Source organism: Qipengyuania sp. (assembly GCF_048550555.1).
GTDB lineage: Bacteria > Pseudomonadota > Alphaproteobacteria > Sphingomonadales > Sphingomonadaceae > Qipengyuania.
Window position 1 is genome coordinate 1 of record NZ_JBLYYF010000006.1, and the last position, 54,468, is coordinate 54,468.

Consider the following 54,468-nt stretch of genomic DNA (forward strand, 5'->3'; position numbering starts at 1 on the left):
GCACGATGATCGTGTCGGAAGAAGAAATGAACCAGTTGGTGGAGAAGGGCGACATGGAACGCCAGCACGTGACCGGCATCGCGCATGACAAGAACGAGGCCAAGGTGATCCTCACCCGCGTGCCCGACAAGCCGGGTGCGGTGGCGCATATCTTCGACCCGCTGGCCAAGGCCGCGATCAATGTCGACATGATCATCCAGAACGTCGGCCGCGACAAGGGCGAGACCGACGTGACCTTCACCGTGCCGCAGGCCGACCTCGCGCGCGCACAGGCGCTGCTCGAGGACCGGCGCGACGACATCGGTTACAACCGCCTGATCACCGACAGCAAGATCGCCAAGATCTCGGTCGTCGGGGTGGGCATGAAGAGCCACGCCGGCGTCGCCGCGACCATGTTCCAGGCCCTCGCCGACCGCGGGATCAACATCCAGGCGATCACCACGTCGGAGATCAAGGTCAGCGTGATGATCGACGAGGACGAGACCGAACTCGCGGTCCGCGTGCTGCACACCGCCTATGGACTCGATGCGGCGGATGAGGCTGCTTGAACCGGCGCGACTCTCTGATTGATGGGTGGGCATCAATTGTCCGCAGCACATGGCGCGCCTTTTCGGTGTTTTCGATACTACTTGTCTTGGCGATCTTGCACCAGCAACAGTCCGGGGCATTTGCGGAGATGGGGCACGCAGCAGTCCTTGCAGACGTCCTAAAGGCTGCCTTTTTGTTGTTTCTCGCATCCTTCATCACAGCGCTGATTTTTCACTATGTGGGGCGGCGCCGTTTACATGGATCCGATGCCAATGGGCGTAAGGACTGACGGAAGCGCCATGAGCCACACATCCAAAATCCTCCTGCTCGGTTCGGGGGAACTGGGGCGCGAATTCGTGATCTCGGCCAAGCGGCTCGGCGCCTATGTGGTCGCCTGCGACAGCTATGACGATGCGCCCGCCATGCAGTTGGCCGATGCGCGCGAGGTCTTCTCCATGCTCGATGGCGACAAGCTGCGGGAGGCCGCCGAAAGGCATCGGCCCGACTATATCGTCCCCGAGATCGAGGCGATCCGCACCTCGGTCCTTGCCGAGCTGGAGGAGGAAGGCTTCACCGTCGTGCCCTCGGCGCGCGCGGCACAGCTGACGATGAACCGCGACGCGATCCGCGACCTCGCGGCGAACGAGCTCGGGCTCGTGACCTCGAAATATCGCTACGCCAAGAACCTCGAGGAGGTGAAGGCCGCGGCGCAGCACACCGGCCTGCCCTGCGTCATCAAGCCGGTCATGTCATCGAGCGGCAAGGGCCAGTCGACCGTGCGCAGAGAAGCGGAGCTTGAGGAGGCGTGGGACTATGCCTGCGCCAACATGCGTGGCGACCGCCAGCGCGTGATCGTCGAGCAATTCGTCGATTTCGACTACGAGATCACGCTGCTGACCGTGCGCCACAAGGGCGGGGTGACATTCTGCCCGCCGATCGGGCATCGGCAGGAACGCGGCGATTACCAGGAAAGCTGGCAGCCGACCCCGATGTCCGATGCCGCCATCGCCAGGGCGCAGGAGATGGCGCGCAAGGTGGTCGACGATCTGGGCGGCTACGGCCTGTTCGGGGTCGAGTTCTTCGTGAAGGGCGAGGAGGTGATCTTCTCCGAACTCAGCCCGCGCCCGCACGATACCGGCATGGTCACGCTGATCAGCCAGAACCTGACCGAATTCGACCTTCACGCCCGCGCCGTGATGGGCCTGCCGGTCCCTGCCGAGCTGCGCGCGCGACCCGCCGCGAGCGCGGTGATCCTGGCGGAACGCGACAGCGCGAGTCTGGCCTACCAAGGATTGGCGGAGGCGATGGCCGAGGGCGCCGATATCCGTATCTTCGCGAAGCCCACCAGCCGGCCCTATCGCCGCATGGGCGTGGCCCTGGCTACCGCGGGCGACACCGACGAGGCGCGCCGCAAGGCCCGCGAGGCGGCGCACAGGGTGCGGATCCTCTACGGCGACTGAGCCAACCGGCTTGCCGTAGCGGCAGGGCCGCCCTAAGCGCCCTGCGCATGAGCACTTTTCCCAAGACCGCCCGCCTGATGCAGCGCGGGGCAGACTTCCTCGGCAGCGAAACCGCGATCCTGTGCGGCGCGATGAGCTGGGTCTCCGAACGCAATCTCGTCTCCGCCATCTCCAACGCCGGCGGCTTCGGCGTGATCGCCTGCGGCGCGATGACGCCCGAACTGCTCGACCGTGAGATCGCGGCGACCAGGGCGCTCACCGACAAGCCCTTCGGCGTCAACCTCATCACCATGCACCCCGATCTGTTCGACCTAATCCAGGTGTGCGAGAAGCATGGCGTCGGCCATGTCGTGCTCGCGGGCGGCATCCCGCCCAAGGGCAGCGTCGAGGCGATCAAGGGCGGCCAGAACCCCGCCAAAGTGATCTGCTTCGCGCCCACGCTGGCGCTGGCCAGGAAGCTGTTGCGCTCGGGTGCCGACGCGCTGGTGATCGAGGGCATGGAGGCCGGCGGTCATATCGGCCCGGTCTCGACCAGCGTGCTGGCGCAGGAAATGCTGCCAGAGCTGGCAGAGGAACACCTGATCTTCGTCGCCGGCGGGATCGGCCGCGGCCAGGCGATCGCCGGCTATCTCGAAATGGGCGCCGCAGGCGTCCAGCTCGGCACGCGCTTCGCCTGCGCCACGGAGAGCATCGCCCATCCCGATTTCAAGAAGGCCTTCTTCCGCGCCTCCGCACGCGACGCGATCGCCAGCGTTCAGGTCGACCCGCGCCTGCCCGTGATCCCGGTCCGCGCGCTGAAAAACAAGGGAACCGAGGAATTTACCCGGAAACAGATCGAGATTGCCGGCGTTCTTGACCGAGAAGAAATCGCAATGGGCGAAGCCCAGTTGCAGATCGAGCATTATTGGGCTGGCGCGCTGCGCCGGGCGGTGATCGACGGTGACGTCGAGAACGGCAGCCTGATGGCCGGCCAGTCGGTCGGGATGCTCAAAGAAGAGGAACCGGTCGCCATGATTATCGAGAAGCTGATGGCGCAGAGCGAAGAGGCGCTAACCCGACGCTGAAATGACAGTACATCGTCTCGACGTCGACGTCGCAATCTACCGGAACCGGGTGCAGGTTACCCACCGTGAGACTCAAACGTTTGCCGACCAGCCGGCAAAATTCGGATTTTCATCCGATACATCGATCGTTTCGGATACCCGCCATCTCGAAGACACCATCGTCAGAGCCACCCGCAAGGTCCTGGCCGAGGGCGCTTTCGAGATCCGTGAGCCCGTGGCCCACATCGTAAGCTGCGAAACGCAGCTTGACGACGAGGAGAAGGCGAGCATCCACGCGGCCCTGATCGGGGCCGGCATACGCAAGGTCGTGTTCGACTTCGATTGAGCTAAGGTTGCCTTGGCGGCACCCAAGGGCGTTTGTACTTGCGTCCTGAGGGCGCTGCGGGAGATTGAGCTCCAATGTCCGAACCGCTTGTCCTCACCCTGTCCTGCGCCGACCGCCCGGGCATCACCGCGCGCGTCGCCTCATTCCTGTTCGAGCGCGGCGGCAACATCCTCGAAGCGCAGCAGTTCAACGATCGCACGAGCGACGCTTTCTTCATGCGGGTCGAATTCGACCCCGGTGCCGCCTCGCGCGCCGCAATCCGTGAGCAATTCGCGGGGGTCGCGAAAGATTATGGCATGGAATGGAAGCTCGCCCTGCGCGACCGGCCCCGGCGCGTGCTGATCATGGTCAGCAAGTTCGACCATTGCCTCGCCGATCTGCTCTATCGCTGGCGCATCGGTGAACTGCCGATGGAGCCGGTCGCCATCGTCTCCAACCATCCGCGCGAGGCGATCGAACATACGCATCTGGGCGACATCCCCTTCCATCACCTGCCGCTCACCCGCGAGACCAAACCCGAGCAGGAGGCGCAGGTCCGCGCCATCGCGGACAACACCGGGGCCGAACTGGTGGTGCTCGCGCGCTACATGCAGATATTGTCGGACGAGCAGGCGGCGCATTTCGCCGGGCGCTGCATCAACATCCATCACAGCTTCCTGCCGGGTTTCAAGGGCGCCAAGCCCTATCACCAGGCCTATGAGCGCGGGGTCAAGATGATCGGCGCGAGTGCGCATTACGTCACCACCGATCTCGACGAAGGGCCGATCATCCACCAGGATGTCGAACCGATCAGCCACGCCGATACGCCCGAGCAACTGGTCCGCAAGGGGCGCGACATCGAGAGCCGCGTCCTCGCTGAGGCGGTCCGCCTCCACCTCGAGGAACGCGTGCTGCTCAACGGCAAGCGCACGGTGGTGTTCCGGAGCTGACATTTGGCGCTTGAAGTTGACCCGGCGTCAACCGCTATCAGGGCGCCATGAATGATTCGCTGACAATCGACGAAGTGGTGCGCCGCACCGGGCTGACGAGCAGGGCACTGCGCTTTTACGAGGGGCGCGGGCTGGTCAGGCCGTTCCGCTCGAGCTCGGGCCGCCGGGTGTTCTCGGCGAGCGATCTCGAACGGCTCCAGCGGATCGTCGCGCTCAAGCAGGCGGGCTTCACCCTCGCCGAGATCGGCAAGGTCCTCGCCAGCGGAGGGGCACCCGATATCGGCGCCATCCTCCGCCGCCAGATCGACGCGGTCGAAGCCGAGCGGAAAACCCTCGAACGCGCCGCCGGATCGCTCCGGCTGGCCGTGTCACGCATCGACGCTGGCGAGCGCCTCGATGCCGCGACGCTTTGCTCGCTGATCGAACATGGAAACAGGATCATGACAGAGAAACAGCAATGGGACGATGTGTCGTCCCGATATCTCGACGGGCAGGCTCAGGCCGATTTCGCGGCGGCGCCCTACCCCGAGGGCTTCGACCAGGCCGAATATTCGGCGCAGTGGCAGGCGCTCGGCGGGAAGATCAAGGCGGCGCTGCCGCTCGATCCCGCGAGCGAGGAGGCGCAGGCGCTGCTGGGTGAATGGCAGAAACTGCTCGAACCCTTCACCCGCATCGCCACCCCGGCGATGATGGAAGGCGTGTCAAAGATGTATTCGGACATGCCGAACTGGGGCGAGGGGGCACCCGATCCGGGCCTCGACCACGAAGTGTGGAATTTCGTCCAGGCCGCCAGCAAGGTGGGCAAGAACACGGGCTAGCGAAGTCCGGGTGCGAGCAGCGCCTTCCACGGCGCTGCTCGCCGATCGTCGCTGGCAAGCGGATCCCAAATCGCGGCCATGCGTGCGTGCGCCTCCCGCTCGGGCACGCCCGCTTGCTTGTCGAGCAGGTAGAAGAAAGCGCTCACCCGCCAGTTCATGATGCAATGGACGTGGACCGGCCCTTCCGCCTCGGCCAGCGCGCGGCCCAGCTGCGCGACATGGTCGCGGGTCGGGGCGTCGAACGGCACCGGTATATGCGTGTAGCCGATCCCCGCCGCCGCCAGCGCCGCCGCTTCATCGGGCAGGGCGTCGGGATGATCGTCGAGTGCCAGATTGATCACATGGCGGACCCCGATCGCGGCGAGCCGCGCGGGATCGCCCGGCTCGAGCCGCCCGGAGGTGGTGATCCCGTCGGGCCGTCGCTGCCAGTTGCGGATGTCCGACGGGTCTTCCATCTTCGCGGGCCTATTTCTCGAGCGCCTTGTCCTCGTTGGCGCGCTTGAGGACGTAGAGCCGGATCGCCTCGATCTGGTCGCGGCTGAACTGGCCCTTCCACGCGACCATGCCGTTGTCCGCCAGCAAGCCGTCATGGACCACCTGCTGCCACAGGTCCTTCTTGCCGAGCGTCGAGGAGTGACGCAGGTCGGGGTTGAGCGCGCCCGCGACCGCCGAGACGCCGTGGCAGACGCTGCAGCTGTTGCTGTAGAGCTTCTCGCCCAGCGCGACCTGCTGCGGCGTCCCCGCCGGGGCGGGGGGATCGAGCACCAGCGCCGGGGTCGGCTTGAGCGGCGGCAGGCTGCCGCTCGCGCCCAGCTTGAACACCAGCAGGCGGCTGACATTGGGCGTGATCCCGCCGCCGAGCTTGCCCGCCGAAACGTCCCACACGCCGCCCCAGCCGACCAGCACGGCGACATATTGCTCGCCGTCGATCGCATAGGTCATCGGCGCGGCGAGTACGCCGGTCTGCGTCGCGAAGGACCACAGCTCCTTGCCCGTGTCGGCGGTATAGGCCTTGAACTGGCCAGTCGAAGTGCCCTGGAACACGAGATTGCCCGCGGTCGCCAGCGTCCCGCCATTGGTCGGGCTCGTCTGCTGAACCTTCCACTTCACCTTGCCCGCAATCGGGTCGAAGGCGACGAGCGCGCCGTTGAGGCCGGCCTTGATCGCATCGCGGGTCGGTTTGTCGGCGGGGAAGTTGCCGCCGCTGACGTCGAGGCCGATCTGGAACCCCGTTGTCCCCGGCTCCCAGTCGGGATCGCCCATGTAGTATTGCGGGGTGTTGTTGGTCGGGATGTAGACGAGGCCCGTGGTCGGGCTGTAACTCATCGGCGACCAGCTATGCGCGCCCACCGCACCGGGCACGCCGACGAAGGGTTTGCCTGTCACCTCGTATTTCGCCTCGGGATTGACCTTGGGCTTGCCGGTGACCGGATCGAGCCCGCTCGCCCAGTTGATCCCATCGACGAAAGGCTTGCCCGAGATGAACTTGCCCGTCGCCGCGTCGAGTACGTAGAAGAACCCGTTCTTGGGCGCATGCATCACAACACGGCGTTGCTTGCCGTCGATGGTCAGGTCGGTGACGGTGATCTGCTGGTTGGAATCGAAATCCCAGCGATCCTCGGGCGTCTCCTGGAAGTGCCAGACGTATTCGCCCGTGTCGGGTTTCACTGCGACGATCGACGCCGTGTAGAGGCTGTCGCCCGCGCCTTCGGTGTTGCGATGCGCGGGGTTCCACGGCTCGGCGTTGGCGGTGCCGAAATAGATCAGGTCTCCCTGCGGATCGTAGGTGATCGAATCCCACACCGTGCCGCCGCCGCCGCGCTTCCACCAATCGCCGCTCCAGGTCTTGGCGGCCTTTTCCATGGCCTCGTTCTCGAAGCCCTTCGAAGGATCGCCCGGCACGGTGTAGAACCGCCACAACTCCTTGCCGCTCTGCGCGTCGAATGCCGCAAGATACCCGCGGGTGAAATACTCCGCCCCCGCCGAGCCGATCACCACCATGCCCTTGACGATGCGCGGCGCGCCGGTGATCGCCATCTGCGACCCCTCGGGGATGGTGAGCTTGTCCCACAGCACCTTGCCGGTCTTCTGGTCGAGCGCGACCAGCCGCCCGTCGAGCGTCGCGACATAGAGCTTGTCACCATAGAGCGCGACGCCGCGGTTGACCGCATCGCAGCACACCTCGACCAGCTTGGACCGCGGCACTTCGGGGTCGTAGGCCCATTTGAGCGCGCCGGTCTTGGCGTCATAGGCCTTCACCATACTCCAGGCAGTCGAGATGTAGAGCACGCCGTCGTGCATCAGCGGGGTGGCTTCCTGCCCGCGCGCGGTGTCGAGATCGGCCGACCAGGCGAGCCCGAGCTCGCCAACATTGGCGACGGTAATCTGCTTCAGCGGGGAAAAGCGCTGTTCGGCGTAATCGCCGCCATAGGTCAGCCATTCGTCGCCATTGCCCGCCGCGAGCATGGCATCGGTCACCCCATCGGTGGCCAGGACGGGACCATCGGCTTCGCCTGCCCCCATGCTGCAACCGCCCAGCGCCAGCAGCGCCAGCGCCGCCCATCCGATCCCCCGCATCGCTTTCTCCCCGGCGACATTTGCGTCGCTCTATGAAACCCATCCTGCCGTGCGCGCGAAGGCTTGTCCATCGCTGGCTGCGTTCTAGGATGGCGGACAGAAGGAGAGACGAGCATGTGCGACGAACAGGATCTCGCCCGCTGGGCAAAGGGCGCCGTGAGCCGACGGGCATTCGGTGCGGGAGCGATCGCCGCAGGGGCCGCTGCCTGCGCGCCGATCGAAGGAACGGCGGGCGAGAGCAGCCCCGCACCCTTGGCCGAGCGCAAAGTCAGCTTCGCCATCGCCGATGGCACCATGGACGGCGAATTCTTCCATCCCGCCACGGGCAAGCACCCCGGCGTGATCCTGTGGCCCGACATCGCCGGCATCCGCCCGGCCAAGCGGCAGATGGCCAGACGGCTCGCCAAGGAAGGCTACGCGGTGCTGCTGGCCAATCCCTATTATCGCGACGTTGCCGGACAGCAGTTCGCCGACTTCGCCGATTTCGCCGGGCAGGGGGGCTTCCAGAAGGTCACCCCGTGGCGCCAGAAATTCACGGTCGACACGATCGTCAGCGACACGGCGGGATGTGTGGAGTGGCTGCTCGCCCAGGATGCGGTCGACGGCACCCGCGGCATGGGCGCGCAGGGCTATTGCATGACGGGCAGCTTCGCCCTCGTCGCCCCGGCAGCGCATGCCTCGATGATGGCCGGGGCCAGCTTCCACGGTGGCGGGCTGGTGCGCGAGGGCGAACAGAGCCCGCACCGCATGATGCGAAAAGGCGCGCATTATCTCATCGCCATCGCGAAGAACGACGACGCCAAGGCGCCCGACGACAAGACCGCGCTGCGCGAGGCGGCAGCAGCCGCCGGCGCCGATGCCGAGATCGAGGTGTATGGCGGCGATCACGGCTGGTGCGTGCCCGACTCGCCCTCCTACGACGAGCCCGAGGCCGAACGTGCCTGGGCGCGGTTGCTGGCGCTCTACGCCAAGGCGCTGTGATGCGGTTGATGCTTGGCTTCGTCGCGCTGGCACTGGCCAGCCCGGCTGTCGCGGAAGAGTTTGCGCCCGATTGCGCCGCGGCAGCGGCCTTTCTCGACGAGGCTGTCGCCGCAGGCCGGACGGTGGGTGCCTCGGCGCTGGTCTGGCATCATGGCGAAGAGGCCTGTTTCGCCAGCGCCGGCGATGCGGTGCGCGAAGAGGACCGCCCCTTTGCGCGCGACACGCTGGTCCAGCTCTTCTCGATGACCAAGCCGGTCACCGGCGTTGCGCTCATGCAATTGTGGGAACAGGGCCGCTTCGGGCTCGATGATCCGCTCGAATGGTATCTGCCCGAATATGCGGCGACCCAGGTACTGACCGGCGAAAGCGAGTCCGGCGAGGCGATCACCGCGCCGCCGCGGCGCAAGATCACCATTCGCGACGTGCTGCGCCACACCGCCGGTTTCGGCTACGGGCCGTGGGGGCCGCCGCAGAATGCGTCCGACCGCGCCTGGCTCGCGCTCGAACCGCTTTCCTCCGACAACACGCTGGCCAAATTCTCCCAGAAGCTGGCGCGGGTCCCGCTGCTCTACCAGCCGGGCACGCAGTGGCATTACAGCGCCGCGGTCGACGTGCAGGCACGGTTGATCGAGGTGCTCTCGGGCGAACCCTTCGTCGACTATGTGCGGGCGCATGTCTTCGAGCCGCTCGGCATGAAGGACAGCGGCTGGAAGCGCTCCGAGGCGGATCTCGACCGGCTCGCGCGGATCTACGTTCAGGGCGAGGACGGCACCTTCGCCCCAATGCCGCGCGACGCATGGCTCGAGCCCAATTTCGCCGGCAAGCCGATGACCATGGGCGGCTCGGGCATCGTCGCGCCGATCGACGATTACATGCGCTTTGCGCGCATGCTGCTGGGCGAGGGCGAACTGGACGGCGTGCGGATCCTGCAGCCCGCGACCGTGCGGCTGATGGCGACCGACCAGCTCGACCCGCGTATCGCGCCCGAAGATCGCTGGTTCCTGCCCGACAAGGGCAACGGCGGTTTCGGCTTCGACTTTTTCGTGCGCAATGGTCCGCCGCTGACGCCCGGGGAAAATCGCGGCACGCGCGGCGAATTTTTCTGGGACGGGCTCGCCTCGACGCTGTTCTGGGTCGATCCCGCACAGGACATGGCCGTGGTATTCTTCACCCAGAAGATCGACTTCGACGGAAGCCTGCACCACGATATTCGTCAGGCTATCTACGCCGCCGATTATACCGGACCCCAATAGAGGCACCGCTTTCGCTTGCGGCCCGCTCCGGCCGCGTTACCATGAAACCTCGATAGGAGGGTTGTCATGCTCGAAGGTTCGCTGGTCCTGATCTTGCTGGTGCTGGTCGCCGTGCTGTTCCTGATGATGGGCGTGCGGGTGGTGAAGCAGGGCTATGTCTACACCATCGAGCGCTTCGGCAAGTTCACCAACGCGGCCGATCCGGGCCTGCACCTGATCGTCCCCTTCATCGATCGGGTGGGGCGCAAGATCAACATGATGGAGCAGGTGCTCGACATCCCCGGGCAGGAAATCATCACCGCCGACAATGCCATGGTCGGGGTCGATGCGGTGGTCTTCTTCCAGGTCCTCGACGCGGGCAAGGCGGCCTATGAGGTGGCCAATCTCTACCAGGCGATCATGGCGCTCACGACCACCAATCTGCGCACGGTCATGGGCAGCATGGATCTCGACGAGACGCTGTCGAAGCGCGACGAGATCAACGCCCGGCTGCTGAGCGTGGTCGACCATGCGACCTCGCCCTGGGGTATCAAGATCACCCGCGTGGAGATCAAGGACATCCGCCCGCCGCTCGACATTTCCGAGGCGATGGCGCGGCAGATGAAGGCCGAGCGCCTCAAGCGCGCCGAAATCCTCGAGGCGGAAGGCGACAAGACCAGCTCGATCCTGCGCGCCGAGGGGCGCAAGCAATCGGCCATCCTCGAGGCCGAAGGCAAGCGCGAAGCCCAGTTCCGCAATGCCGAAGCGCGCGAACGCGCGGCCGAGGCCGAGGCGCGGGCGACCGAGATGGTCTCCAACGCGATCGCCAGCTCGGGCAACCAGGCGATCAACTATTTCGTCGCACAGGAATACACCAAGGCGGTGGCCAAATTCGCCGAGAGCCCCAACGCCAAGACCATCCTCTTCCCGGTCGAGGCGACGCAGCTGATCGGTTCGCTCGGCGGGATCGGCGAGTTGGTGAAGGGCACGTTCGACCAGGGCGAACGCGCCGCCGATGCGGGCGCGCCGATTGCCGAGCCGCGCGAGCGGACGCCGGTCCCCCGACCCAGCGTTCCGCGCTCGCGCGACGGCTAGGGCTGGCGGATGGACGGCGTGGACACCTACTGGATCTGGCTGATCGCCGGCCTCGCGCTGGCGCTGCTCGAAATGCTGGTTCCGGGCGTCTACCTGATCTGGCTGGCCATGGCGGCGCTGGCGACCGCCGTGCTCGCCTTCGTTTCGGCACCATCGCTCGCCATGCAGGTCATCGCCTGGGTCTCGCTTTCGATGATCTTCGCCTACTCGGCCAAGCGCTGGCTACGCGACCGCCCGATCGTCTCCTCCGACCCGCTGCTCAACAATCGCGCCGGGCGGCTGGTGGGGGAGATCGCGCTGGTGACGCAGGCGATCGAAAGCGGCGCGGGCCGCGTCAAGGTCGGCGACAGCGAATGGATTGCCCGCGGCGCCGATGCCGCAGCGGGCACGCGCGTGCGCATCACCGGCAGCCGCGGCGCCGAATTGCTGGTCGAACCGGTGGCGCTGCTCGGCGGCGAGGGCGCCGCCGAGGCCTAGCTCAGGCGCTCACCCGGTCGGCGAAGCGGCCGTGCTTGCGATAGCGCACCATCCACCGGTCGAGAAACAGGTCGAGCGGCTTGGGTGCGATGCCCAGCTTGTCGAAGCCGGGGAATTGGCCCGATGCGACATTGCCCTGCTTCAGGAGCTGCCACTGATCGCCGTTCATCGGCGTGCCGGGCAGCGCGGCGAACAGCGCGGAGAGCGCGTCGGGCATCGGCAGGAAGCTGCGGTGGCGGTGTTGCGCCGCGGCGATCGCTTCGTTGATCTCCATCATCGTCAGCGTTTCGGGGCCGGTGAGTTCGAAAATCTTGCCGCCGAAACTGCCCGGGTCCTCGAGCGCGCGCACCGCCGCTTCGGCCACGTCGTCGACATAGACCGGCTGCAGCTTGGCCTCGGGCGCGAAGACCGGCAGCACGGGTAGGGTCGAAATCAGCCCGGCGAACATGTTGATGAAAGCATCGTCCTTGCCGAACAGGATACCGGGGCGCAGGATGGTCGCCTTGGGGAAAGCAGCGAGGACGCGTTCCTCGCCGAGCTTCTTCGCCGCGGCATATTCGATTTCGGTATCCTCGTCGGGCTCGGCGGCGATCGCGCTGACGTGGACGAAGGCACCGGCGCCTTCGCGCGCGGCGGCTTCGGCCATCCAGCCCGGCGCCTCACCCATGATCCGGCCGAGATTGCCGCTGAACGAGCCGACGAGGTTCACCACCGCATCGGCGCCCGCAATGCAGCGTTCGACCGACTGGCGGTCGGCGGCATCGCAGCGCGCGAACTGCATCTGGCCGAGATTGGCGAGCGGCTTCAGCTTGAAGGCCTGTTCGGGATGGCGGCTGGCGATCCGCACGCGCGCGCCCCGTTCGAGCAGCGCTTGCGCCACGTAATTGCCGATGAAGCCGCTGCCGCCCATCAGCACCACCAGCCTGCCGTTCAACGCGCCGCTTTTCGCCATGGTATTCGCCTGATTCCTCGAAGGTGTCTCTCGCGCTGCGCCCTAGCCCCAACATTCGTCTTCCCGCAAGCGTTCCGGCGCTGACGAAAGGCGTTGACAGGGTGCGCCTGCCTTCGCTACTGGCCCGCGCCTACCCGCAGCCGAGCTTCGATGACCGGCCAGCGACAGTGTGCCCAGATGGCGGAATTGGTAGACGCACCGTCTTCAGGTGGCGGCGCTCGCAAGGGCGTGGAGGTTCGAGTCCTCTTCTGGGCACCAATACTGGCTCTGGATACATCCGGAAGCGTCCAGTAAGCGGCTGGTGTCACAGCATTTCTGGACCGAAGATCGCCGTCTGGCGCCCTCGGATCGATCCTGCACTCGAGAAGAAGCGCGCGCGGATCGCCGCCAAATATGCCGCGGCCAATACCTTTGAAGCGGTTGCGGAAGAGTGGCTCGTCAAATGGATTGAGCCCGGCGCCCAGGCCGTTTCCCTTTCGCGCGCGTCGTGGCCGGTCATCGACGACCGATCGCCCTGTTGCCGCCCTTGTCGGCTGCGAGGGCACCGGGCGCGTCCGCCTGCGCCGGGTCTCGTAACGGCCGCCTGGCGATTGCCTTCGTCGGGCGAAATGCCCCATGGAGGCGGTCATGAAGCGCGGACGGTCGGACACAGCCGAAAGGCAGGTTGCCAAGGGCACGATCCGCGACACGCTGCTCGAGGCCGCCAGTTCGCTGATGCGCGAACTCGACACGGTCGAGATCGGAATCCTCGACATCGCCGCGCGGGCCGAGGTCAACCACGGCATGATCCGCTACTATTTCGGCAGCAAGGAAGGCATGCTTCTCGCGCTGCTCGAGAGGGACGTGGGCGTGCGCATCCGGCAGCTCGAGGCGCTCCTGCGGCTCAAGGCCACGCCGACCGAGAAGATGCGCCTCCACCTCGAAGGCATCCTCGATACCTATTACCAGATTCCCTATCTCAATCGTCTGATCCAGGCGATGGTCCGCGATGCGTCGACCGAGCGCGTTCATCATATCGCCGAAGAACTGCTGAAGCCGATAGCCCAGGCGCAGCACTCGATCATGCAGGACGGCATCGCTTCGGGCGAGTTCCGCAAGGTCGATCCCAAGCTGTTCTACTTCAACACGATCGGTTCGGCCGACGGGCTCTATGCCAACCGCTTCACGCTTTCGGCGGTGTTCGGCGGCATCGCGGAAGCCGGCGATGCGCTGCACGAACGCTACAAGGCGCACACGGTCGAGGCGCTGATGGCCGGCCTGCTTTCCTGATCAAACGCATCATCGATCGCTTGCCGCCCGCGCGCGACGGCCTATCTTGCGCGCCATGCACCTCGACGATCTCCTGCGCCGCTACTTCGCTTCGGACGACCTGACCGCCATCTCGCCCGACGCGCTCGCGGCAGGGATCGAGCACTGCCGGGTCGATCTCGGGCTCGAGAAGGATCCGGGCAAGCGCTTTGCGCTATGGGCGCTGCTCCACCTGTTCGATGCAGCGCCCGATCTCGACGTCGCTTTCAAGACCGAGGCGGAACGCGATGCGGCGCGCAATTTCGGCGACCTGCTGGCGGGGGCGACCGAGAACGACGAGAATTGAACCCGCTAGGCTAGATGGGGAATTCGAGCCTGTAGCCCGGCGTGTAATGCAGCCGCATGGTCGTGACGGGGCGGTCCCCGAGCCAGGTGGTGCGGTCCATGGTGAACAGCGCTGCGCCCTGCTCGGCCCCGAGCAGATCGGCCACCCGTTCCTCGGCCGAGCCAGCCGACAGGGCAACCTCGCCCCGGGTGAAGGGGACCGTGCGCACCAGCCATTCGTTGGCGCTCAACCCGCCGAGATCGGCTTCGGCGAATTGGGGGACGGCGACGAGACTGATCCACCGCGCCTCGAAGGCAAAAGGGCGCTCGTCGGCAAGGTGGAGCGTCTCGAGATAGGCCGCCTTGGCTTCCCCGGTGTCGAGCCGTTCGGCGATTGCTCGCGGCGCGCGAGCGATCCTGCGATCGACAACCTCGCAGCGATAGGCCCGGCCGGTATCCTCGACCTGTTCGCGGAGCAGGGGGATGCGAAGCTGCGCCTGCGGCAGCGGCAGCGGGCGCACGCGCGTGCCGCCCTTGCGCTTGCGCTCGACCATGCCTTCCTCGGCCAGCGCCTGCAGCGCGCGGTTCACCGTGGTGCGCGAGCAGGCATATTTTTCGGCGAACTCAACCTCGCCGGGGATCAGCTCGCCCAGCTGCCATTCGCCCGCGACGATGCGCGCGCGGATCGCCTCGCGGATGCCGCGATGCGTCCGGGCATTCACAGCGCCGCGCCCAGCTCGCGGATTACGCGTGCGAAGCGCGTGCGGATCTTGGCCGCCCGGATATGCTCCCCACCGCTTACGATGTGGCGCCCGGCGGACCAGACATCGCTGACCGCGCGGCCCTCGACCCCGAAGATCCACGCATCGAGCCGCTGGTCGGGCTGTGGCCAGTCGAGGAAGGGCAGATCGTCGCGCAGCGCGACCACATCGGCCAGAATGCCGGCCTCGATCGCCCCGGCATTGCGCCCGATGGCCTGCGCCCCGCCGCGCGCGGCGCGTTCGTAGAGATAGCGTCCGGTCGAGCGCGTCGCATCGTCGCTCAGCACCGCGCGCTGGCGGTGCTTCAGCCGCTGCGAGACCTCGAGCATGCGCAGCTCCTCGGCCACGGCGATGCGGATGTTCGAATCCGATCCGACCCCGAAGCACCCGCCTGCGGCGAGATAGTCGCGCGCGGGAAAGATGCCGTCGCCGAGATTGGCCTCGGTGGTCGGGCACAGGCCCGCGACGGCGCGCGAGGCGGCCAGACCCGCGACCTCGCCTGCATCGCAATGCGTCGCATGGATCAGGCACCAGCGCTCGTCGACGGGCAGAGTGTCGAGCAGCCAACGCACGGGCCGCGCGCCGAGATGCGTCTCGACCTCTTCGACCTCCCTGACCTGTTCGGCGGCGTGAATGTGGATCGGCCCGTCGGGGCATAGCGCGAGGCAGGCATCGAGCCCCGCGCGGTCGACCGCGCGCAGCGAATGCGGAGCGACGCCGAGGCGGAAGTCGGCGGGCAGGCCGCGGGCGGCTTCGACAATGCCCCCATACAGCGTCTCGAATTCCGTTGCGGTGCAGCCGAAGCGCAGCTGACCGCCGTTCAACGCGCGGCCGTCGAGCCCGCCCTGGCTGTAGAGCACGGGCAGGTGCGTCAGGCCGATGCCGCTCGCCGCGCTCGCGGCGAAGATCGCGCGCGAGGTTTCGGCCATGTCCTCGTAGTGCCCGCCGCCGACGCGGTGGTGGAGATAGTGGAACTCGGCCGAGGCGCTGTAGCCGGCTTCGGCCATCTCGACCTGCACCATCGCGGCGATCGCCTCGATATGATCGGGGGTGAGAACGTCGAGGAAGCGGTACATGACCTGTCGCCAGGTCCAGAAATCGTCCGCTCCCGTCGGTCCACGCGCTTCGGCCAGCCCCGCCATCGCGCGCTGGAAGCTGTGCGTATGGACGTTGGCGAGACCGGGCAGGGCGGTGCCCACCGCCGAGGCCGGATCGAAGCCGCGCGGCGACACCTCGGCGATCATACCCATATCGTCGACATGGATCGCGTGGTCGGCGCGCCATCCCATGGGCGTGAGGACCTGCCGTGCCGAGATGATGCCAGCCATTCGCCGTTGCGCCTTTCCCATATTATGTGCATACATAATCTCACAGCGAGGAGATGTGCAAGAGCATGACAGGCCGAGTCTTCACCCATTGCCGCGCCGCGACCCTGGTCGAGGGCGAGCGCGGCTATGGGCTGGTCGAGGATGCGGCCATCGCGGTGACGGAAGGCCGGATCGGCTGGATCGGCCCGCGCGGCGAGATGCCCGCCGACTATGCCGAATGGGAACAGGTCGATCTCGGTGGCGCCCTCGTTACGCCCGCACTGGTCGATTGCCACACGCACCTCGTCTTCGGCGGCGATCGGGCCCGCGAATTCGCGCTGCGGCTAGAAGGTGCCAGCTACGAGGAGATCGCTCGGGCCGGGGGCGGGATCCGCTCTACCGTGGCCGCCACGCGCGCCGCTTCGGACGAAGACCTGCTCGCCGACGCGCTGCGCCGGGTCGACGACCTGCTGGCCGACGGGGTCGCGGTGATCGAGGTCAAGTCGGGCTACGGCCTTAGTATCGAACACGAGCTGCGCATGCTGCGCGTGGCGCGCTCGATCGAGCGCGAGCGCCCGGTCCGCATCCGCACGAGCTGGCTCGCCGCGCATGCCCTGCCGCCCGAATTCGAGGGCGAGGCCGACCGCTATATCGACGAGGTGGTCATCCCCGGCCTCGAGACCGCTGCCGCCGAAGGGCTGGTCGATGCGGTCGACGGCTTCTGCGAAGGCATCGGCTTCTCGCCGGAGCAGGTGCGCCGCGTGTTCGAGACGGCGCGCGAACTGGGCATCCGCGTGAAGCTCCATGCCGAACAGCTCAGCGATCTCAAGGGCGCGGTGCTCGCGGCCGAATACGATGCGCTCTCGACCGATCATCTCGAATGGCTCGCGCCCGAGGATGCGCCGCTGCTGGCCGGGAAGGGGGTCGTTGCGGTGCTGCTGCCCGGTGCCTTCTACGCGCTGCGCGAAACCCGATTGCCGCCGATGGATGCCTTGCGCGAGGCCGGTGTGGCGATGGCGCTGGCGACCGACTGCAACCCGGGCAGCTCGCCGCTGTCGTCGCTGCGCCTGGCCATGAATATGGGATGCACGCTGTTCCGCATGACCGCAGAGGAAGCGCTCGCCGGCGCGACGCGCAACGGGGCAAAAGCGCTGGGTCTGGAAGCGGACTACGGCACCATCGAAGCGGGCAAGCGCGCCGATCTCGCAGTGTGGCGCGCAGACCATCCCGATTTTCTCAGCTACTGGATCGGCGGGCGTCTGCTGCGCGGCCGGATCACCGCAGGGCACTACCACGATGCATGACCTCTCGCCCGGATCGCTCGGGCTGGCCGACCTCGAAGCGCTCTATCGCTCGACCGGCGCCTTCCGGATCGATGACGCGGCGATGGCGGCGGTCGAGCAGTCCGCCGAGCGGCTGACCGCGGCACTCGGTTCGGGCGAGGCGATCTACGGGGTCAACACCGGCTTCGGCAAGCTCGCCAGCGTCCGCATCGGCGCGACCGATCTCGGCACGCTCCAGCGCAATCTGGTGCTCTCGCACAGCGCCGGTTTCGGCGACCCGCTCGCGCCCGCAATCGTCCGTTTCATCATCGCTCTCAAATGCCTTTCGCTCGGGCGCGGCGCCTCGGGCGTGCGCCCCGTCGTGGTCGAGCGGCTGCAGCAGCTGGTCGAGACCGATATCATTCCGGTCGTGCCCGAAAAGGGTTCGGTCGGCGCCTCGGGCGACCTCGCCCCGCTCGCGCATGTCGCGGCGACGCTGATCGGCGAGGGCGATGCCTTCTACAGGGGCGAGCGCATGGCGGCGGGTGCGGCCTTGCAGCGTGCCGGCCTCGAACCGCTGGTGCTCGAGGCCAAGGAAGGTCTCGCGCTGCTCAACGGCACGCAGGTCTCGACCGGGCTCGCGCTCGCGGCGCTGTTCGACAGCTGGCGGCTGGCGGTCAATTCGCTCGTAACCACCGCGCTCTCGCTCGATGCGGCGATGGGCTCGACCGCGCCCTTCCGCGACGAGATCCACACGCTGCGCGGCCATCGCGGGCAGATCGTCGCCGCGCGCACGATCCGCGCGCTGCTCGCGGGCTCGCAGATCCGCGAGAGTCACCGCGACGACGATCTGCGCGTGCAGGACCCCTATTGCCTGCGCTGCGCGCCGCAGGTGATCGGCGCCTGCCTCGACCAGCTCGCGCATGCCGGCACCGTGCTGCGGATCGAGGCCAATGCCGCGACCGACAACCCGCTGGTGCTCAGCGACGGGGCGATCGTCTCGGGCGGCAATTTCCACGCCGAGCCAGTCGGCATGGCGGCCGACGGCATCGCCATCGCGGTGTCCGAGATCGGCGCCATCGCACAGCGGCGGATCGCGCTGCTGGTCGATCCGGCGCTGAGCTTCGGCCTGCCCGCCTTTCTCGCGCCTTCGCCGGGGCTGCAATCGGGGCTGATGATCGCCGAGGTCACCAGCGCTGCGCTGATGAGCGAGAACAAGGCGCTCGCCAATCCGCGCGTGGTCGATTCCACCCCTACCTCGGCCAATCAGGAAGACCACGTCTCGATGGCCTGCCACGGCGCGCGGCGCCTGTTCGAGATGAACGCCAATCTCGCCGCCATTCTCGGCATCGAGGCGATGACGGCCGCGCAGGGGATCGAATGTAGAGCCCCGCTTGAAACCAGCGCCACGCTGCAGGCGACGATGGAGCGCATCCGCGCCGCCTCGCCCGCACTCACCGGCGACCGGCTGATGGAACCCGACATCGCCGCCATGGCCGAATTGCTCGGCGGGCAGGTGCTGGCGGAAGGTATCGCCGCCGACACGATCGCAGGCTTCGCGCCGTGAGCCCGGTCACCGTCATTCGCGGCAGCTCGCCGCTCGTGCTCGCGCAGCCGCATTCGGGGAGTTTCGTGCCAGAGGACATCCGCGCCGGGTTGACCGAACGCGGCGCCATGCTCGCCGATACCGACTGGCATATCCCGCAGCTCTACGACGGCCTCGTGCCCGAGGCGACGGTGGTCCGCGCCGAGTTCAATCGCTACGTGATCGACGCCAACCGCCCGCCCGACGGTGCCAGCCTCTATCCGGGGCAGAACACCACCGGTCTCGTGCCCCTGGTCGATTTCGAGAACCAGCCGATCTGGCACGCAGAGCCCGACGAGGCCGAGATCGCGCGTCGCCGCGAGCTGTTCCACGCGCCCTATCACGCGGCGCTGCAGGCCGAACTCGACCGCATCCGCGCGGCGCATGGCTTCGCCGTGCTCTACGACTGCCATTCGATCCAGTCGCGCCTGCCGTTCCTGTTCGACGGCACGCTGCCCGACCTCAACATCGGCACCGACAGTGGCGCCACCTGCGCCCCCGCGATCGAACGCGCTGTGGCGATGGCCTGCATGAATGGCCCCTACAGCCACGTCCTCAACGGGCGCTTTCGCGGCGGCTGGACCACGCGGCATTACGGCCGCCCGGACGAGGCCATCCACGCGATCCAGATGGAGATCGCGCAGAAGACCTACCTGAAGGCGGAAGAACCGCCCTTCGCCTACTGCCCCGAAACCGCCGCCGACCTGCGCGACACGCTCGCCGAGGTCTTCGCCGGCATCGAGAGCACCTTCGGAGAGTTTGCATGAGTATCGACCGCCGCAACGCCCGCGAGATCAAGGCGCCCACCGGGCCCGACCTCACCTGCGGCAGTTGGCAGACCGAGGCGCCGTTTCGGATGATCCAGAACAATCTCGACCGCGCGGTGGCCGAAAATCCCGACGAACTGGTGGTCTATGGCGGGATCGGCCGCGCGGCGCGCAGCTGGGGCGATTTCGAGGCGATCCTGTCGAGCCTCAAGACGCTGTCGGACGACGAGACGCTGCTCGTGCAGTCGGGCAAGCCCGTGGGCGTGTTCCGCACCCACGCCGACGCCCCGCGCGTGCTCATCGCCAATTCGAACATCGTGCCGCACTGGGCCAATTGGGACCATTTCAGCGAGCTCGATCGCAAGGGCCTGATGATGTACGGCCAGATGACCGCGGGGTCCTGGATATACATCGGCACGCAGGGCATCGTTCAGGGAACCTACGAGACCTTCGTCGAGGCCGGGCGCAAGCACTACGGCGGCAACCTCGCCGGCAAGTGGATTCTCACCGGCGGGCTCGGCGGCATGGGCGGCGCGCAGCCGCTCGCCGCGGTCATGGCCGGGGCCTGCTGCCTCGCGGTCGAATGCAATCCCGAGTCGATCGATTTCCGCCTGCGCACGCGCTACCTCGACGAGAAGGCGGACAGCGTGGACGAGGCGCTGGCACTCATCGAAAAGTGGACCGCCGCGGGCGAGGCCAAGTCGGTCGGCCTGCTCGGCAATGCCGCCGAAGTCTTCCCCGAACTGGTCAGGCGCGGCGTGCGCCCCGACATCGTCACCGACCAGACCAGCGCACACGATCCGGTCAACGGCTACCTCCCCGAAGGGTGGACCATGGGCGAATGGCGCGCCAAGCGCGAAAGCGACCCCAAGGCGGTGGAGAAGGCCGCCCGCGCCTCGATGCGCAGGCAGGTCGAGGCCATGCTCGCCTTCTGGGATGCGGGCGTGCCGACGCTCGACTATGGCAACAACATCCGCCAGGTCGCGCTCGAGGAAGGGCTCGAGAACGCCTTCGCCTTTCCCGGCTTCGTCCCCGCCTATATCCGCCCGCTGTTCTGCCGCGGGGTCGGCCCGTTCCGCTGGGCCGCGCTGTCGGGCGATCCGGAGGACATCTACAAGACCGATGCCAAGGTGAAGGAACTGCTGCCCGACAACCACCATCTCCACAACTGGCTCGACATGGCGCGCGAGCGGATCGCCTTCCAGGGCCTGCCCGCGCGCATTTGCTGGGTCGGGCTGGGCGACCGCCATCGGCTCGGCATGGCCTTCAACGAGATGGTCGCGAGCGGCGAATTGAAGGCCCCGGTGGTGATCGGGCGCGACCATCTCGACAGCGGCTCGGTCGCCAGCCCCAACCGCGAGACCGAAGCGATGAAGGATGGCAGCGATGCGGTCAGCGACTGGCCGCTCCTCAATGCGCTGCTCAACACCGCCAGCGGCGCGACCTGGGTCAGCCTTCACCACGGCGGCGGTGTCGGGATGGGCTTCAGCCAGCACGCCGGCATGGTGATCGTCGCCGACGGGACCGAGGATGCCGCGCGCCGGCTCGAACGCGTGCTATGGAACGACCCGGCAACGGGCGTCATGCGCCATGCCGATGCGGGCTACGAGGATGCAGCGGACTGCGCGCGCGAGAAAGGCCTGCGGCTACCCGCGATCCTGGGCGAGTAGCTTGCGCGCTTGCCGGACGGGCATCCCCGTCGCATGATGTTTCGGTTGCGAATCGAGACGGATGCAACGGGGAGGGAAAGATGGCAAGCACGGCACCGGTGATCGACAAGGACACGCTGCGGCGCAAATATGCCGAGGAACGCGACAAGCGCCTGCGCGCCGACGGCGCCGCGCAATATGTCCGGCTGGAGCGTGAGTTCTCCGATCTCGCCACCGATCCCTATACCCCGCGCACGGAGCGCGATGCACTCACCGATCACGTCACCTTCGCCTTCATCGGCGGTGGCTTTGCCGGCCTTGTGGTCGGCGCGCGGCTGAAGGAAGCCGGGATTAGCGACTATCGCATCGTCGAGAAGGGCGGTGATTTCGGCGGCACCTGGTACTGGAACCGCTATCCCGGCGCGCAATGCGACACGGCGAGCATGATCTACATGCCGCTGCTGGAGGAAACCGGGCACATGCCGAGCGAGAAATACGCGCACGCCCCCGAAATCCGCGACCATTGCAGCCGTATCGGCAAGCAGTACGATCTCTACGACAAGGCGCTGTTCCACACGCAGGTGACCGATCTCGAATGGGACGAGGGGCGCAGGGTCTGGATAGTGCGGACCGATCGCGGCGACGCATTCACCGCCAAATATGTCGGCATGGGCACCGGCCCGCTGCATGTCGCCAAGCTGCCCGGCTTGCCCGGTATCGAGCTGTTCGAAGGCAAGAGCTTCCACACCAGCCGGTGGGACTATGGCTATACCGGCGGGACGCCCGAGGGCGATCCGATGACCGGCCTGGCCGACAAGCGCGTGGCCATCATAGGCACGGGCGCTACCGCGGTGCAGGTGGTGCCCAATGTCGCACGCGATGCGAAGGAACTCCACGTCTTCCAGCGCACCCCGTCCTCGGTCGACGAACGCAACAACCGCCCGCTAGAGCGCGACTGGTTCGACAGCGTCACCGGGCCCGGCTGGCAGAAGGCCTGGCAGGAGAATTTCGTCGCCAATCTCGGCGTCGGTTTCCCTGCCGAGGACCTCGTCGACGACGGCTGGACCGACCTCGGCAAGCGCATCCGCGCGCAGGTCATCGACATGCCGCCCGAACAGCGCACGCCCGAGGGGATCATGGCCGCCTTCGAGGATGCAGATAACCAGAAGATGAGCGAGATCCGCGCGCGCGCCGAGGCGATCGTCGGCGGCGAAGCGGGCGAAAAGCTCAAGGCCTGGTACCGCCAGCTGTGCAAGCGCCCGTGCTTCCACGACGAATATCTGCAGGCCTTCACCCGCCCCAACACGCATCTGGTCGATACCGACGGCAAGGGTGTCGAGCGGATCACAGCCAGGGGCGTCATGGCCCACGGTCGCGAATACGAAGTCGACTGCATCGTCTACGCCTCGGGCTTCGAGGTCGGCACCGACTTCACCGAGCGCGCGGGCTACGACGTCACCGGGCGCGGCGGGCAGAAGCTGTCTGATTATTGGGCGGACGGGATGAAGAGTTTCCACGGTCTGCACGTCCACGGCTTCCCCAACATGTTCTTCGTCCAGCAGAACCAGGCCGCGGCCTTCATCGCCAATTATCCGCACAATCTCGTCGACCATGCCGATACCGTCGCCTGCGTGGTCAAACATGCCGAGGACAAGGGCCACGCCACGGTCGAACCGAGCGCGGAGGCCGAGAGCAAGTGGATCGAGTTCCTCCTCACCGGCCCCGGTGCGCGGCTCGGCAGCACCGAATGCACCCCCGGCTATTATAACAACGAAGGGCAGGGCTATGGCGAGCAGGAGCGTTTCGCCATGGGCCATCCGGCGGGCGCACAGGGGTTCTTCACCCATATCGACCAGTGGCGCAAATCGGGCAGGTTCGAAGGGCTCGAGTTCGGCTGAACGCCGTTCGCGGACCCTGTTGCACGGTTGGTCGAAGGGGCTTTGCTGCGGGCACTGCCCCCGCTAGCCTCGCTCTCTGATTTTCTGGGGGTAGATTCACATGACCACTAACCTGACCCGCGTCGCTTCGGCGATCGCCATCGCCTGTGCCACCGTGTCGGCGCCTGCCGCCTTCGCGCAGGACCATGCCGAGCATCACGCGAGCATGTCCGCCGCCGAACACGCCACGCACCGGCTCCACGCCCTGTTCGAGGCGAGCGAGGCGGCCTATCTCAAGCGCAATCCCTTCGCCGCCTTCTTCCGCGGCGATTTCACCGATGCCGACAAGCTCGGCGACTATTCCGCCGCATCCTATGTCGAGGAAACCGAGGCGGCGAAGGCCAACCTCGCCGCGCTTGCCGGGATCGACCGCGAAGCGCTCGGCGCGACCGACAGGATCGCCTACGACACCTTCGAATACACCCAGCAGCGCCAGCTCGCCCAGACCGCGCCCGACGTGTTCCCGACCGTCCTCGCGCTGCCGATGGACCATTTCCGCGGGCTGCACGTCTTCTATCCGCGCCTTTCCGCGCCCGGCGCGCTGATGCCCTTCGACACGGCCGAGGACTACCGCGACAACTTCGCGCGCCACCGCGAATTCGCCAAGATCGTCGACCAGGTGATCGACCGCTTCCGCACCGGTGCGGGCGAAGGGATCACCCTGCCGCGCATGTCGGTCGAACTGATGATCCAGCAGCTCGATACGCAGCTTTCGGCAGGCCCCGAGGCGAGCCCCTATTGGGCACCGGTGGAGAAGTTCCCCGACTCCATCGCCGAGGCCGACCGCGCCGCGCTGACCGAAGAGCATCGCGCGGTGCTGACCGACACGCTGTTCCCCGCGCTGCAGACGCTGCGCGACTACCTCGCCAACGAATACCTCTCGCAGGCGCGCGAGACGATCGCGGCGACCGCCAATCCGGGCGGCGATGATTACTATTCCTACCGCATCGCCGAGATGACCACTCTGCCGCTGACCGCGGAAGAGGTCCACCAGACCGGCCTTTCCGAAGTGGCGCGCATCAATGCGGCGATCGACGCCGCAAAGGCCGAGGCCAATGGCCGCACTGCCGAAACCTATACCACCAAGGCGGACCTCCAGCAGGCGTGGTACGGCGTCGCCGAGCAGGTCGATCCGCTGATGGACAAGGTCTTCCTGCGCCAGCCGAAGACCGAACTGAAGATCGAGCCCTACGAACCCTATCGCGAGAAGTTCAACCTTGCCGCCAGCTACATGTCGGGCAAGGCCGACGGCACGCGTCCGGGCATCTTCTATTTCAGCGGCTACAATGTCGCCGAACGCAAGCTCGGCACCTCGATCAACCTCTATATGCACGAGGGCAACCCGGGGCACCATTTCCAGTCGATGTTCGCGATCGAGAACGAGGATCTGCCCGAATTCATGCGCTACGGCGGCTTCACCGCCTTCAGCGAAGGCTGGGGTCTCTATGCCGAGAGCCTCGGCTATGAGCTCGGGCTTTACGACGATCCCGTCCACAGGCTCGAAGCGCTGCAGGGCGGCGAATTACTGCGCGCCGTCCGACTGGTCGTCGATACCGGCATGCATTCGCTCGGCTGGAGCCGCGAGAAGGCGATCGAATACATGGTCGCCAACGGCCAGCCGCGCGACTTCGCCGAGAGCGAGACCGCGCGCTACATCGTGATGCCGGCGCAGGCGCTCGCCTACAAGACGGGCGAATTGAAGATCAAGGAGCTGCGCGCCAAGGCGCAAGCCGCGCTGGGCGACGATTTCGACGTCCGCAAGTTCCACGAACAGGTGCTCAACACGGGCGATATTCCGCTGCCTGTGCTCGAAGCCAAGATCGACGCCTGGATCGCGGGCGGCGGCCAGTAAGGCCTGCCCCCGCAACGAAGGAAACACGATGATGAACCGTAATGCACTGCGCCTCGCCTCGGCGCTGGCGATCGCCACCGGCGTGCTCGCCGCGCCCGCCGCCCATGCCGGGGACCAGGCCGAAGCGGCAGCCTCGCAGACCGAGGGGCAGCGCCTGCGCGCGCTGCTCGCGCAGAGCGAGGCCGAGGCGCTGGTGCGCCATCCGATCGGCGCCTTCTATCGCGGCGATTTTACCAATGCCGACAAGCTGGGCGATTGGTCGGCGGCCAGTTTCGAGGCCGAACGCACCGCCGCCGAGGCCGATCTGGCCGCGCTGGCGACGATCGACCGCGCGGCGCTCGATGCGGGCGACCGGATCGCCTACGACACCTTCGAATATGCCAACCAGCGCACGCTGGCGGGCTTCGCGCCCGAGATCCTGGCGGTCGAGCTGGCGCTGCCGCTCGACCATTTCCGCGGCATCCAGGGCGATTACCCCAGCCTCTCCGCGCCCGACGGGGTGATGCCGTTCAAGACCCCGCAGGACTACGCGAACAATATTGCACGCCACCATGCCTATGCGCAGATGGTCGAGGATGTGATCGCACGCTTCGACACGGGGCTGGCGCAGGGCATTACCCTGCCGAAACTCACGGTCGAACTGATGATCGACCAGCTCGATATCCAGCTCGACGCGCCCGAGGACACCAACCCCTATTTCGCGCCGCTACGCGGCCTGCCCGACAGTTTCACCGAGGCCGAGAAGGACACCGCGCGCACGCAATTGCACGCAGCGGTGGCCGACACGCTCAACCCCGCGATGCGCCGCCTGCGGAGCTATCTCGCCGAGACCTATCTGCCCAAGGCGCGGGCGAGCATCGGCGCGACCGCCAATCCCGGCGGCGAGGCCTATTACGACTACCTCATCGCGCAGAACACCACGCTCCCGCTGACCGCGAAGCAGGTCCACGAACTCGGCCTGTCCGAAGTGGCGCGGATCTCCAAGGCGCGCGAGGCGACCATCGCCGCGCGCGGCAATCGGCGCCCGCAGGTCTACAAGACCAAGGAAGCGCTGACCGAGGCGTGGTACGAGGTCGGCAGGAAAGTCGACGCCGCGATCGGGCCGATGTTCCTGCGCCAGCCCGAGGCGGAGCTGCAGATCAAGCCCTACGAGCCCTATCGTGAGCAGTTCCAGCTCGCCGCCTCCTACCAGCCGGGCGCCGAGGACGGATCGCGCCCCGGCACCTTCTATTTCAGCGGCTGGAATGCGGCGGAGCGCGAGCTCAGCCCCTCGGTCCGGCTCTATATGCACGAGGGCAATCCGGGGCACCATTTCCAGACCATGTTCGCGATCGAGGACGGGAGCCTGCCCGACACGCTGCGGCACGGCTGGTTCACCGCCTTCGGCGAGGGCTGGGCGCTCTATGCCGAGAGCCTCGGCTACGAGCTGGGCCTCTATGACGATCCGGTCGACCGGCTGCAGGCGCTCGAGGACGGCGAATTGAAGCGCGCCGTGCGGCTGGTGGTCGATACCGGCATGCACGCCTTCGGCTGGAGCCGCGAGAAGGCGGTCGAATACATGGTCGAAAACGGCAATCCGCGCGACTATTCGGAGAACGAGATCGCCCGCTACATCGCGATGCCCGGCCAAGCGCTCGGCTACAAGATCGGCGAACTGAAGATCAAGGAACTCCGCGCGCGCGCCGAAACCGCGCTGGGCGACGGGTTCGACATCCGCCGCTTCCACGACGAGGTGCTCAATTCGGGCAATATCCCGCTCGCGGTGCTCGAAGCCAAGATCGACGCCTGGATCGCCGCCGGCGGGCAATAGGCCCGGCGATCACCGACAAGGAAAGGGGCCGCGCGACGCTGTGTCGCGCGGCCCCTTCGTTCGGGCGGCCCTAGAATTCGCCGGCGAAACCGACGGTGGCACCCGTGTTCTTGCCGCCCGCATGGCTGACGCTCGCCATGATGGCGAAGGGCACGTCGGTCGGCAGGCGGTGCGAGAGGCCGAGGCTGAAGGCGAACTCCCCGCGGAAAGTCGCGCCCTTGCCCATGTAGCTGGTGCGGCCCGGTTCCGACGGAATCGGCGCATCGGCCTGCGCCATCGCGGCGGCGATCCCGCTGCGTGCCTCTTCGGTCAGCGCGTCGATCCGGAAGTTGGTATCGGCCAGCCCCTGCTCGAGCGCGCCGACGCGACCGGTCAGCAGACCCATCTGGGTCTCGAGCGCGGTGGTGCGTCCGGCCAGCAGATCGACGCGGCCCGAGAGCGCCGAGACATCCGCAATCGACGCAACCGACGTGCGGCCGAGCGTGCCGTTGGCGTCGATCGTCACGACATCGATCGGGCCCACCTGTGCGGCGGTCGAGGAAGCGATGTCGGCGATCACGACCGAGCTGCCCGAGCCGCCCAGCATGACCTGGTTCTCGGCAGTGGTGGTCGCCCCGGCACCGATGGCAGTCGATCCCGCATGGGTTGCCGACGCACCGGCGCCGAGAGCCGTCGCATCATCGGCCGACGCCGTCGCCCCATTGCCCAGAGCCAGCGCGCGATTGCCGGCGGCGACTGCCGAGGCGCCGAGGGCGACGGCATCGGTCCCCGTCGCGCTGGCGGCCGGGCCGGTCGAGTTCACCTCGATATAGGCCAGCTCGGCGGCATTGGCCGCCATCGTCGTCTCGAGCGTGTCGATCCGCGCCGAATTCGCCGCGATGGCGACGGTGTTGGCATCGGCCTTGCGGTTGGCGGTGTCGGCCAGCCCATAGGCATCGTCGGCGCGGTCCTGCGCGGCCTGCGCCGAGCCGCTGACGCCGGCGATCGCCTCGTTCACCTGCCCCACGGTGGCGGCGTCGGTGTCGGCAATGCCGTCCGCGATGTTGACCAGGCGGCGTTCACTTCCGACGCTGCCGAAGGAGGCGGTCATGGCCTCGGTGGCGATTGAGCCCGCACCCAGCGCGATCGCGTTGATCGCGTCGACGGTCGCCTGGGCATCGGCGCCGAGGACCACCGAACCGACACCGAATGCCGATGCACCATCGGTATCGCCGTCCGCGTCTCCGCCGATGGCTATCGCGAGAAGGGCCGTCGCCTGCGATCGCGCGCCGAGTGCAAGGCTGCTCTCGCCACCGGCACGGGCGCGGAAGCCGAGGCTGGCGGCATAGCTGTCGGAGGCCACGGACCGGTTGCCGACCGCAGTGGAGTAATCGCCGATCGCGTTCGACGCGAAGCCTACTGCGGTGCCGAACAGATAGGCATTGGCGGATGCGCCGAGCGCGCTGGCGCCGCCGTCATGGGCGATCGAGTTCGCGCCTACCGCCGTGCTCCCGGTGACCCCGTTGGCCTGGGCGAAGTTGCCGATGGCGACCCCCATGGAACCTCGGGCGCTGGCACCGATACCGCCGGCGAAGGCGTATTGGCCGGCATTGGCTTGGGGTCCGATTGCCGTGCCCCCGACGTCGAACACAGCGCTCTGGGCACCGATGGCCACGCCGCTTCCGCCTTGCGTCGAAGCCAGCGTACCAATGGCGATTTCACTGACGTTGGCGGTCTGGGCGCGGAAACCCATAGCGATCGAAAGCGGGCCGTTCGCGACGGAATCCCCCCCGATGGCGATGGCTCCGAGGCCGTTTGCGAGGGCGGGGGCGCCAAACGGGTTGATGTCGAGGAAGGGGTTGCCCGCGCCGGCGACCGCGGCGTTCAGCTGGGCCAGGTTGACGGCGTCGGTATCGGCCGTGCCGGCGGCGACATTGGTGATCTGGCGCTGGCCGCCGAAATCGGTGTTGCCGACCGAAACCGAATTCTCGCGATCGGTGCGCGAATTGGCGCCAAGGGCGACCGAATTCGTGTAATACGCTCCGGCGCTGTGGCCGAGAGCGGTGGCGAAGGCGGCATCGGCGATGGCATTGCCCCCGATGGCGGTCGACACGAAGCCGGTTGCCTGGGTGAACACGCCGATGGCGATGGAATTGACGTCGCTAGCGGTCGCGCCCGATCCAAGCGCGACGGTGTAAGTGCCGTTCGAATTCGCGTATTCGCCGATGGCGACATTCCCGAAATCCAGGGCGTTGCTGGCAAAGCCGATCGCCAGGGCGCCCGAATTGAAGGCGTTGGCACTCGACCCGATGGCGATGGCGTCGAACCCGGTTGCCGTGGCGCCCGGTCCGACCGAATCCACGTCGACATAGGCCGATGATCCCGCTGCCAGAGCGGCGTTGAGCTGGTCGAGATTGACCGCATCGGTTCCTTCCGTGCCCTGCGCCACATTGGTGATCTGGCGTTCGTTGCCGGCCTGGCCGACCGACACGGTGTTGGCGCGGTTGGCGTAGCTCGATGTGCCGATCGCCACGGCATTCACGGCATCCGCCACCGCGCCTGCGCCCAGTGCCGTCGCGGAATCGGCGAAGGTGGCGGAAAAGGCGCCGAAGCTGGTGCCATATTCGCCGTTGGCGATGGCGAAGGTGCCACTCGCCGTGCCAAACGGACCGCTCGAGCTGGCCCCGGTGCCAATCGCGGTCGAGCCGCTGCCGTTGGCGACGCTCCCCATGCCCAAGGCGACGGTATCCTCGGCCGTCGCCTGCGCGCCATAGCCGACCGCAGTGGCATTGAAGGCGTTCGCATTCGCATTGTTGCCGATCGCGACGGCATTGTCGCCGGCCGTGCTGCCGTTGCCGATCGCCGTCGAACCCGATCCGGTAACGGCAGCGCCGGCACCGCATGCCAGGTTGGAGCTGTCGCCGTTCGATTGCGCGCCGCCATCGGTATCGACACCGTCGGTTGCGGTATCGTTTCCATCGGTATCGAGCAGGCACTCTTGGGCCTGCGCGGCTGTCGGAACGACAAGCAGAGCGGTGCTCAGCGAGACAAAGCTCGCTGCGACGAGAAATCTGGTTTTCATCGTGGGGTCCCCGTACAGGCGCTGCATGATTGTGCGCCTTGACGCTCTTTTAGTCGGCGTTTGTTTTCCGGAAAAGTCGAATTCAACCGCGTTAGTTACTACTACGTAGTGCCTCCCCCCTAAAGGTGCGCCGCGGTACTTGCCGGGCCTGTGTCGTCTCGATTCACGGGGAAAATGGGCACATCGCACCTTTCTGCATCGGAGGGCCTCTCAGCGCGCGTATTCGGGGTTGGCGGGGGGCAGGCGCCGTTTGGCCCAGGGCCGCCGCCGCACGATCGCGAGGCCCACGGCGGCCAGCGTCACCGCCCAGAAGATCGCGACGAAGGGGGCGTCATTGCCCAGCGCCAGCCGTGCCGCCAGCGTGGCGAGAATTGCCAGCGGCACGCCCAGCGTCACGCCCCACCAGCCGGCATGGACCAGCGGGTGCGGGCGGCCCTTGCGCGCCTGCTTGTCGAGCCAGATGAAGGTGCCGGTGGCGACCACCACGCTCAACGCCACGCCGAACACGATATAGGCGATCTTGACCGGCAACCCGCCGTAATTGCCGAAATGCAGGTTGTAGATCGAGGCGGCGAACTGCTGGCCCACGGTGCCGTCGGCCAGCCCGGTGGTGCCCTCGAAGCCGCCGTCGGGCGCGAAGTGATAGTATTCGCCGAACACCAGCCGCCGGTGGTGCTCGCCGATCACCTGCACATGCTGTCCGCGCGTTCCCGGGTCGTGGAGGATGACGTAGGAGACGCGCACCGCGGGATAGTCGCGCGCCATATGGGCGAGCACGGGGGCGACGCGCGGCAGCGGCGCGGGGGTCGGGTCGGCCTCCCCCTCCGCGCCGAAGACGGGCGCCAGCGCCGCTTCGCTGTCGCCGTCATAGGCGCTCGCGGCGAGCGAGAAGCCCGCAACATAGAACAGCCCGATCATCGCCCCGGTCAGCGCGATGGCGAGCGCGAAGGGCAGCGTCCACACCGCCAGCCGGTTATGCCAGTCGAGCGTCGCGACTTCGTCCTTGCGCCGCGCGCGCAGGCGGAAGGCGTCGCGGAAGATGCGCGGATGCGCGACCACGCCCGACACGCCCAGCGCGACGATCATCGCCCCGAACATCCCGACCAGCGTCATCCCCCAGACCGGCGGCAGGTTGAGCCTGTAATGCAGCGCGAGCAGGAATTCGGACCAGGCATTCTCCTCGGGCACCGCGATCGCGCCCTCCGCATCGACATGCACCGCCTGCGTGTCGGTGGTGATCGTGGTGCGCGGCAGCGCCTCGGTCGGCATATGGACATAGAGATGCGTGGTGTGGGGCTTTCCCGCTTCGGAGGCGAGGACTTGGGCCACCGCGCGGTCGACCGCCTGCGGTGCGATCCTGTCCATCTCGGGCGCATCGCCCTGCTCGAACCGCTGGAATTCTTCGTAGAGCACGATCGCCGCGCCGCTGACGCAGACGAGATAGAGCAGTGCGCAGCAGACCAGGCCGATCGCCGAATGCGCGGCGACGCCGCGGCGCACGGTCTCCTTCGAAAGCGGCGCGCTCATGCTACGTTGCCCAGCAGCAGGAGCGGGGCCGCGGCGCCGGCGAGCGGGACCAGCAGCATGGCGAGCTGCGCACGGCGGCGCTCGGCCATCAGCAGAGCGAAGGTGAGCAGCGGCCAGACCAGCGGGACCAGCGCGAGCACCATGACATTGCCGTCGGCCTCGGCGACCGGCCAGCGCATGGCGGCGGCGCGGATAGCGAGCGCGAGGACGATCGCCACCGCCAGTGCCAGCGGGCCGGTGAGCAGGAAGGTCGTCAGGCCCCGGGTCCAGTGCCCGGCTTGCGCGGCGGGCGCGGCGATCCGCGGTGCGAGAGCGAAACGCCGCGCCGCACGCGGTTTTTCGAAACCGGCATGGACGAGCAGCAGGCAGGCCGCGCCGGTTGCGAAGAGCGTCGCCACCGCAACGCCCCAGGCTCCCTCGGCGAGGCCGGCCAGCAGGGGCCCGCCCGCCAGCGCGCCCCAGCCGAGCGCATTGAGGGTGGGATCGCGGTGCGGGCTGCCCCAGGACAGGCGCAGCACCGCTACGCCGGCCGCGGCGAGGGCGCAGCCGAGCCACAGCGTGCTGTCGGACATCAGAAACTGCCCCGCAGCGTCAGCGTGTAGTTGCGCGGCTTGGCGTAATAGGCCTGCTCCCAATAGAGGCTCGCGACGTATTTCTCGTCGGTAACGTTGGCGATGTTCGCCTGCAGCTCGAGAGTGTCGGTCAGCCGATAGCCGGCCTGCAGCTGCAGCGTGGCATAGGCATCCTGCTCGATCCTGCCATAGGCGGTGTCCACATGGACATCGTCCTGCCAGGCGAACACCGCGCCGAGCGAGAGCCGTTGGGTGGGCTGCCAGCGCAGCGCTACATCGGCGGTGGTTCGGGGCACGTAGCTGCGCACCTCGGTGCCCGCACCATCGTCGAGCGAGAGATGCGTCAGCCCGGCCTGAACCACCAGCCCCTCGGCGATCCGGCCGGTGATCTCGGCCTCGGCGCCCTGGCTGACGACATCGATCCCGGTGTAGAGCGTCTGTCCGGTGGCGGGGTCGAGCCCGACGGACTCGGCGAGGTTCGACTGTTCGGCGCGGAACAGCGCCAGCGTGCCGAGCAGCGCGCCGTCGGGGGTCTGCGCCTTGAGGCCCACTTCCATGCTTTGGCCCCTGGCCGCGCCGAGCGGGGTGAGGTCGGTGCCGGTCTCGTGCTGCGGCAGGAAGATGTCCGAATAGCTGGCGTAGAGATTGAGGCCGTCGAAGGCTTCGAAGGTCACCCCGGCGAAGGGGCTTAGCGCGCTCTCCTTGCGCCCGAAGTCGACCCCGAAACTCACCCCGTCGGAGGCGACGTCGATGAAGTTGGCGCCGCCGATCAGGCTCAGCCGGTCGGTCAGCTCGAGCCGCGTGGCGGCATAGGCGCGCCACATGAGATAATCGAAATCGGCCTGCTCGACCGGCGGATCGTAGGCGGGGCGGCCCACCTCCTGCCCGGTCCAGTCGGGCAGCGCGGGCAGCGCGCCCCAGGCGGGGTCGGTGAACGGGACCGAGCGGCCGAGATAGTGGAAATCGGTGTTGCTGTACTGCACCCCCACCGACAGGTCGTGCTCGCGCCCGAAGGCATTGAATTTGCCGGTCAGCTCCGAGTCCCAGATCCAGCCGCCGGTGTCGTCATTATAGGCGCCCGGATAGCCGAACAGGCCGAGCCCGGTCACCGGGTCGGGCGTGCCGTAGACGTAGAACAGCTCTGAATCGCTCGAAGTGTCCTGCCGCGTGAGGACGGTCTTGAGCGTCCAGTTCTCGGCGAGGCCGAGCGCCACTTCGACGAAGCCGCGGCTGTTGGTGGTGTCCCAGAAGGTCCAGTCCTGCGTGGTCGAGGTGCCGACCGGATAATCGGTCGGGGACCCGTCGGTGGCGATCAGCGGCAGCGCACCCCACAGCACGTTGTCGGCATTGTTCTGCTGGTGTGAATAGCCGAGCGCGACCGAGACGGTCGGGGCGATCTCGCCCGCCAGGATCAGCTGCCCGGCATAGCGGTCGGAATGGTAGTCGCGCAGGTGCGAATCCCCGCTGGTGATCGCGCCGGTCGCGCGCAGGCCCCAGCTGCCGCTTTCGTTCAGCGCCAGGTCGATATCGGCCTCGCCGCGGACCGTGTTCCACGCGCCGTAGCTGAGCGCGGCCGAGCCGCCCGTCTCGCCGCCCGGGCGGCGGCGGATGAAGTTGATCGTGCCCGCGGGATTGCCGATTCCCGAGAGCAGCGCATTGGCGCCGCGCACCACTTCGACCTGGCTGTAGAACACGGTGTCGAGCGAGCCGCTGGTGGGGCCGTAGACATTGGGCGTCGCCAGCCCGTCGACCATCAGCCAGCTGATGTCGAAGCCGCGCGCGGTGTAATAGGTGCGGTCGGTTTCGACCTGCTCGACCTGTATGCCGGGGACCACCGCCAGCGCCTCGTTGATTGCGTCGAAGCCGAAGTCCTCGATCAGGTCCTCGCCGATCACCGAGACCGATTGCGGCGTGTCGACCACTTCGAGCGGCAGCTTGGTCGCGCTGCGCGGCGGCTCATCCTGCCGCTGCCCGCGCACGATGATCCCGGGCGCGTCCCCGGTGCCCTCCATCGTCTCCTCGGCCAGCGCGGGCGCGGCGGACAGGAGGGCGGGGGCGAGCGCACTGCAGGCGAGCAGCCGCGCGGCGGGGGAAGCGATATGCATGATGATTTCCTCGTCTGAACTTGCGCGTCCGCTAATGCGAGTCAATCTCAAGAGTCAAGGATAATGATAATCATTCTCACAGAAGCTTGGGGAATCTCCCCGTCCGCATCCACGGTTGCGGGAACGCCGCCATGCGCCTAAACCGCTGCCATCCCCGGGGAGCCAGCTTGTGGCTGAGAGGGACGGGATGAGCGCCGTCCGACCCGTCGAACCTGAACCGATTAGCATCGGCGGAGGGAGTGGTATGGCGCGCTCATCCCGAGCCTGTCGAAGGACCGCTCTCCTTCCGTCCTGAGGAGAGACTTCGCATGGCCGACATCAATTCCAAATTCGACATCGGCGTAACGACCGGCCCGATCCGCGGCAGCCGCAAGGTCCATGTCGGCGCCAAGAGCGGCAGCGGCGTGCGTGTCGCGATGCGCGAGATCGATCTCGAGGGCGGCGAACCCAGCGTGCGCGTCTACGACACCAGCGGCCCCTACACCGATCCGGACGCCACGATCGACATCCGCGCCGGCCTCGAGCAGAAGCGCCGCGAATGGATCATGGCGCGCGGCGATGTCGAGGAATACGACGCGCGCGAGGTGAAGCCCGAGGACAACGGCCAGCTCGGCCCCGACCGTTCGGGCGGCGTCCCCGGCTTCCCCAATGTCGCGCGCAAGGTGCTGCGCGCGCGTGCCGGCATGAACGTCAGCCAGATGCACTACGCCCGCCGCGGCATCATCACCCCCGAAATGGAATATGTCGCCGAGCGCGAGAATCTCGGCCGCGAAATGCTGCGCGACGAGGCGGCCCGCCTCACCGCGCGCAACGACGGCCAGCCTTGGGGCGCCGAGCTGCCCGATTACGTCACCCCCGAATTCGTCCGCGACGAGGTCGCGCGCGGCCGCGCGATCATCCCCTCCAACATCAACCACCCCGAAACCGAACCCATGGCGATCGGGCGCAACTTCCTCGTCAAGATCAACGCCAATATCGGCAACTCGGCGGTGGCCTCCGACGTCGCCGCCGAGGTCGACAAGATGGTCTGGTCGATCCGCTGGGGCGCGGACACCGTCATGGATCTTTCCACCGGCCGCAACATCCACGACACGCGCGAATGGATCATCCGCAACTCGCCTGTCCCCATCGGCACGGTGCCGATCTACCAGGCGCTGGAAAAGGTTGGCGGCATCGCCGAGGATCTGACGTGGGAGATCTTCCGCGACACGCTGATCGAGCAGGCCGAACAGGGCGTCGACTATTTCACCATCCACGCCGGCGTGCGCCTGCCCTATGTCCCGATGACCGCCAAGCGCGTCACCGGCATCGTCAGCCGCGGCGGATCGATCATGGCGAAATGGTGCCTCGCGCATCACAAGGAGAGCTTCCTCTACGAGCGCTTCGACGAGATCACCGAGATCATGAAGGCCTACGACATCGCCTATTCGCTCGGCGACGGCCTGCGCCCCGGCAGCATCGCCGACGCCAATGACGAGGCGCAGTTCGCCGAGCTCTACACCTTGGGCGAGCTCACCAAGCGCGCCTGGGAACAGGACGTGCAGGTGATGATCGAGGGCCCCGGCCACGTGCCGATGCACAAGATCAAGGAGAATATGGACAAGCAGCTCGAGGCCTGCGGCGAGGCGCCGTTCTACACGCTCGGCCCGCTCGTGACCGACATCGCGCCGGGCTACGACCATATCACCAGCGGCATCGGTGCGGCACAGATCGGCTGGTACGGCACGGCGATGCTCTGCTACGTCACGCCCAAGGAGCACCTCGGCCTGCCCGACCGCGACGATGTGAAGGTGGGCGTGGTGACCTACAAGCTCGCCGCCCACGCCGCCGACCTCGCCAAGGGCCACCCGGCGGCCAAGGTCCGCGACGACGCGCTGAGCAAGGCGCGCTTCGAATTCCGCTGGCGCGACCAGTTCAACCTCAGCCTCGACCCCGACACGGCCGAGCAATACCACGACCAGACGCTCCCGGCGGAAGGCGCCAAGACCGCGCATTTCTGCTCGATGTGCGGGCCCAAGTTCTGCTCGATGAAGATCACGCAGGAAGTGCGCGATTTTGCGGCGAAGCAGAGCTCGGAGAGCTATCTGGCGGCTACCGCGCCCAGCGAGAACCCCGATGCCGGGATGGCGGAGATGTCGGAGAAGTATCGCGATGGCGGCGATCTCTACGTGAAGGCGGAAGACTGAGCCTAGTGTCGGTCGCCCCGGCTGGGCCGTTGGTAGAGGGGCCGGTTGACCGCGCAGGCGGTCGCCGGCCTATTCGCCTCGACCAACGATCAAGGGGGAACTGGCGATGAAAGCAGCATGTCTGGCGATGGCGGGGGCGGCGCTTGCGCTGTGCGCACCGCTCCATGCGCAAGAGAGTGAGCGCAAGGATTACGCCGCCGTCACCGCGGCGAGCACACCGGTCGCCGACGCCTATTTCAAGGCCTACATAGCGCGCGACTGGGATGCACTCGAACCTCTTCTGGCACCGGAAGCGAGCTTTCAGGACCCGACCGCGACCCACGTCTTCGGCGGCGTTCTGTCCGAAGGGCGCGATGCGATGATGCAGCGCTTCCGCGTGGGCTATGCCGGCATCAGCCACATGGAATTCGTCACCAACCGCCGCCTGCATTCCGGAGAAACCGCGATCTACGAAGGCGCGCTTCACTGGGGGCTCGACCTTGGCGACGGGACGCTGGTGGACAGCGTGACGCCGATGGTGATCGTGCTGACGGTGGACGACGGAAAGGTCGTGCGCCACCGCGACTATGTCGACTACGCGCCGTTTCTGGATGCGGTCCGCAAGGCGCGTACATCCGGCTGAGCTGAGCCGGCCGCGGATCGGGCTCGCCGGGCACTACCTCGATCAGACCCTCCCGCCAGAAGGCGCCAAACCCGCGCATTTCTGCTCGATGAAGATCACGCGGGAAGTGCGGGACTTCGCGGCGAAGCAGAACTCGGACAGCTACCTCGCGAGCGAGAATATCCGACCCTCAACGCCTGCCGTCACCGACCGGCGACAACGCCCCCGCCGAGGACGGCTTCGGCGTCACCGCTCCCACCTACGACCCCGCCGAATACTGCTGGGTGCCCGTCCGTCGCCGTCCGCGTCACGATGGGTGGACCGAGGAGAAGCAGCGGCGGTTTATCGAGGTGCTGGCCGATACCGGGCTGGTCGGCGCGGCGTGCAAGGAGGTCGGGATGAGCCGGGCGAGCGCCTATCGTTTGCGGCGGGCGGCGCATGCCGGGGCCTTCGCCCGCGCGTGGGAGCTGGCGCGCGAGCGGGCCGGGGCGCTGATCGAGGACATCGCGTTGACGGCTTCGACGCCTGCTACGCAACCGAGCGCGCGCTCGAGGTGGTGGAGGTCCAGACCTTCGACGGCGAGGGCGAAGCGACGGGTGCGGGGCTGCAGCGCGCCTAGCGCTTGATCCAGCCTTTCGCCTCGTCGAGTTCGGCCATCGGGAAGACCTTGAATTTATAGGGCACGATCGGGATGAAGAGCTTCGCCGTGCGCGCCAGCCAGGTCATGTCGGTCACCAGCGCGATGCGCGCAAAATCGCGCAGGTGCTTGAGGTCGAACTTGGTATCCTCCCACGCCGCATCGCCCGAGAAGGTGGTGTAATCCTCACCCATCACGAACAGCAGCTTCAGCCTGTCGTGCTCCTCCAGCTTCGCCTCGACCAGCGGGATCAGCGTGTCGCGATAGTCCTGCGCGGTGATGATCCCGACCGCGCGCACCGCGACCACGTCGCGCGGCAGGCCCTCGATCACCTCGAAGCGCCCGGGATCGTCCTCGCTCGCCCGCGCCCAGGCCTTGGCATCCTCGAGCTTGCGCGACGGGAAGCGGCGGATCGTCGCCACGACGAAATGGTTGGCGATCTCGGGGCGAGCGCCAGCAGCGCGGCATCCCCCACCACCGCGACCTTCTTCACGATCTTCTGGTGTTCCTTCACGAAGTGGAAATGCCGCGTCAGCGCGCCGAGGCTGTCCCAGTGCGGCAGGCCGTCGAGGCAGATGACGAGATTGGGCACGCGGTCGGTTTCGTTGATCCGCGTATCGATCGTCTCGGCGAGTCGGTCGAAATCCGCCTTTGCCAGCGCCCCCTGCGGGCGCGGAGGAGGACGTATTCCTCGTGCGATAGGTCGATGTCGATCATGGTCCGGCTCCTCTCTCGGCTGGGGCGCATGATGCACCGGTGCGGCGTCCGCGTCATTGACTTGGGTCAAATTCTCGCGGCGCAGGCGGGCGCAATCCGGCCTTCGCCGCGTGGCGCGATCCGTGGTATCCTGCACCTCGGATTGCCCTCGAGAGGAGATCCGCCATGCCCGCATTCCACCCGTTTCTCGCGCTGGCCCTGCTGGCGGGCGCCACCCCGCTCGCCGCGAGCGAGGGGACCCGCCCCGCCGCCGCGCCGGCCGGCGACGCCGACACCCGCTACTGCATGAGGGCCGAACCCGCCACCGGAACCCGCGTCGAACGCGTGGTCTGCTGGACCCGCGCCCGCTGGGCGAGCCAGGGCGTCGATGTCGACGCGGACTGGGCCGAGGAGGGCGTAACGGTCGAGGGGGGACCGGTCACGCGGGAGGCGCATGAATTTACTTCGCGGGCGTGAAATGGCATGAATGTCGCGCAGGGCCAGGGTGGGAATTGGCTATGAGCGAGACTGACATCGGCAAGGCCGTCGCGGCGGGAGACCCCGCAACCGACGAGGGACCGGACGACGGCAAGCACTTCTGGGGTTCGATCCGGGGCGTGATCACCGCGGTCAGCGGGCTGGTGGTGGCGCTGGCCGGGCTGATCACCGTGCTCGGCAATATCGGCCTGCTGGGCGGCAAAGCCGGAGGGGAGGAGAAGGCCGACCCGCGTCCGATCGAAACGCCCACAGAGGCAGCCAGGCCCGCACCCGTGCCCGTTTCGGGCGCCACCTCCGCGCCTACCGCGGCGACGGTCGCGACGAGCGAGCCGGACCCGGCGCAGGCCGATACAAGGATGTTCCGCGTCAGCTCGCCGAGCGACGGCTGGGCCGCGATCCGCGCCCGCGCGACCGTGTCGAGCGAACTGGTCGGGCGTCTCGAGAACGGCAGCTTCGTGCGCTGCGGCCGCCAGACTCCCGATGCGACCGGCATAGACCACCGCTTCTGGCGCTATTGCCCCGAGGTCCGCGGCTACATCGCCGAACGCCTCCTGCGCCGGACCGACGACTAGCGTGGCGCGCGGCTCGCACCGCACCGAGATCGGGGACCGCCACCCCCGATCGCTTCGCATCGACCCTGACAGGAACCCCGCCATGCCCGCCATCCGCCCGATCCTCGCGCTCGCCCTGCTGGCGGGCGCGGCACCGCTCGCCGCGGGCGACGAGACGGATCCCGGAACGGCGCATACCGCCGCGCCGGGCGCACCCGTCTTCACCCCCTCCACTTTGCCCTATCCCTTCTCCACCGCGGTGCAGGTCGGCGACGTGCTCTACCTCTCGGGCGACATCGGCGTCGACGAGAGCGGCACCGCGGTCGTCCCCGGCGGGATCGAGCCCGAGACGCGCCGCATGTTCGAGCGGATCGGCGCCACCCTGGCGCAGCACGGGCTCGGTTTCGGCGACCTGTTCAAATGCACCGTCTTCCTCGCCGACATGGGGGAATGGCCCGCCTTCAACGCGATCTACGCGACCTATTTCGAGAAGGGCCGCTATCCGGCGCGCTCGGCCATGGGTGTGAACGGCCTCGCGCTCGGCGCGCGGGTCGAGATGGAATGCTGGGCCTTCCGCCCGCAATAGGCAGGCGACCCGCTTCTGCCGGTGCTCAATCCCCGCCCGGCCAGTCGTGGCTCAGCAGCTTGACCGTCACCCTTCCGGTGGCGACGAGCGTGCCGGCCGCATCGTGCATCGGCACCTCGGCGGTGTAGCCCGCGCTGCCCTTGCGCGCGAGATCGGCGTGGAGCGCGGCGATCTGCTCCTCGGACAGGGTATACTCGCCGGTCACGTCGCTCGCCGCCATGCGGTGGAAATCGACCGCGATATCCTTGATGATCGGGAAGTGCGTCGCGGTGTCGATCACCGAGATGCCCGGCCCCGCCGCGACCGCCTCGGCGAGCACGCAGAAGGCGCCGAGATACATCACCTCGACGTGGTTGGCGTTGCCCTCGAGCGGCATCAGCAGCTTCGAATGGCCGCGCGCATCCTCGATCCTCCGCATGCCGGTGCGCTCGACGAAGGGCACGCGGTAGACGGGTTTTGCAGCAGTCTCGCTCATTTCTCTCCTCCCCTTGCAGCGGGGAGGCTAGCGCGCGGTTGCGCGGGCGCAAGTCCCGTCAGGCGCAGCCTTCGACATAGCCGAGTTCGGGCATCATGCCGACATGGACGATCGTCACCGTGCCGTCGGGATCGGTCTCGAAGCGCAGGCGGGGATCGGTGCCCGGCTGCGTCAGGTACTTGCCCTCGGTGTATTTGTGCAGCGTCTCGCGGAAGCCGGGGAAGGCGGCGCGGACATCCTCGATGCTCGAACCGGGGCCGACGCCTTCCTCGAGCGTCACGCCGCTGCCGTCGGAGACCGAGATGCGCTTGACCACGCCATTGGTGCGCATGGCGTAGACGCCCGGCCAGTCGGGCGAGGACAGCGTCTCGCAGCCATTGCCGATCTGCCCCTCGCCCGCGGTGAAGCTGCTGCCTGCGGGCACCGGCTTGCCGATGGTGAGGCCGCCGAGCCCGTCGAGCGTCAGCGTCTTGGCAGAAGCCTGCGTCGGTGTGGCGGTGGGGGTCGGTGTGCTGCCGGTACTCGCCTCGGCGGCGATGTCGCCATCCTCGGGCGCCGCTGCCTCGTCGGAGGGCGAGGAACAGGCGGCGAGCAGCGCGACTGCGGACACCGGGGCGAGCATGAGCGTGAGGGTCTTCATGCCCGAAACAGCGCCCGAGGTCGCCCGGCGTTCCCGTGATCGGGCGCGCGACCGGCTCCGTTCGACGGGTCCCGGGCAAATATGTCAGGTCTGGCAAGGATTTGACACCAGACAGCTATCGACTACACGTGTGGTTGACCTTTCGCCAACACCCGAACCCCATTGAGGAGACCGTCCTTGACCGCATCTGCATTCGCCCGCGCATGGAGTGCGCTGGCCGCGATCCTTGGCCTCGTCGTGCTGCCCGCACCGGCGCAGGCACAGGACGGGTCCGCGCCGATCGTGCTGCGCGCTGCGCATATGGTCGATGTCCGCAGCGGCGAATTGCTCGATGACGTGGCGGTAGTGGTCGAGGGCGAGAGGGTCCGCGAAATCGCGTCGAGCGACGCCGTGCCTGCCGGCACGCGGGTGATCGACCTCGGCGAGGCGACGCTGCTGCCGGGGTTGATCGACGCGCATACGCATCTGCTGCACCAATATTACCACAAATATGGCGATGACGGCGCCAACACGCTGATCGAGACCGCGACGCTTAGCGGGGCCGACCGCGCGCTGCTCGGTGCGGCCAATGCCCGCGCCATGCTCGAAGCGGGCTTCACCGCGGTGCGCGATCTCGGCAATTCGGGCACCAACAACGACGTCGCTTTGCGCCGGGCGATCGCGCGGGGCTGGGTGGCGGGGCCGCGCATGTATGTCTCGACCCGCGCGCTGTCGCCGATCGGCGGGCAGTTCGCGCCGCTGGCCGAGGAGGCGCAGGCGCTGGTCGCGCGCGAATATGTCGAGGTCACCGGGCCTGCGGAGGCGCGCCGAGCGGTACGCCAGGCGGTGTATGATGGCGCCGACTGGATCAAGGTGATCGTCAATTCGGGCGACAGCCGGCTGTCGCAGGACGAACTCGCAGCGATCGTCGAGACCGCGCATGAACTGGGCGTGCGCGTGGCGGCGCATGCGACCAAGGGCGATGCCGCGGCACTGGCGGCGGCGCGCGCCGGGGTCGACACGATCGAGCACGGCTACACCATCTCGCAGGACGTGATCGACGTCATGCTCGCCAAGCACATCGTGCTGGTGCCGACCGACAGCGCCACCGCGCCGCATCACGCCGAACGCATCCGTCGGGCGATCGCCGCCGGCCTGCCGCTGGCGATCGGTTCGGACGCCTATTACGCCGAGGAGGGCAAGTCGCGCGGCGAGCGCGCGGCGGCGATCTACCGCCGCTATGTCGCGGCCGGCATGTCCAACCTCGCGGTGCTGCGCGCGGCGACCATGGTGCCCGGCGCGTTGCTCGAACCCGAGCACCCGCTCGGCACGATCGCACCCGGCGCCCTGGCCGACATCATCGCGGTGCGCGGCAACCCGCTGGAGGATATCTCCGCGCTCGAACGCGTGGGCTTCGTGATGAAGGGCGGCGCGGTCGCGCTCGACACGCTTTCCGCGCCCGAGCGCCCGGCGGGAGAGTGACGAAGGTGACAGCGTGTCACTTTCGCGCGTCGTCCTCATAGTCCTGTAATATCGCCATTAAATCCTCGTCGGAGAGCGCGGACGGACAGGGGGACGCGGCGAGAAAGGCCGGATCGGCGCTGGTCCCGGCGCGGATCCGTTCGAGCTCGCTGGGATCGCCGGGCCCCGGCAGGCCGGTGGCGGGGGGATCGCCCGCCTCGATCCGCCCCAGCAGCGCCTCGAAATCGCGCGCATGGCGCTCGGCCAGCGGCCCCAGCCGCCCGAGGATGGGATTGCCGCCCAGCGTCGCGCGGCCGAGCAGCGCCACCGTCAGCCGCTCGTCATAGCGGCGATAGGTGTCGATCTTTTCGCCCTGGTAATAGACCGGCACCTCGACCCCGTTGAGCGCGCGCTCGAGCGCGGCATGCGCGAGCACGTCGAAGGAATGGTGGAAGGCCACCTCCCAGGCGAGGTCGAAGGCCTGCCCCTTCAGCCGGCTGCGCAGGCGGTAGGCCGACTGGCGCGACATGCCGACCGATTTCGCCGCCTCGGTGACCGAATGCGTGGCGGAAAGCGCGCGCAGGAAACCGACCTGCCTGGCGTGCGACCAGCCGTCGTGACGATCCTTGGGGCCGGTGGCGGACCCGGGGGCAGCGGGTGCGGGGTCGGAGGGGAAGGAATCGGCGGGCGGGATGGGGCTGTGGTGGGTCATCCAGCAGGATAAGGCACAAAACGCGCGTGTAGGAAAGTTTGCCCGCCGTTTACGTGCCCCGGCCGCCTGCGCTAGCGAGGCGCGCATGAGCGCGCCCACCATTCTCGTCCCCACCATCCTCGTCGACGCCGATGCCTGCCCGGTGAAGGAAGAAATCTACCGCGTCGCCGAGCGCTACAAGGCGCAGGTCCGCGTGGTCAGCAACAGCGCCTTCCGCGTGCCGGTGAGCGAGCGGGTCCAGCGCGTGGTGGTCTCCGAGAGCTTCGACGCGGCGGACGACTGGATCGCCGAGCACGCCTCACCCAACAGCGTGGTCATCACCGCCGACATCCTGCTCGCCGAACGCTGCCTCAAGGCGGGAGCGCAGGTGCTCGCGCATAACGGCAAGCCCTTCGACGCCGCCAGCATCGGCAGCGCCGTGGCCACCCGCGCCATCATGGAAGACCTGCGCGCGGGGATGGACGGCATGGGCGGCGGCCCGCCGCCTTTCGGCAAGGCCGACCGCTCCAGCTTCCTCCAGTCGCTCGACCGCGTGCTGGTCAAGCTCGCGCGCCGCTGAGCCGGTGCCGGGAAGGGCGGGGACGGTTTCGCTATCTATTTGCGCCGATCGGCCCATAACGCGCCCGGGGCATTCAGCCCCGATTGGAAAAGACCATGGCCAAGGGCCAAGCCAAGAAGAGCCGCGAGAACCGCAAACCCAAGAAGGAACAGCCGCCCAAGCAGAACGCCTCCAACCCCAGCACCAAGCCCGGTGCGATCAGGGGGCTGGAGAATATGAAGAACGGCTAGGGCCTAGCCCTCCTCGCGCTCGACCGGCGGCTGCGGCTTCTTCGCTCTGTGCTCCGCCAGCAGCCGGTCGATCTCGGCAATCCGCAGCCGCTCGGGCGTATCGCGCTTCAGTCCCTTGAGGCGGCAGGTCGCCCACAGCTGGCGGCGTTCGGATTCGAGGTTCTTGAGATAGAGATCGGCCATGCGGGCGCCTATGCGCGCTTGGGCCGGCGCTGGCCAGCACCATCGCGGCGGGGGCACCCCGCGCGGGTGGGGAAAGCCGGCGCGGATCGGCGCCGCGTCAGTCGGTGCAGCCGGTGACGAAGGCGCGCGCGGTGTCGGCGGCGACGGGCGGCAGCGGGCCGATGTCCTGCGCCCCGTAATTCACCGCGACGCCTTCGCTGCCGGTGAGGATCGCGAGCAGCGCATCAGGCACCGGCCCCTCGCCGCTCACCCCGCCGCGCAAGCCATCGCCCGCGGGATCGGCCACCAGCGTGACGACCTCGCCGCCCGACCCGAAGCTCATCCGCTCCTCGCTGCCGATCGGCCGGAAGGCGTTGACGTTGACGAGCATGCCGCCCCCCGCCGGGCAGAAGATATGCACGCGGCCCGGCTCGCCCTCGGTCACGCCGAAGAACAACCCGTCGCCTTCGCCGCTGGAGGTCATGTCCCAGCGGCCCGAGGGAAAGGTCTTGCCCGCATCGGTATGCGGCATGGGGGCGGGATGGCTGGTTGGGGTCAGGCTGTCCGCAGCGTTGGGGTGCGTCGGCTCGTCGGCCGGGGCCTGGTCGGCGGGTGCGGGGTCGCAGGCGGCGAGCAGGAGCATTGCCGGAACGGAGAGGAACTGGGCTACTAGGTGATGAGGAAGAAGTCTCACTGGGCGAGTGCCCCAATCTGTCAGATGAGGCCACTTTTGGGCGTATAGGATTTGATAGCCTCCGATGCGAAGTCTGACGACCTTATCGCGTCGCGGAGCCGTTCTCTGGAATCCTCGCCAATCCCTAGACCCGCAACCTGCCTATCCAAGCGCTTATCGACACTAGAAACGAGCTTCTTCATTCGCTTTTCATCTGCAGCAAGGTCGGACAACTCAGAGGCGAATTTAACCTTCGACGCCGGTTTCAAAGTCATAAAAGCTCGACCACCGAGAACTTGGCGCGAAGCCGCGTCCATGATGTAATATCGATAAATCTTTGTGTCAGCGGGGATCTTCTGATTCCGCCACAAGAACTCCATACGATAGTGAAGAAACGCCGCTGCATAAGCGGGACGAACATCCGCCTCCTCGGCAAAAATTATCTCATCTCGGCTGTCAATCTCATTTCGGTAGTTTCGAGCGGCCCGATGTGGAAGGCCCAACAGCGCCGCAGTATAGGCTTTGTAGAATGGCTGCATCTGGACGATTCGCGCCCTTTCGACCGTTTCCGAACGATACTGATTTTCACGGCGCTCCAAAAAGACGTGCCTGTCACCCGAGGCTTTGCGCGCATATTCTTCCAGGTTCTTCATAAAAGGCAACAAAGACCAAAACTGCTCATCCCTAACCGGATTCTGTTTATTTGTGCCCGAGATAATGGAAAAAATAAAATCTTCGTTTTTAGTGCCGATCAGCCTGAATGGCACCTTCACTCCGTTAATGTTTTTCCTGTTATGGAAAAGCACATTGCTTGTTTGACATCCGTTAACAACTTGAAAATCTTCGATCCGGAAATTGTTTCCTGTCCTGTCAACAGTCTTTGCCACAACTGTTATTCCATTGTTCCTATAAATAAAATTTGACTGCTCGCCTCGCTCCAGAGATGCAGCTATTTCTCTATTGATCTTTGAGTTTGGATTATAATCTCTAATATTGTCGAAAAATACTGCTTTGTTCAGAGATATAACCTCTTCTTCATCATCAGATACTGTTACTATCTTAAGCAATTCATCCGCCGAAATGAAGCCAATATAACCTTCGTCAACGCTCTCGTGCTCCGGTAAAACAACTGCATCTTTGAATTCAATGCGCACTTGCGATGCAGTTACGGCGGCACGATACAGGCGCTGCAGCTCAGCAGCGCCCACCATGCTTATCTGCATTCGCTGTTCGTCAAACAACGCAGCTTCGCTAAACGCGTCCTGAGTATTTTGAATCAATCGCCGGAGCTGCTTGCTTGACGATGGTTCAAACCTCCCGGTGGTAGCGTAGAAACAAAAGATTCCTGGATTTCGCTTTCCGACACCGTGCTGATAGATGTAGTCCTTCGCCGCAATAAGATCGTCAAGCTGATCGCTTTCGCCAGCCATCTCCCCCGACATAAATCCATCAACCGCGTCGAAGAATTTTCGGGCCTCTCCATAGTCGAAGGAAGATGACGTTTTCGCTTGAAAAAAGTAAAAATCGATTTGAGCATTGCTCACATCTTCAAGAGCAGCCGTAGCTTGGTCAACGTCAGATATGAGATTGCCCTGAATTATAATCGCGACACCGTCGAGACCGAACTCAGTTGACTTCAAGTGAGCCTCAAACGGGTCTACATTCTCTCCCGAACCTCCATTCAAGATGGCGTAAATCGAGTACAACTCGAATTGATCGCTCTCACTCTCATCGACGAGGTCGAATGATTCAGCAAAACTCTTGAGCTGAGCTTGATTGACGGGGTTCAAGTGCGCCTCGCAGGATAGTTTCGGTTGGTGCGAACTCGAGCTTAAGACGCGTTGGCGTGAAGGTAAAGCGCACCTCTAATCCTCCACCACATCCTAATTGTTTTCTCTACCATCGCGAGCGGCCTTCCCGTTAGCGTTGTCGCTGTCTGGGCTTTTGCTTGGCAAGCAGGGTCTTGTACTTTGCCTCTGCTGATTCTCAAAAATGGGAAGGCGCAGTTGTGACTGTATGAGTTTTTTTGTTCACGCGCGGAGCCTCCCCTACAGCACCATCACCCCCTGCCGCGGCTCCTTGAGCGCGTAGCTTGTCGCGCTCAGCGGGGCGCCCGCTTGCTCGAGCGCGGCGCGGCGGCCGGCGGGGTTGGTCGAGAGCTGGGCGGCTTCCCAGCGGTTCGTCGCGGCGAAGCATTCGTGCGCTAGGCAGCGCGCGACGAAACCCGCGGTGCGCGGCCAGCGCGCGGCATCGAGTTCGAACCCGGCATAGCGCGCATTGGGGAAGAAGCTGGCGATAGCGATGTCCGCCAGGCCGATATCGCCGAAGATGAAGCCGTCTGCGGGCAGCTCGCCTTCGAGATAGTCGAGCACCATGGGCATGTCGGCTTCGAGCGTCGCGGCGATCCGCGCCGCGTCGCCGGGCTCCTTCCACACCAGCGGGTGGACCACCTTCTGGTAGAACAGGCCCCAGATGAAGACGTCGCCCATGCGCGTGTCGGCGAATTCCTCGAGCCAGCGCGCGCGGGCGCGGTCGGCGGGGGAGGCGGGCAGCAGCGGGTGCGTATCGGGATATTCCTCGTCCAGCCAGGCGCAGATCACCGAACTGTCGGATAGTACGAGATCGCCCTGCACCAGCACCGGGATGCGGCGCAGCGGCGAGAGGCGGGCGAAATCGTCATTGCCGTAGAAGGGGGTGATCGGGTCGATCGTGTAGGCGAGCCGCTTGAGCGCCATGCAGGCGAGCACCTTGCGCACATAAGGGCTGACGAAGCTGCCGATGATGAGGATGTCGTCGCTGTCGGCCATGGTGGCGCGGCTCCCTTGCTGCCCTGCGCCCCGGCCCATGCCGGTGCGGGAGCCGGGTTACAGCATGGCGGGACGCGCCGGCCAAACGCTATTTCGCAGGGCGCCGGGTATCGGGCGCGGATTGCACCGTCATGCGACTGCGGCGCGGAGCGGCCAGCACCCGTGCTCGACATGGGTGGTCTTGCCGACCGCGCTTTCGGTCAGGATGATTTCCTCCACGGTCCAACCGATCGGCGGCATCTTTTGCGCCCCCAGGCGGTCGCCGCGATAGTTGATCGTGATGTGCGGCTCGGGCGTGGTGCCGTCCATGATCGGCGCCTTGCACGCCAGCATGTGGTTCACCAGCGCCTTCTGGAACGCCCGCGCCTCGGCCAGCGGTTCGCGCGTGCGCAGCGTCACCGCCTTGCGGTTCTCGATCCGGTCGAACCGCAGCGGAAACGGCGGTGCGGCGAAGCTGTCGAGCGCGGCCACGGTGGCGGGCAACCAGTCGGGCGGCGCGCGATGCAGATCGTAGAGCGTCATCAGCGTGACATGGAGCAGCTCCGCCCCGCGCGCCGGATCGTTGCGCGGCAGGGCGGCGATCCGCGCCTGCACCTCGGGCGGCGGCCTGGCCATGACGTAGAGCGGTTTGCGGGCGCGCATGGGCGCGAGCGTAGCACGGGGCGGGAGCGAGGTGGACCGGCGAGTGGCCGCGGGGTCGGATCGCAGGTCTTGACGCTGGTCGCCGCTATTCGTCGGCCAGTTCGATCCGGACGGCGCCGCTGGCGTGCACCGGCTGGCGCGTCTCGGCCGGCGCGAGGGCTTCCGCGTGCGGCTCCGGCGGCGCAGGCTGCGCGCTCGCGGCAGCGACGCGCGAGCGGGGCGGGGCGCTGGGTGCCGGTTGCCATTGTGCGAGGTGGTCGATCTCGGCCTCGCTCAATTCCCCCTCGGCCTCGGCCTCGAGCGGCACCCGGTCGGGGACGTCGGACCATCGCTCGCTCGTCTGCCGCAGGCGACCGTGGAGCGCGAGCGCGACCACCGGCACGGTGCCGGTCGGGGTGACCAGCGGATAGTGGTCGGGGAGTCGTTCCTGGCCGGACCGATCGTAGGCGAGAGGCGGACGCTCGGGCGTGGAGACGGCAGGCCGGTCGTCGCTCGGCCGCAGCATCGAAACCGACCCGATAGCCTTGCCGCTGAGCGCGCCCGCCGCCGCGACCGCGAGGAGCAGCGGCGCGGCGATCCAGCGCCGATCGATCGGTCGGGGCCCTTTCGGGCGAGGCGTATGGCGGCGTCGCTTGGTCACTCGGGTCTCTCCTCCCCTGCCAACGCCCGGGTGCGGCGCGGTGTTCCGCCGCCGGCGCCCGCGAGCGCTGGACACGCCGTGCCTTTGGGCTAGTCTCCCTCCCGCGAATGGGAGAGTGGCCATGACGAAGGGCGAGGGCGGCTGCCTGTGCGGGGCGATCCGCTACCGGATCGAGGGCGAGGGCGCAGCGGCGATGGTGTGCCATTGCACGCATTGCCAGAAACAGTCGGGCAGCGCCTTCTCGACGATCCTCGGCGTGCCCCAGGGCCAAGTCGCGATCACCGGCGAACCGGCGACCTATGCCGACAGCGGCGAGAGCGGCAAATCGGTCGAGCGGCTGTTCTGCGGCACCTGCGGGTCGCCGCTGTTCTCGAAGGTCGAAGTCGCCCCCGGCATGCTCTGGGTCAAGGCGGGGACACTCGACGATGCGAGCGGCTTTACCCCCGCCGCGCATATCTGGACGCGGAGCAAGCAGTGCTGGGTCGAGACCGGCAACGTGCCCGCCTTCGAAACCAATCCGGGCTGAGGGGCGACACATGGCCAGCATCCGCGCCCGCCTCGTCAACCTTGCGCTGCCACTGCTCGGGATCAAGCGCTTCTTCTCGCAACCCGACAGGCTCGACGAGCGTATCGCGCGGCTCCGCCAGCGGAAGCCCGTCCGCCCGCGCGCTAAATGGCGCAAGACCTTCGATATCGCCGAATTCTCCAGCCGCGGCTATCCGGTGGTGACGATCGAGCCCAGGTCGGGTGCGCGGCCCGGCGCGCCGCACCTGCTCTACCTCCACGGCGGCGGCTATGTGATGGATATCGCCGCGCTCCACTGGGACACGGTGATGGATTTGTGCGAGCGGTTGGGTGCCTCGGCCACCGTGCCGCTCTATCCGCTCGCGCCGGAGGCCAAGGCGGCGGGCACGCTCGACAAGATGCGCGCGCTCTGCCTCGAACTCGCCGAGCGCTATGGTGCGGATAACCTCACCGTCATGGGCGACAGCGCAGGCGGCGGGATGACGCTGGCTTTGGCGCAGATGCTGCGCGACGAGGGAGCGCCGCTGCCTGCCAGCCTGGTGCTCTATTCGCCCTGGCTCGATGCCACGGGCAAGGCCGAGGGGCAGCGCGCGATCGAACCGCGCGATCGCATGCTTGCGGTCGGCGGACTCGAGGCCTGCGGCGACATGTATCGGGGCGAACTGGCGGTCGAGGATCCGAAAGTCAGCCCGCTGTTCGGCGAACTGGCGGGCCTGCCGCCCATGGCGATCTTTTCGGGTACGTCGGACATTCTGCTGGTCGACGGGCGGCGGCTGGCGCATAGGCTCGCCGCGCCAGGCATGCCCGACCACATCTATCGCGAGTATGCCGACATGTTTCACGTCTGGATGCTGCTGCCGGTGCCCGAGGCCCTGCAGGCCCGCGCCGAGACGGTCGAGTTCATCCGCGAACACAGGAAAGACGCATGAACCTTCGTCACTTCCCGATCCTCCTTGGCCTGGTGTGGGTGACTGCCTGCAGCGGTGGCAGCGGAGATGCGCCGGGGGCATCCGCCACCGCTTCCTACGACGGGATCGCCGCAGGCGAGACGGTCCACTACACGGGTACCGAGCCCTTCTGGGGCGGGGCCGCGGCGGGCGGCATGGCGACCTACGAGACGCCCGACAATCCGGGGGGCAGTGAATTCCCGGTCGAGCGCTTTTCCGGCAATAACGGGATCGGTTTCAGCGGAAGGCTGAAGGGGGCATCCTTCGACATGACGATCACGCCCGGCGCGTGCTCGGATGGCATGAGCGACCGGACCTATCCCTATACCGCGACGCTGATGCTCGGCGGCGAGCAACGGCTGGGCTGTGCCTGGACCGACAGCCAGCCCTTCAGCGGGCCGGAGACGCCCTAATGGCGCCGCGCCGGATGAGCGGCTGGCGCCTCTTCTTGTGGATCGCCGCGGCCTACAATCTCGTCATCGGTCTCGGCGCCTTCCTCGCTGCCGAATGGGGTTCGCCCGGGGCGGTCAACGGCGTGCTCATCTTCGCCTTCGGCCTGCTCTATGCGCTGGTCGCCCGCGAGCCGAAGCGCTTCGCCCCGATTCTGCTTGCGGGCATTCTCGGCAAGGCGATGGTCGTGCTCATGCTCGGCCCGCCCAACTGGACCGATGGCGGGGACCCGGCGATCGGCGCGATCGTCGCGGGCGACCTCCTGTTCGCGCTGGGATTTGCGGCCTTCTTGATCGCTCTGCGCCGCCGTGGGTAGAATTCCGGATTTCCCGCGCTGGCTCGGTTTCGCCGGGCTCTTGCCGCAGCTCGGTTGCGTCGCGGTGCTCTATGCCGGGCCTACCGAATGGCGCGCTGCCGCGCTGGCGCTGGCCTTCGCCTATGCCGCGCTGATCCTCTCCTTCCTCGGCGGGGCATGGTGGGGGATCGCCGCCGCCGCGCCCGCGGCCGAGCGACGCAATGCGCTCGGCTGGTTGTGGATCGCCGCCGTGGTGCCCAGCCTCGTCGCGCTGGCCTGCTTCCTGCCCTGGGCGCTCGGCTGGCAATGGCCCGAACCCTCGCTGGTCATGCTTGCCGGGGCACTGCTGGTCGGCCTCGGCGTCGATGCGCGACTGGGTGCGCTCGCACCGCGCTGGTGGATGGCGCTGCGCGTGCCGCTGTCGCTCGGCCTCGGCCTGCTGACGTTGGCCGCCGCGCTCGCCTAGCGCCGCGCGACCCCAGCGGCGTCGAGCTCGGGGCCCAGCCGCCGGGTGAGCCACAGCCACCACATGCGGAAGTCGGCGCGCAGGCTCCACAGCGGATAGGTGAAGGTCGCCGGGCGGTTCTTCTCGTGCCCGAAATGCGCGATCCAGGCGAAGAAATACCCCGCCACCGGCATGGCGGCCAAGAGCAGCAGCTTGCCGGTCAGCGATGCCGCGACAGCGAGCGCCACCACCAGCGTGGTTCCGATGTAATGCAACGCGCGGGTGCCGGGGCGGGCATGTTCGCGCAGGTAGAAGGGCCAGAACGCGGCGAAGCTGGTGTAGCGGCGGGGGCTCATTGCAGCCCCGGGATCTCGAGCTGTGCCGGGCTGGGCGCTTCGGGCATCATCAGCTCGCGTCCAGACGGCGCGGTGCCCGCCTTCGCGGTCGTCCCCGGTACCGCGCCGATCGCGGTGCAGCTGCGCCCGGCGAGGAAATCCAGCGCAGTGGCGATCGAGGCTTCCTGCGGATCGCCGAGCGGTTTGAGGATATCGTCCGCCGCGCGGCAGGTGCGCGGCATCACGTCGGCGAGGCCGCTGTAATAATCGCCGCCGCCGTCGGCATTGACCGAGCGGAAGGCCACCACCCGCAAGCGGTCGTCGCAAGCCGACCGGTCGCGCGCGATCTGGCCCACCGGCTTGCCATAGGTGTCGGTCCCGACCAGCGCGATATTCGCGCCGAGATAGGGAATGAAGGCATTGGTCACGAGTTCGCTCGCCGACGCGGTCCCCTCGGTCCCGATTACCGCGATCCGGGTGGCGGCGATCGCCTGCGTTTCGGCGCCGAAATTGCGAACCTCGTTGTAGCTGCTCTTGGAATCGCGAAACAGCGTCCTGCTGAAGACCTGTCCGGTCCTGTCCGCCGCGAGCAGGTCGCCCAGGACTTCGGCCACCGAGACGAGCCCGCCGCCGTTGTAGCGCAGGTCGAGGATCACCTGCGTAACACCCTGCGTACGGAACGTGGCGAAGGCATCGCGCAGCTGCTGCTTGGCGCTGTCGACAATGAAGGTCCGCAGGTTGAGATAGCCGACCTTGGTCCCGCCATTGTCGAGAATCTTCGCCCCGTAGCGGTTGGAAATCGGATCGAGTGCATAGTCGGTCTTGGTCAACGAGATATCGCTCTGGCTGCCGCCCGGCTGCCTGATCGTAAGCGTGCGGGTGACGCCGGGATCGCTCGGTCCCAGCGCATTGACCACCGCCTGCGCCCCGCCGTTCGCCATCAGCGCGGTGACGCTCTGGCCGTTCACCGCCAGGATCTCGGTTCCGCGGTCGATACCCTCCGCGAAGGCCGGAGCATTCTCGAACGCCTCGACCACGAAGACGCGACGGGCGCCGACATCGTAGGTCAGCCGTACCCCGAAGCCGGCGTTCGACCCGCTGTTGATGAGCGCATTCTCTTCCGCGATCGAGGTGATGTAGGTGAAATAACGATCCCGGTTCTGCGCGCGGGCGGGTGCCACGACCGCGTCGATATAGGCCTGGAGCGAATTGTAGCCGGTCCCGTTGACCGATTTGTCGAGCAGGCTGGGGAAGAGATACCACTCGTCGAGCTGGCCCAAGGCCCAGTCCTGGCGGCTGGCGAGCGAGCAGGTGTCGCTGGTGCCGCCTCCCCCGGAACTGCCCCCGCCACCGCCACCGCCGGTATTCCCGCCCCCTGTACTTCCGCCGCCCCCGCAAGCGGCCAGTGACAGTGCCAAAGTGGCGGAGATGAAGGTGCGACCCAGTCCCATGCGCCTGCTCCCGTGCAGCCATTGTAAAGCGCCCCCGCCGGGGCCGAACCCGGTCCATGACGGGTAAATCGGGGAGGGGCAAGGGCGCTGATGGTCGTTGGCAAGCCCCGTTTCCCCCCGAAAACGGTGCAAATTTCGCCGCATGGGATGGTTTGTATCCCCCAGCTATGCCTTAAAGGCGCCGCTGAAGACGCCCTTGGGGCGCGAAAAGAGGAGTTTTCATGGCTGGCGGCGGTGCGCCCTGGGTTCGAAATGCGGTTGGCGGAGAGGCCGTGGGGCATGTCCTGACACTCGAGAAAGTGGCCGACGAGCGCGTGCTCGGTCGCGGCGGTTTCGCCCTGACCAGCGCCGCGTTCCGCCATGGCGGCGAACTCGATCCCTCCTTCACCGCGATCGAGGAAGATTCCGTAGCGCCGCCGCTCGAATGGACCGCGCCACCCCCCGGTGCGCAGGAACTGGTGCTGGTCGCCGAGGATGCCGACAGGGGCCACGTCCACTGGACCGTCTGGGGCCTCGCGCCGCAGAAGGGCCAGCTGATGGAGGGCGAGACCCCGCCGCGCACCGGCAAGAACGCCCATGGCAATTCGGAATGGCTGCTGCCCGACCCGCCGCTGGGCGAGGAGCACCGCTACGTCTTCCAGCTTTTCGCGGTCGACCTCCCGCTCACGCTGATGCCGGGGGCGACGCATGACGAACTCGTCCGCAATCTCGACGGACATGTAACCGCCGCCGCGGTCCTGACAGCCCGGTTCGAAGGCCATGAGGTCGAGGAACTGGATGTCGGCGATCTCGACGACGTAGATTGAAGCATAGCCAAGGAAAGGATTAGTCATGGCTGGCAAGAACAACGCACTGCAGAAGCCGGTGAACCTGTCGCCGGAACTGGAAAACGTGGTCGGCAAGGGTCCCATGACCCGCGCCCAGGTCACGTCGAAGGTGTGGGATCACATCAAGGCGAACAACCTGCAGGATTCCAAGGACAAGCGCATGATCAACCCCGACGACAAGCTCGGCGCGGTGATCGGCAAGGAACAGATCTCCATGTTCAAGATGACGGGCGCCGTCTCGAAGCACATGAGC

Annotated in this window: 57 protein-coding genes, 1 tRNA gene and 1 riboswitch; of the genes, 35 read left to right on the forward strand and 23 right to left on the reverse strand. The window is 67.0% G+C overall.

Going from position 1 to position 54,468, the window contains the following annotated elements; genetic code table 11:
• The 6 genes from ACN4E0_RS00610 to ACN4E0_RS00635 form a co-directional block, all read left to right on the forward strand.
• On the forward strand, positions 1–548 hold a 548-nt coding region (locus ACN4E0_RS00610), incomplete at its 5' end, for an ACT domain-containing protein (RefSeq protein ID WP_419564404.1).
• Positions 549–827: 279 nt separating this feature from the next.
• Positions 828–1,988, forward strand: coding sequence for a formate-dependent phosphoribosylglycinamide formyltransferase (purT, locus tag ACN4E0_RS00615; protein ID WP_419564406.1), 1,161 nt, complete (start codon positions 828–830; stop codon positions 1,986–1,988).
• A 47-nt stretch (positions 1,989–2,035) separates the two neighbouring features.
• Positions 2,036–3,052: an NAD(P)H-dependent flavin oxidoreductase gene (locus ACN4E0_RS00620; RefSeq protein WP_419564408.1), complete on the forward strand. Its 1,017-nt coding sequence runs from the start codon at positions 2,036–2,038 to the stop codon at positions 3,050–3,052.
• Between the two features lies 1 nt (position 3,053).
• The gene (locus tag ACN4E0_RS00625; protein ID WP_419564410.1) at positions 3,054–3,377 is read left to right on the forward strand and encodes a hypothetical protein; all 324 of its coding nucleotides are present in this window, start codon (positions 3,054–3,056) and stop codon (positions 3,375–3,377) included.
• Between the two features lie 74 nt (positions 3,378–3,451).
• Positions 3,452–4,306, forward strand: coding sequence for a formyltetrahydrofolate deformylase (purU, locus tag ACN4E0_RS00630; RefSeq protein ID WP_419564412.1), 855 nt, complete (start codon positions 3,452–3,454; stop codon positions 4,304–4,306).
• Positions 4,307–4,353: 47 nt separating this feature from the next.
• Positions 4,354–5,124 (forward strand): MerR family transcriptional regulator, encoded by a 771-nt coding sequence (locus ACN4E0_RS00635; protein WP_419564414.1) that lies wholly within the window; start codon positions 4,354–4,356, stop codon positions 5,122–5,124.
• On the opposite strand, the gene ACN4E0_RS00640 is transcribed toward ACN4E0_RS00635, so the two are convergent.
• Together ACN4E0_RS00640 and ACN4E0_RS00645 are read right to left on the reverse strand one after the other, a co-directional pair.
• Complete coding sequence (locus tag ACN4E0_RS00640) at positions 5,121–5,579, reverse strand: beta-lactamase hydrolase domain-containing protein (protein ID WP_419564416.1); 459 nt, start codon at positions 5,577–5,579, stop codon at positions 5,121–5,123. The genes ACN4E0_RS00635 and ACN4E0_RS00640 overlap by 4 nt on opposite strands.
• Positions 5,580–5,589: 10 nt before the next feature.
• Complete coding sequence (locus tag ACN4E0_RS00645; RefSeq protein ID WP_419564418.1) at positions 5,590–7,701, reverse strand: PQQ-dependent dehydrogenase, methanol/ethanol family; 2,112 nt, start codon at positions 7,699–7,701, stop codon at positions 5,590–5,592.
• A 114-nt stretch (positions 7,702–7,815) separates the two neighbouring features.
• Between ACN4E0_RS00645 and ACN4E0_RS00650 the strand changes: the two genes are divergently transcribed.
• The 4 genes from ACN4E0_RS00650 (at position 7,816) to ACN4E0_RS00665 (ending at position 11,486) form a co-directional block, all read left to right on the forward strand.
• Entirely contained in the window at positions 7,816–8,682 is an 867-nt protein-coding gene (locus ACN4E0_RS00650) for a dienelactone hydrolase family protein (protein WP_419564420.1), read from the forward strand.
• Positions 8,682–9,935: a serine hydrolase domain-containing protein gene (locus tag ACN4E0_RS00655; protein WP_419564422.1), complete on the forward strand. Its 1,254-nt coding sequence runs from the start codon at positions 8,682–8,684 to the stop codon at positions 9,933–9,935. The genes ACN4E0_RS00650 and ACN4E0_RS00655 overlap by 1 nt, the downstream gene beginning before the upstream one ends.
• Positions 9,936–10,001: 66 nt before the next feature.
• The gene (locus ACN4E0_RS00660) at positions 10,002–11,009 is read left to right on the forward strand and encodes an SPFH domain-containing protein (protein ID WP_419564423.1); all 1,008 of its coding nucleotides are present in this window, start codon (positions 10,002–10,004) and stop codon (positions 11,007–11,009) included.
• Between the two features lie 9 nt (positions 11,010–11,018).
• Positions 11,019–11,486 (forward strand): NfeD family protein, encoded by a 468-nt coding sequence (locus tag ACN4E0_RS00665; RefSeq protein WP_419564425.1) that lies wholly within the window; start codon positions 11,019–11,021, stop codon positions 11,484–11,486.
• A gap of 1 nt (position 11,487) precedes the next feature.
• Here ACN4E0_RS00665 and ACN4E0_RS00670 read toward each other — a convergent pair whose 3' ends face one another.
• Positions 11,488–12,438 (reverse strand): complex I NDUFA9 subunit family protein, encoded by a 951-nt coding sequence (locus ACN4E0_RS00670; RefSeq protein ID WP_419564427.1) that lies wholly within the window; start codon positions 12,436–12,438, stop codon positions 11,488–11,490.
• A 171-nt stretch (positions 12,439–12,609) separates the two neighbouring features.
• On the opposite strand from ACN4E0_RS00670, the gene ACN4E0_RS00675 reads away from it, so the two are divergent.
• Positions 12,610–12,696 (forward strand) — tRNA-Leu (locus ACN4E0_RS00675).
• Positions 12,697–12,742: 46 nt separating this feature from the next.
• On the opposite strand, the gene ACN4E0_RS00680 is transcribed toward ACN4E0_RS00675, so the two are convergent.
• Positions 12,743–12,937 carry a hypothetical protein gene (locus ACN4E0_RS00680; RefSeq protein WP_419564429.1) on the reverse strand — a complete coding sequence of 65 codons (195 nt, stop codon included), beginning with the start codon at positions 12,935–12,937 and terminating at the stop codon, positions 12,743–12,745.
• A 128-nt stretch (positions 12,938–13,065) separates the two neighbouring features.
• Here ACN4E0_RS00680 and ACN4E0_RS00685 point away from each other — a divergent pair, with 128 nt between their 5' ends.
• Together ACN4E0_RS00685 and ACN4E0_RS00690 are read left to right on the forward strand one after the other, a co-directional pair.
• Positions 13,066–13,707: a TetR family transcriptional regulator gene (locus ACN4E0_RS00685; RefSeq protein WP_419564431.1), complete on the forward strand. Its 642-nt coding sequence runs from the start codon at positions 13,066–13,068 to the stop codon at positions 13,705–13,707.
• Positions 13,708–13,762: 55 nt separating this feature from the next.
• Complete coding sequence (locus tag ACN4E0_RS00690; RefSeq protein ID WP_419564433.1) at positions 13,763–14,032, forward strand: hypothetical protein; 270 nt, start codon at positions 13,763–13,765, stop codon at positions 14,030–14,032.
• A 10-nt stretch (positions 14,033–14,042) separates the two neighbouring features.
• On the opposite strand, the gene ACN4E0_RS00695 is transcribed toward ACN4E0_RS00690, so the two are convergent.
• A complete protein-coding gene (locus tag ACN4E0_RS00695; RefSeq protein ID WP_419564435.1) occupies positions 14,043–14,732 on the reverse strand; it encodes a GntR family transcriptional regulator in 690 nt (229 codons plus the stop codon).
• A complete protein-coding gene (locus ACN4E0_RS00700; protein ID WP_419564437.1) occupies positions 14,729–16,099 on the reverse strand; it encodes a formimidoylglutamate deiminase in 1,371 nt (456 codons plus the stop codon). Before ACN4E0_RS00700 ends, ACN4E0_RS00695 begins: the two co-directional genes overlap by 4 nt.
• A 65-nt stretch (positions 16,100–16,164) precedes the next feature.
• On the opposite strand from ACN4E0_RS00700, the gene hutI reads away from it, so the two are divergent.
• The 7 genes from hutI to ACN4E0_RS00735 all read left to right on the forward strand — a co-directional run bounded on the left by hutI (position 16,165) and on the right by ACN4E0_RS00735 (position 26,940).
• Positions 16,165–17,382, forward strand: a complete 1,218-nt coding sequence (gene hutI, locus ACN4E0_RS00705; RefSeq protein WP_419564439.1) for an imidazolonepropionase — start codon at positions 16,165–16,167, stop codon at positions 17,380–17,382.
• Entirely contained in the window at positions 17,375–18,907 is a 1,533-nt protein-coding gene (gene hutH, locus ACN4E0_RS00710; RefSeq protein ID WP_419564441.1) for a histidine ammonia-lyase, read from the forward strand. The genes hutI and hutH overlap by 8 nt, the downstream gene beginning before the upstream one ends.
• A complete protein-coding gene (hutG, locus tag ACN4E0_RS00715) occupies positions 18,904–19,692 on the forward strand; it encodes an N-formylglutamate deformylase (protein WP_419564443.1) in 789 nt (262 codons plus the stop codon). The genes hutH and hutG overlap by 4 nt, the downstream gene beginning before the upstream one ends.
• Positions 19,689–21,362: a urocanate hydratase gene (gene hutU, locus ACN4E0_RS00720; RefSeq protein ID WP_419564445.1), complete on the forward strand. Its 1,674-nt coding sequence runs from the start codon at positions 19,689–19,691 to the stop codon at positions 21,360–21,362. The genes hutG and hutU overlap by 4 nt, the downstream gene beginning before the upstream one ends.
• Positions 21,363–21,442: 80 nt before the next feature.
• Positions 21,443–23,239, forward strand: coding sequence for a flavin-containing monooxygenase (locus ACN4E0_RS00725; RefSeq protein WP_419564447.1), 1,797 nt, complete (start codon positions 21,443–21,445; stop codon positions 23,237–23,239).
• Positions 23,240–23,339: 100 nt separating this feature from the next.
• Positions 23,340–25,130 carry a DUF885 domain-containing protein gene (locus ACN4E0_RS00730; protein ID WP_419564449.1) on the forward strand — a complete coding sequence of 597 codons (1,791 nt, stop codon included), beginning with the start codon at positions 23,340–23,342 and terminating at the stop codon, positions 25,128–25,130.
• 31 nt (positions 25,131–25,161) lie between these two features.
• Entirely contained in the window at positions 25,162–26,940 is a 1,779-nt protein-coding gene (locus ACN4E0_RS00735) for a DUF885 domain-containing protein (protein ID WP_419564451.1), read from the forward strand.
• A 70-nt stretch (positions 26,941–27,010) separates the two neighbouring features.
• On the opposite strand, the gene ACN4E0_RS00740 is transcribed toward ACN4E0_RS00735, so the two are convergent.
• The 4 genes from ACN4E0_RS00740 to ACN4E0_RS00755 all read right to left on the reverse strand — a co-directional run bounded on the left by ACN4E0_RS00740 (position 27,011) and on the right by ACN4E0_RS00755 (position 34,205).
• On the reverse strand, positions 27,011–30,001 hold the full coding sequence (locus ACN4E0_RS00740; protein ID WP_419564453.1) for a hypothetical protein: 2,991 nt from the start codon (positions 29,999–30,001) through the stop codon (positions 27,011–27,013).
• A gap of 210 nt (positions 30,002–30,211) precedes the next feature.
• Positions 30,212–31,528, reverse strand: coding sequence for a PepSY-associated TM helix domain-containing protein (locus ACN4E0_RS00745; protein ID WP_419564455.1), 1,317 nt, complete (start codon positions 31,526–31,528; stop codon positions 30,212–30,214).
• Positions 31,525–32,100, reverse strand: a complete 576-nt coding sequence (locus ACN4E0_RS00750; protein ID WP_419564457.1) for a hypothetical protein — start codon at positions 32,098–32,100, stop codon at positions 31,525–31,527. Before ACN4E0_RS00750 ends, ACN4E0_RS00745 begins: the two co-directional genes overlap by 4 nt.
• Positions 32,100–34,205, reverse strand: a complete 2,106-nt coding sequence (locus tag ACN4E0_RS00755; RefSeq protein ID WP_419564460.1) for a TonB-dependent siderophore receptor — start codon at positions 34,203–34,205, stop codon at positions 32,100–32,102. The genes ACN4E0_RS00750 and ACN4E0_RS00755 overlap by 1 nt, the downstream gene beginning before the upstream one ends.
• A 145-nt stretch (positions 34,206–34,350) precedes the next feature.
• Positions 34,351–34,461, forward strand: a riboswitch (TPP riboswitch).
• A 52-nt stretch (positions 34,462–34,513) separates the two neighbouring features.
• On the opposite strand from ACN4E0_RS00755, the gene thiC reads away from it, so the two are divergent.
• Together thiC and ACN4E0_RS00765 are read left to right on the forward strand one after the other, a co-directional pair.
• Positions 34,514–36,391 (forward strand): phosphomethylpyrimidine synthase ThiC, encoded by a 1,878-nt coding sequence (gene thiC, locus ACN4E0_RS00760; RefSeq protein WP_419564462.1) that lies wholly within the window; start codon positions 34,514–34,516, stop codon positions 36,389–36,391.
• Between the two features lie 106 nt (positions 36,392–36,497).
• Positions 36,498–37,013, forward strand: a complete 516-nt coding sequence (locus ACN4E0_RS00765) for a nuclear transport factor 2 family protein (RefSeq protein WP_419564464.1) — start codon at positions 36,498–36,500, stop codon at positions 37,011–37,013.
• A gap of 594 nt (positions 37,014–37,607) precedes the next feature.
• Here the strand turns inward: ACN4E0_RS00765 and ACN4E0_RS00770 are convergent.
• Together ACN4E0_RS00770 and ACN4E0_RS00775 are read right to left on the reverse strand one after the other, a co-directional pair.
• Positions 37,608–38,051, reverse strand: a complete 444-nt coding sequence (locus ACN4E0_RS00770) for an STAS/SEC14 domain-containing protein (RefSeq protein WP_419564466.1) — start codon at positions 38,049–38,051, stop codon at positions 37,608–37,610.
• Positions 37,958–38,521, reverse strand: a complete 564-nt coding sequence (locus ACN4E0_RS00775; RefSeq protein ID WP_419564468.1) for an STAS/SEC14 domain-containing protein — start codon at positions 38,519–38,521, stop codon at positions 37,958–37,960. The genes ACN4E0_RS00770 and ACN4E0_RS00775 overlap by 94 nt, the downstream gene beginning before the upstream one ends.
• On the opposite strand from ACN4E0_RS00775, the gene ACN4E0_RS00780 reads away from it, so the two are divergent.
• The 3 genes from ACN4E0_RS00780 to ACN4E0_RS00790 all read left to right on the forward strand — a co-directional run bounded on the left by ACN4E0_RS00780 (position 38,512) and on the right by ACN4E0_RS00790 (position 39,960).
• The gene (locus ACN4E0_RS00780) at positions 38,512–38,802 is read left to right on the forward strand and encodes a hypothetical protein (protein ID WP_419564470.1); all 291 of its coding nucleotides are present in this window, start codon (positions 38,512–38,514) and stop codon (positions 38,800–38,802) included. The two genes, ACN4E0_RS00775 and ACN4E0_RS00780, sit on opposite strands and share 10 nt — an antisense overlap.
• A gap of 41 nt (positions 38,803–38,843) precedes the next feature.
• On the forward strand, positions 38,844–39,395 hold the full coding sequence (locus tag ACN4E0_RS00785) for a hypothetical protein (RefSeq protein ID WP_419564471.1): 552 nt from the start codon (positions 38,844–38,846) through the stop codon (positions 39,393–39,395).
• Positions 39,396–39,477: 82 nt separating this feature from the next.
• Positions 39,478–39,960, forward strand: coding sequence for a RidA family protein (locus tag ACN4E0_RS00790; protein ID WP_419564473.1), 483 nt, complete (start codon positions 39,478–39,480; stop codon positions 39,958–39,960).
• 25 nt (positions 39,961–39,985) lie between these two features.
• On the opposite strand, the gene ACN4E0_RS00795 is transcribed toward ACN4E0_RS00790, so the two are convergent.
• Both ACN4E0_RS00795 and ACN4E0_RS00800 read right to left on the reverse strand, forming a co-directional pair.
• Positions 39,986–40,435, reverse strand: a complete 450-nt coding sequence (locus ACN4E0_RS00795) for a PaaI family thioesterase (protein WP_419564476.1) — start codon at positions 40,433–40,435, stop codon at positions 39,986–39,988.
• 58 nt (positions 40,436–40,493) lie between these two features.
• Positions 40,494–41,075, reverse strand: a complete 582-nt coding sequence (locus ACN4E0_RS00800) for a hypothetical protein (protein WP_419564478.1) — start codon at positions 41,073–41,075, stop codon at positions 40,494–40,496.
• A gap of 177 nt (positions 41,076–41,252) precedes the next feature.
• On the opposite strand from ACN4E0_RS00800, the gene ACN4E0_RS00805 reads away from it, so the two are divergent.
• Positions 41,253–42,536 (forward strand): amidohydrolase family protein, encoded by a 1,284-nt coding sequence (locus tag ACN4E0_RS00805; RefSeq protein WP_419564479.1) that lies wholly within the window; start codon positions 41,253–41,255, stop codon positions 42,534–42,536.
• A gap of 16 nt (positions 42,537–42,552) precedes the next feature.
• Here ACN4E0_RS00805 and ACN4E0_RS00810 read toward each other — a convergent pair whose 3' ends face one another.
• Entirely contained in the window at positions 42,553–43,227 is a 675-nt protein-coding gene (locus ACN4E0_RS00810) for a hypothetical protein (RefSeq protein WP_419564481.1), read from the reverse strand.
• 85 nt (positions 43,228–43,312) lie between these two features.
• Here ACN4E0_RS00810 and ACN4E0_RS00815 point away from each other — a divergent pair, with 85 nt between their 5' ends.
• Together ACN4E0_RS00815 and ACN4E0_RS00820 are read left to right on the forward strand one after the other, a co-directional pair.
• Complete coding sequence (locus ACN4E0_RS00815; protein ID WP_419564484.1) at positions 43,313–43,786, forward strand: YaiI/YqxD family protein; 474 nt, start codon at positions 43,313–43,315, stop codon at positions 43,784–43,786.
• Positions 43,787–43,881: 95 nt separating this feature from the next.
• Positions 43,882–44,016 (forward strand): hypothetical protein, encoded by a 135-nt coding sequence (locus tag ACN4E0_RS00820; RefSeq protein ID WP_419564487.1) that lies wholly within the window; start codon positions 43,882–43,884, stop codon positions 44,014–44,016.
• A gap of 3 nt (positions 44,017–44,019) precedes the next feature.
• Here the strand turns inward: ACN4E0_RS00820 and ACN4E0_RS00825 are convergent, their stop codons facing one another.
• From ACN4E0_RS00825 to ACN4E0_RS00850, 6 genes are all read right to left on the reverse strand, one after another.
• Entirely contained in the window at positions 44,020–44,199 is a 180-nt protein-coding gene (locus ACN4E0_RS00825) for a hypothetical protein (protein ID WP_419564489.1), read from the reverse strand.
• 97 nt (positions 44,200–44,296) lie between these two features.
• Positions 44,297–44,872 carry a hypothetical protein gene (locus ACN4E0_RS00830; protein WP_419564491.1) on the reverse strand — a complete coding sequence of 192 codons (576 nt, stop codon included), beginning with the start codon at positions 44,870–44,872 and terminating at the stop codon, positions 44,297–44,299.
• Between the two features lie 20 nt (positions 44,873–44,892).
• A complete protein-coding gene (locus ACN4E0_RS00835) occupies positions 44,893–46,641 on the reverse strand; it encodes an AIPR family protein (RefSeq protein ID WP_419564494.1) in 1,749 nt (582 codons plus the stop codon).
• A gap of 258 nt (positions 46,642–46,899) precedes the next feature.
• Positions 46,900–47,658, reverse strand: coding sequence for a glutathione S-transferase family protein (locus ACN4E0_RS00840; RefSeq protein ID WP_419564497.1), 759 nt, complete (start codon positions 47,656–47,658; stop codon positions 46,900–46,902).
• Between the two features lie 129 nt (positions 47,659–47,787).
• Entirely contained in the window at positions 47,788–48,300 is a 513-nt protein-coding gene (locus ACN4E0_RS00845) for a 2'-5' RNA ligase family protein (protein WP_419564498.1), read from the reverse strand.
• 85 nt (positions 48,301–48,385) lie between these two features.
• On the reverse strand, positions 48,386–48,940 hold the full coding sequence (locus tag ACN4E0_RS00850; RefSeq protein ID WP_419564500.1) for a hypothetical protein: 555 nt from the start codon (positions 48,938–48,940) through the stop codon (positions 48,386–48,388).
• A gap of 121 nt (positions 48,941–49,061) precedes the next feature.
• Between ACN4E0_RS00850 and ACN4E0_RS00855 the strand changes: the two genes are divergently transcribed.
• From ACN4E0_RS00855 to ACN4E0_RS00875, 5 genes are read left to right on the forward strand one after another with little or no spacing between them, the layout of a single operon-like run.
• Entirely contained in the window at positions 49,062–49,466 is a 405-nt protein-coding gene (locus ACN4E0_RS00855; protein WP_419564502.1) for a GFA family protein, read from the forward strand.
• 10 nt (positions 49,467–49,476) lie between these two features.
• Complete coding sequence (locus tag ACN4E0_RS00860; protein ID WP_419564504.1) at positions 49,477–50,394, forward strand: alpha/beta hydrolase; 918 nt, start codon at positions 49,477–49,479, stop codon at positions 50,392–50,394.
• The gene (locus ACN4E0_RS00865; protein ID WP_419564506.1) at positions 50,391–50,825 is read left to right on the forward strand and encodes a COG3650 family protein; all 435 of its coding nucleotides are present in this window, start codon (positions 50,391–50,393) and stop codon (positions 50,823–50,825) included. The genes ACN4E0_RS00860 and ACN4E0_RS00865 overlap by 4 nt, the downstream gene beginning before the upstream one ends.
• A gap of 14 nt (positions 50,826–50,839) precedes the next feature.
• On the forward strand, positions 50,840–51,178 hold the full coding sequence (locus ACN4E0_RS00870) for a hypothetical protein (RefSeq protein WP_419564507.1): 339 nt from the start codon (positions 50,840–50,842) through the stop codon (positions 51,176–51,178).
• Positions 51,171–51,623 (forward strand): DUF3429 family protein, encoded by a 453-nt coding sequence (locus ACN4E0_RS00875; RefSeq protein ID WP_419564509.1) that lies wholly within the window; start codon positions 51,171–51,173, stop codon positions 51,621–51,623. The genes ACN4E0_RS00870 and ACN4E0_RS00875 overlap by 8 nt, the downstream gene beginning before the upstream one ends.
• Here ACN4E0_RS00875 and ACN4E0_RS00880 read toward each other — a convergent pair.
• Both ACN4E0_RS00880 and ACN4E0_RS00885 read right to left on the reverse strand, forming a co-directional pair.
• A complete protein-coding gene (locus ACN4E0_RS00880; protein ID WP_419564511.1) occupies positions 51,620–51,958 on the reverse strand; it encodes an Mpo1-like protein in 339 nt (112 codons plus the stop codon). The two genes, ACN4E0_RS00875 and ACN4E0_RS00880, sit on opposite strands and share 4 nt — an antisense overlap.
• Positions 51,955–53,388 (reverse strand): S41 family peptidase, encoded by a 1,434-nt coding sequence (locus tag ACN4E0_RS00885; RefSeq protein WP_419564513.1) that lies wholly within the window; start codon positions 53,386–53,388, stop codon positions 51,955–51,957. Before ACN4E0_RS00885 ends, ACN4E0_RS00880 begins: the two co-directional genes overlap by 4 nt.
• A gap of 221 nt (positions 53,389–53,609) precedes the next feature.
• On the opposite strand from ACN4E0_RS00885, the gene ACN4E0_RS00890 reads away from it, so the two are divergent.
• Positions 53,610–54,194, forward strand: a complete 585-nt coding sequence (locus ACN4E0_RS00890; protein WP_419564514.1) for a YbhB/YbcL family Raf kinase inhibitor-like protein — start codon at positions 53,610–53,612, stop codon at positions 54,192–54,194.
• A gap of 25 nt (positions 54,195–54,219) precedes the next feature.
• A partial coding sequence (locus tag ACN4E0_RS00895) for an SWIB/MDM2 domain-containing protein (protein WP_040966059.1) occupies positions 54,220–54,468 on the forward strand: 249 nt, incomplete at its 3' end.

What these genes read in the sequence shown, in the direction of transcription:
- purT (WP_419564406.1), top strand. Translation starts at nt 828, where the DNA reads ATGAGCCACACATCCAAAATCCTCCTGCTCGGTTCGGGGGAACTGGGG.
- ACN4E0_RS00620 (WP_419564408.1), top strand. Translation starts at nt 2,036, where the DNA reads ATGAGCACTTTTCCCAAGACCGCCCGCCTGATGCAGCGCGGGGCAGAC.
- ACN4E0_RS00625 (WP_419564410.1), top strand. Translation starts at nt 3,054, where the DNA reads ATGACAGTACATCGTCTCGACGTCGACGTCGCAATCTACCGGAACCGG.
- purU (WP_419564412.1), top strand. Translation starts at nt 3,452, where the DNA reads ATGTCCGAACCGCTTGTCCTCACCCTGTCCTGCGCCGACCGCCCGGGC.
- ACN4E0_RS00635 (WP_419564414.1), top strand. Translation starts at nt 4,354, where the DNA reads ATGAATGATTCGCTGACAATCGACGAAGTGGTGCGCCGCACCGGGCTG.
- ACN4E0_RS00640 (WP_419564416.1), bottom strand. Translation starts at nt 5,579, where the DNA reads ATGGAAGACCCGTCGGACATCCGCAACTGGCAGCGACGGCCCGACGGG.
- ACN4E0_RS00645 (WP_419564418.1), bottom strand. Translation starts at nt 7,701, where the DNA reads ATGCGGGGGATCGGATGGGCGGCGCTGGCGCTGCTGGCGCTGGGCGGT.
- ACN4E0_RS00650 (WP_419564420.1), top strand. Translation starts at nt 7,816, where the DNA reads ATGTGCGACGAACAGGATCTCGCCCGCTGGGCAAAGGGCGCCGTGAGC.
- ACN4E0_RS00655 (WP_419564422.1), top strand. Translation starts at nt 8,682, where the DNA reads ATGCGGTTGATGCTTGGCTTCGTCGCGCTGGCACTGGCCAGCCCGGCT.
- ACN4E0_RS00660 (WP_419564423.1), top strand. Translation starts at nt 10,002, where the DNA reads ATGCTCGAAGGTTCGCTGGTCCTGATCTTGCTGGTGCTGGTCGCCGTG.
- ACN4E0_RS00665 (WP_419564425.1), top strand. Translation starts at nt 11,019, where the DNA reads ATGGACGGCGTGGACACCTACTGGATCTGGCTGATCGCCGGCCTCGCG.
- ACN4E0_RS00670 (WP_419564427.1), bottom strand. Translation starts at nt 12,438, where the DNA reads ATGGCGAAAAGCGGCGCGTTGAACGGCAGGCTGGTGGTGCTGATGGGC.
- ACN4E0_RS00680 (WP_419564429.1), bottom strand. Translation starts at nt 12,937, where the DNA reads ATGACCGGCCACGACGCGCGCGAAAGGGAAACGGCCTGGGCGCCGGGC.
- ACN4E0_RS00685 (WP_419564431.1), top strand. Translation starts at nt 13,066, where the DNA reads ATGAAGCGCGGACGGTCGGACACAGCCGAAAGGCAGGTTGCCAAGGGC.
- ACN4E0_RS00690 (WP_419564433.1), top strand. Translation starts at nt 13,763, where the DNA reads ATGCACCTCGACGATCTCCTGCGCCGCTACTTCGCTTCGGACGACCTG.
- ACN4E0_RS00700 (WP_419564437.1), bottom strand. Translation starts at nt 16,099, where the DNA reads ATGGCTGGCATCATCTCGGCACGGCAGGTCCTCACGCCCATGGGATGG.
- hutI (WP_419564439.1), top strand. Translation starts at nt 16,165, where the DNA reads ATGACAGGCCGAGTCTTCACCCATTGCCGCGCCGCGACCCTGGTCGAG.
- hutH (WP_419564441.1), top strand. Translation starts at nt 17,375, where the DNA reads ATGCATGACCTCTCGCCCGGATCGCTCGGGCTGGCCGACCTCGAAGCG.
- hutU (WP_419564445.1), top strand. Translation starts at nt 19,689, where the DNA reads ATGAGTATCGACCGCCGCAACGCCCGCGAGATCAAGGCGCCCACCGGG.
- ACN4E0_RS00725 (WP_419564447.1), top strand. Translation starts at nt 21,443, where the DNA reads ATGGCAAGCACGGCACCGGTGATCGACAAGGACACGCTGCGGCGCAAA.
- ACN4E0_RS00730 (WP_419564449.1), top strand. Translation starts at nt 23,340, where the DNA reads ATGACCACTAACCTGACCCGCGTCGCTTCGGCGATCGCCATCGCCTGT.
- ACN4E0_RS00735 (WP_419564451.1), top strand. Translation starts at nt 25,162, where the DNA reads ATGAACCGTAATGCACTGCGCCTCGCCTCGGCGCTGGCGATCGCCACC.
- ACN4E0_RS00740 (WP_419564453.1), bottom strand. Translation starts at nt 30,001, where the DNA reads ATGAAAACCAGATTTCTCGTCGCAGCGAGCTTTGTCTCGCTGAGCACC.
- ACN4E0_RS00745 (WP_419564455.1), bottom strand. Translation starts at nt 31,528, where the DNA reads ATGAGCGCGCCGCTTTCGAAGGAGACCGTGCGCCGCGGCGTCGCCGCG.
- ACN4E0_RS00750 (WP_419564457.1), bottom strand. Translation starts at nt 32,100, where the DNA reads ATGTCCGACAGCACGCTGTGGCTCGGCTGCGCCCTCGCCGCGGCCGGC.
- ACN4E0_RS00755 (WP_419564460.1), bottom strand. Translation starts at nt 34,205, where the DNA reads ATGCATATCGCTTCCCCCGCCGCGCGGCTGCTCGCCTGCAGTGCGCTC.
- thiC (WP_419564462.1), top strand. Translation starts at nt 34,514, where the DNA reads ATGGCCGACATCAATTCCAAATTCGACATCGGCGTAACGACCGGCCCG.
- ACN4E0_RS00765 (WP_419564464.1), top strand. Translation starts at nt 36,498, where the DNA reads ATGAAAGCAGCATGTCTGGCGATGGCGGGGGCGGCGCTTGCGCTGTGC.
- ACN4E0_RS00780 (WP_419564470.1), top strand. Translation starts at nt 38,512, where the DNA reads ATGCCCGCATTCCACCCGTTTCTCGCGCTGGCCCTGCTGGCGGGCGCC.
- ACN4E0_RS00775 (WP_419564468.1), bottom strand. Translation starts at nt 38,521, where the DNA reads ATGCGGGCATGGCGGATCTCCTCTCGAGGGCAATCCGAGGTGCAGGAT.
- ACN4E0_RS00785 (WP_419564471.1), top strand. Translation starts at nt 38,844, where the DNA reads ATGAGCGAGACTGACATCGGCAAGGCCGTCGCGGCGGGAGACCCCGCA.
- ACN4E0_RS00790 (WP_419564473.1), top strand. Translation starts at nt 39,478, where the DNA reads ATGCCCGCCATCCGCCCGATCCTCGCGCTCGCCCTGCTGGCGGGCGCG.
- ACN4E0_RS00795 (WP_419564476.1), bottom strand. Translation starts at nt 40,435, where the DNA reads ATGAGCGAGACTGCTGCAAAACCCGTCTACCGCGTGCCCTTCGTCGAG.
- ACN4E0_RS00800 (WP_419564478.1), bottom strand. Translation starts at nt 41,075, where the DNA reads ATGAAGACCCTCACGCTCATGCTCGCCCCGGTGTCCGCAGTCGCGCTG.
- ACN4E0_RS00810 (WP_419564481.1), bottom strand. Translation starts at nt 43,227, where the DNA reads ATGACCCACCACAGCCCCATCCCGCCCGCCGATTCCTTCCCCTCCGAC.
- ACN4E0_RS00815 (WP_419564484.1), top strand. Translation starts at nt 43,313, where the DNA reads ATGAGCGCGCCCACCATTCTCGTCCCCACCATCCTCGTCGACGCCGAT.
- ACN4E0_RS00820 (WP_419564487.1), top strand. Translation starts at nt 43,882, where the DNA reads ATGGCCAAGGGCCAAGCCAAGAAGAGCCGCGAGAACCGCAAACCCAAG.
- ACN4E0_RS00825 (WP_419564489.1), bottom strand. Translation starts at nt 44,199, where the DNA reads ATGGCCGATCTCTATCTCAAGAACCTCGAATCCGAACGCCGCCAGCTG.
- ACN4E0_RS00840 (WP_419564497.1), bottom strand. Translation starts at nt 47,658, where the DNA reads ATGGCCGACAGCGACGACATCCTCATCATCGGCAGCTTCGTCAGCCCT.
- ACN4E0_RS00845 (WP_419564498.1), bottom strand. Translation starts at nt 48,300, where the DNA reads ATGCGCGCCCGCAAACCGCTCTACGTCATGGCCAGGCCGCCGCCCGAG.
- ACN4E0_RS00855 (WP_419564502.1), top strand. Translation starts at nt 49,062, where the DNA reads ATGACGAAGGGCGAGGGCGGCTGCCTGTGCGGGGCGATCCGCTACCGG.
- ACN4E0_RS00860 (WP_419564504.1), top strand. Translation starts at nt 49,477, where the DNA reads ATGGCCAGCATCCGCGCCCGCCTCGTCAACCTTGCGCTGCCACTGCTC.
- ACN4E0_RS00865 (WP_419564506.1), top strand. Translation starts at nt 50,391, where the DNA reads ATGAACCTTCGTCACTTCCCGATCCTCCTTGGCCTGGTGTGGGTGACT.
- ACN4E0_RS00870 (WP_419564507.1), top strand. Translation starts at nt 50,840, where the DNA reads ATGAGCGGCTGGCGCCTCTTCTTGTGGATCGCCGCGGCCTACAATCTC.
- ACN4E0_RS00880 (WP_419564511.1), bottom strand. Translation starts at nt 51,958, where the DNA reads ATGAGCCCCCGCCGCTACACCAGCTTCGCCGCGTTCTGGCCCTTCTAC.
- ACN4E0_RS00885 (WP_419564513.1), bottom strand. Translation starts at nt 53,388, where the DNA reads ATGGGACTGGGTCGCACCTTCATCTCCGCCACTTTGGCACTGTCACTG.
- ACN4E0_RS00890 (WP_419564514.1), top strand. Translation starts at nt 53,610, where the DNA reads ATGGCTGGCGGCGGTGCGCCCTGGGTTCGAAATGCGGTTGGCGGAGAG.